Annotated in this window: 68 protein-coding genes and 2 pseudogenes (1 of these 70 cut by a window edge); 8 read left to right on the top strand and 62 right to left on the bottom strand. The window is 53.2% G+C overall.

All coding sequences use genetic code 11. From position 1 onward, the window contains the following. Positions 1–2104 carry the 5' portion of a phosphoribosylformylglycinamidine synthase gene (gene purL, locus ACSZPU_RS01130; RefSeq protein WP_498994622.1) on the bottom strand. 1784 nt of this gene lie to the left of the window's left edge, so only the first 2104 of its 3888 coding nucleotides appear in the window; its start codon is at positions 2102–2104; its stop codon lies off the left edge, out of view. 256 nt (positions 2105–2360) lie between these two features. On the opposite strand from purL, the gene mltF reads away from it, so the two are divergent. Further along, positions 2361–3920 (top strand): membrane-bound lytic murein transglycosylase MltF, encoded by a 1560-nt coding sequence (mltF, locus tag ACSZPU_RS01125; protein WP_498994620.1) that lies wholly within the window; start codon positions 2361–2363, stop codon positions 3918–3920. Here the strand turns inward: mltF and tadA are convergent. From tadA to murQ, 4 genes are all read right to left on the bottom strand, one after another. After that, the gene (gene tadA, locus ACSZPU_RS01120) at positions 3913–4383 is read right to left on the bottom strand and encodes a tRNA adenosine(34) deaminase TadA (RefSeq protein WP_498994635.1); all 471 of its coding nucleotides are present in this window, start codon (positions 4381–4383) and stop codon (positions 3913–3915) included. The two genes, mltF and tadA, sit on opposite strands and share 8 nt — an antisense overlap. A gap of 95 nt (positions 4384–4478) precedes the next feature. Then, positions 4479–5114, bottom strand: a complete 636-nt coding sequence (yfhb, locus tag ACSZPU_RS01115; protein ID WP_498994618.1) for a phosphatidylglycerophosphatase C — start codon at positions 5112–5114, stop codon at positions 4479–4481. 3 nt (positions 5115–5117) lie between these two features. Further along, positions 5118–6476 (bottom strand): PTS transporter subunit EIIC, encoded by a 1359-nt coding sequence (locus tag ACSZPU_RS01110; protein ID WP_498994616.1) that lies wholly within the window; start codon positions 6474–6476, stop codon positions 5118–5120. A 10-nt stretch (positions 6477–6486) separates the two neighbouring features. Continuing rightward, positions 6487–7380, bottom strand: a complete 894-nt coding sequence (gene murQ, locus ACSZPU_RS01105) for an N-acetylmuramic acid 6-phosphate etherase (RefSeq protein WP_498994615.1) — start codon at positions 7378–7380, stop codon at positions 6487–6489. Between the two features lie 117 nt (positions 7381–7497). Here murQ and ACSZPU_RS01100 point away from each other — a divergent pair, with 117 nt between their 5' ends. After that, on the top strand, positions 7498–8346 hold the full coding sequence (locus ACSZPU_RS01100) for a MurR/RpiR family transcriptional regulator (protein WP_498994614.1): 849 nt from the start codon (positions 7498–7500) through the stop codon (positions 8344–8346). A gap of 58 nt (positions 8347–8404) precedes the next feature. Next, a complete protein-coding gene (locus tag ACSZPU_RS01095) occupies positions 8405–8665 on the top strand; it encodes a YfhL family 4Fe-4S dicluster ferredoxin (protein ID WP_498994613.1) in 261 nt (86 codons plus the stop codon). Here the strand turns inward: ACSZPU_RS01095 and acpS are convergent. From acpS to ACSZPU_RS01030, 13 genes are all read right to left on the bottom strand, one after another. Then, positions 8662–9042, bottom strand: a complete 381-nt coding sequence (gene acpS / locus ACSZPU_RS01090; protein WP_498994611.1) for a holo-ACP synthase — start codon at positions 9040–9042, stop codon at positions 8662–8664. The genes ACSZPU_RS01095 and acpS overlap by 4 nt on opposite strands. After that, complete coding sequence (pdxJ, locus tag ACSZPU_RS01085; RefSeq protein ID WP_498994609.1) at positions 9042–9773, bottom strand: pyridoxine 5'-phosphate synthase; 732 nt, start codon at positions 9771–9773, stop codon at positions 9042–9044. Before pdxJ ends, acpS begins: the two co-directional genes overlap by 1 nt. Positions 9774–9781: 8 nt before the next feature. Further along, entirely contained in the window at positions 9782–10513 is a 732-nt protein-coding gene (gene recO / locus ACSZPU_RS01080; RefSeq protein ID WP_498994633.1) for a DNA repair protein RecO, read from the bottom strand. A 189-nt stretch (positions 10514–10702) separates the two neighbouring features. Further along, positions 10703–11614 (bottom strand): GTPase Era, encoded by a 912-nt coding sequence (gene era / locus ACSZPU_RS01075; protein WP_498994607.1) that lies wholly within the window; start codon positions 11612–11614, stop codon positions 10703–10705. Further along, positions 11611–12291 (bottom strand): ribonuclease III, encoded by a 681-nt coding sequence (gene rnc / locus ACSZPU_RS01070; RefSeq protein ID WP_498994605.1) that lies wholly within the window; start codon positions 12289–12291, stop codon positions 11611–11613. Before rnc ends, era begins: the two co-directional genes overlap by 4 nt. A 267-nt stretch (positions 12292–12558) precedes the next feature. Beyond that, entirely contained in the window at positions 12559–13533 is a 975-nt protein-coding gene (lepB, locus tag ACSZPU_RS01065) for a signal peptidase I (RefSeq protein ID WP_498994603.1), read from the bottom strand. 16 nt (positions 13534–13549) lie between these two features. Continuing rightward, complete coding sequence (gene lepA / locus ACSZPU_RS01060) at positions 13550–15349, bottom strand: translation elongation factor 4 (RefSeq protein ID WP_498994601.1); 1800 nt, start codon at positions 15347–15349, stop codon at positions 13550–13552. Positions 15350–15550: 201 nt separating this feature from the next. Continuing rightward, on the bottom strand, positions 15551–15973 hold the full coding sequence (locus ACSZPU_RS01055; RefSeq protein ID WP_498994599.1) for a tail fiber assembly protein: 423 nt from the start codon (positions 15971–15973) through the stop codon (positions 15551–15553). 10 nt (positions 15974–15983) lie between these two features. Then, positions 15984–18302 carry a pyocin knob domain-containing protein gene (locus ACSZPU_RS01050; protein ID WP_498994597.1) on the bottom strand — a complete coding sequence of 773 codons (2319 nt, stop codon included), beginning with the start codon at positions 18300–18302 and terminating at the stop codon, positions 15984–15986. Between the two features lie 39 nt (positions 18303–18341). After that, positions 18342–22073, bottom strand: a complete 3732-nt coding sequence (locus tag ACSZPU_RS01045; protein WP_498994595.1) for a TipJ family phage tail tip protein — start codon at positions 22071–22073, stop codon at positions 18342–18344. Positions 22074–22085: 12 nt separating this feature from the next. Beyond that, positions 22086–22613, bottom strand: a complete 528-nt coding sequence (locus ACSZPU_RS01040; protein ID WP_498994593.1) for a tail assembly protein — start codon at positions 22611–22613, stop codon at positions 22086–22088. Next, positions 22562–23275, bottom strand: a complete 714-nt coding sequence (locus ACSZPU_RS01035; RefSeq protein WP_498994591.1) for a C40 family peptidase — start codon at positions 23273–23275, stop codon at positions 22562–22564. Before ACSZPU_RS01035 ends, ACSZPU_RS01040 begins: the two co-directional genes overlap by 52 nt. After that, positions 23275–23979: a phage minor tail protein L gene (locus tag ACSZPU_RS01030; RefSeq protein WP_498994589.1), complete on the bottom strand. Its 705-nt coding sequence runs from the start codon at positions 23977–23979 to the stop codon at positions 23275–23277. The genes ACSZPU_RS01035 and ACSZPU_RS01030 overlap by 1 nt, the downstream gene beginning before the upstream one ends. Before the next feature lie 143 nt (positions 23980–24122). On the opposite strand from ACSZPU_RS01030, the gene ACSZPU_RS01025 reads away from it, so the two are divergent. After that, positions 24123–24365, top strand: a complete 243-nt coding sequence (locus ACSZPU_RS01025) for a hypothetical protein (protein WP_498994587.1) — start codon at positions 24123–24125, stop codon at positions 24363–24365. Here ACSZPU_RS01025 and ACSZPU_RS01020 read toward each other — a convergent pair. The 20 genes from ACSZPU_RS01020 to ACSZPU_RS00925 are packed head-to-tail and all read right to left on the bottom strand — an operon-like array spanning position 24343 to position 40606. Beyond that, the gene (locus tag ACSZPU_RS01020; protein WP_498994586.1) at positions 24343–24507 is read right to left on the bottom strand and encodes a hypothetical protein; all 165 of its coding nucleotides are present in this window, start codon (positions 24505–24507) and stop codon (positions 24343–24345) included. The two genes, ACSZPU_RS01025 and ACSZPU_RS01020, sit on opposite strands and share 23 nt — an antisense overlap. Positions 24508–24528: 21 nt before the next feature. Continuing rightward, positions 24529–24882 carry a phage tail protein gene (locus ACSZPU_RS01015; protein WP_498994584.1) on the bottom strand — a complete coding sequence of 118 codons (354 nt, stop codon included), beginning with the start codon at positions 24880–24882 and terminating at the stop codon, positions 24529–24531. After that, complete coding sequence (locus ACSZPU_RS01010; RefSeq protein WP_498994582.1) at positions 24882–28316, bottom strand: tape measure protein; 3435 nt, start codon at positions 28314–28316, stop codon at positions 24882–24884. Before ACSZPU_RS01010 ends, ACSZPU_RS01015 begins: the two co-directional genes overlap by 1 nt. 58 nt (positions 28317–28374) lie before the next feature. Then, positions 28375–28932: a hypothetical protein gene (locus ACSZPU_RS01005; protein ID WP_498994580.1), complete on the bottom strand. Its 558-nt coding sequence runs from the start codon at positions 28930–28932 to the stop codon at positions 28375–28377. A 60-nt stretch (positions 28933–28992) separates the two neighbouring features. Continuing rightward, complete coding sequence (locus ACSZPU_RS01000; RefSeq protein WP_498994578.1) at positions 28993–29667, bottom strand: DUF6246 family protein; 675 nt, start codon at positions 29665–29667, stop codon at positions 28993–28995. A 59-nt stretch (positions 29668–29726) separates the two neighbouring features. Beyond that, complete coding sequence (locus ACSZPU_RS00995; protein WP_498994576.1) at positions 29727–30485, bottom strand: Ig-like domain-containing protein; 759 nt, start codon at positions 30483–30485, stop codon at positions 29727–29729. A 55-nt stretch (positions 30486–30540) separates the two neighbouring features. After that, positions 30541–30924 carry a phage tail termination protein gene (locus ACSZPU_RS00990; RefSeq protein ID WP_498994574.1) on the bottom strand — a complete coding sequence of 128 codons (384 nt, stop codon included), beginning with the start codon at positions 30922–30924 and terminating at the stop codon, positions 30541–30543. Continuing rightward, a complete protein-coding gene (locus tag ACSZPU_RS00985; protein ID WP_498994572.1) occupies positions 30921–31289 on the bottom strand; it encodes an HK97 gp10 family phage protein in 369 nt (122 codons plus the stop codon). Before ACSZPU_RS00985 ends, ACSZPU_RS00990 begins: the two co-directional genes overlap by 4 nt. Further along, entirely contained in the window at positions 31289–31657 is a 369-nt protein-coding gene (locus ACSZPU_RS00980) for a hypothetical protein (RefSeq protein WP_498994631.1), read from the bottom strand. The genes ACSZPU_RS00985 and ACSZPU_RS00980 overlap by 1 nt, the downstream gene beginning before the upstream one ends. A gap of 2 nt (positions 31658–31659) precedes the next feature. Beyond that, a complete protein-coding gene (locus ACSZPU_RS00975; RefSeq protein WP_498994570.1) occupies positions 31660–31830 on the bottom strand; it encodes a hypothetical protein in 171 nt (56 codons plus the stop codon). Then, positions 31830–32210: a DUF7370 family protein gene (locus ACSZPU_RS00970; protein WP_498994568.1), complete on the bottom strand. Its 381-nt coding sequence runs from the start codon at positions 32208–32210 to the stop codon at positions 31830–31832. The genes ACSZPU_RS00975 and ACSZPU_RS00970 overlap by 1 nt, the downstream gene beginning before the upstream one ends. Then, the gene (locus ACSZPU_RS00965; RefSeq protein WP_498994567.1) at positions 32211–32564 is read right to left on the bottom strand and encodes a hypothetical protein; all 354 of its coding nucleotides are present in this window, start codon (positions 32562–32564) and stop codon (positions 32211–32213) included. Between the two features lie 38 nt (positions 32565–32602). Then, a complete protein-coding gene (locus tag ACSZPU_RS00960) occupies positions 32603–33634 on the bottom strand; it encodes a major capsid protein (protein WP_498994564.1) in 1032 nt (343 codons plus the stop codon). Positions 33635–33646: 12 nt separating this feature from the next. Then, entirely contained in the window at positions 33647–34081 is a 435-nt protein-coding gene (locus tag ACSZPU_RS00955) for a hypothetical protein (protein ID WP_498994562.1), read from the bottom strand. After that, the gene (locus ACSZPU_RS00950) at positions 34081–35481 is read right to left on the bottom strand and encodes a DUF2213 domain-containing protein (protein ID WP_498994559.1); all 1401 of its coding nucleotides are present in this window, start codon (positions 35479–35481) and stop codon (positions 34081–34083) included. The genes ACSZPU_RS00955 and ACSZPU_RS00950 overlap by 1 nt, the downstream gene beginning before the upstream one ends. A 16-nt stretch (positions 35482–35497) precedes the next feature. Further along, positions 35498–36394: a phage minor head protein gene (locus tag ACSZPU_RS00945; RefSeq protein ID WP_498994557.1), complete on the bottom strand. Its 897-nt coding sequence runs from the start codon at positions 36392–36394 to the stop codon at positions 35498–35500. 37 nt (positions 36395–36431) lie between these two features. Then, positions 36432–37880 (bottom strand): DUF1073 domain-containing protein, encoded by a 1449-nt coding sequence (locus tag ACSZPU_RS00940; protein WP_498994555.1) that lies wholly within the window; start codon positions 37878–37880, stop codon positions 36432–36434. Positions 37881–37891: 11 nt separating this feature from the next. Further along, positions 37892–39460: a terminase large subunit domain-containing protein gene (locus ACSZPU_RS00935; RefSeq protein ID WP_498994554.1), complete on the bottom strand. Its 1569-nt coding sequence runs from the start codon at positions 39458–39460 to the stop codon at positions 37892–37894. Then, positions 39457–39945 (bottom strand): DUF2280 domain-containing protein, encoded by a 489-nt coding sequence (locus tag ACSZPU_RS00930; RefSeq protein ID WP_498994552.1) that lies wholly within the window; start codon positions 39943–39945, stop codon positions 39457–39459. The genes ACSZPU_RS00935 and ACSZPU_RS00930 overlap by 4 nt, the downstream gene beginning before the upstream one ends. Positions 39946–39976: 31 nt before the next feature. Further along, positions 39977–40606, bottom strand: coding sequence for a putative metallopeptidase (locus ACSZPU_RS00925; protein ID WP_498994550.1), 630 nt, complete (start codon positions 40604–40606; stop codon positions 39977–39979). Between the two features lie 63 nt (positions 40607–40669). Here ACSZPU_RS00925 and ACSZPU_RS00920 point away from each other — a divergent pair, with 63 nt between their 5' ends. Next, the gene (locus ACSZPU_RS00920) at positions 40670–40831 is read left to right on the top strand and encodes a hypothetical protein (RefSeq protein ID WP_498994548.1); all 162 of its coding nucleotides are present in this window, start codon (positions 40670–40672) and stop codon (positions 40829–40831) included. A 60-nt stretch (positions 40832–40891) separates the two neighbouring features. On the opposite strand, the gene ACSZPU_RS00915 is transcribed toward ACSZPU_RS00920, so the two are convergent. The 24 genes and pseudogenes from ACSZPU_RS00915 to ACSZPU_RS00800 all read right to left on the bottom strand — a co-directional run bounded on the left by ACSZPU_RS00915 (position 40892) and on the right by ACSZPU_RS00800 (position 52974). Continuing rightward, positions 40892–41086 carry a hypothetical protein gene (locus ACSZPU_RS00915; RefSeq protein WP_498994547.1) on the bottom strand — a complete coding sequence of 65 codons (195 nt, stop codon included), beginning with the start codon at positions 41084–41086 and terminating at the stop codon, positions 40892–40894. Positions 41087–41088: 2 nt separating this feature from the next. After that, positions 41089–41196: pseudogene (locus tag ACSZPU_RS00910) on the bottom strand (lysis system i-spanin subunit Rz); the annotation flags it as partial. 60 nt (positions 41197–41256) lie between these two features. Next, complete coding sequence (locus ACSZPU_RS00905; RefSeq protein WP_498994546.1) at positions 41257–41484, bottom strand: hypothetical protein; 228 nt, start codon at positions 41482–41484, stop codon at positions 41257–41259. Positions 41485–41907: 423 nt separating this feature from the next. Beyond that, positions 41908–42447: a hypothetical protein gene (locus ACSZPU_RS00900; RefSeq protein WP_498994544.1), complete on the bottom strand. Its 540-nt coding sequence runs from the start codon at positions 42445–42447 to the stop codon at positions 41908–41910. Beyond that, entirely contained in the window at positions 42444–42980 is a 537-nt protein-coding gene (locus ACSZPU_RS00895; protein WP_498994543.1) for a lysozyme, read from the bottom strand. Before ACSZPU_RS00895 ends, ACSZPU_RS00900 begins: the two co-directional genes overlap by 4 nt. Then, complete coding sequence (locus tag ACSZPU_RS00890; protein WP_103245751.1) at positions 42980–43195, bottom strand: class II holin family protein; 216 nt, start codon at positions 43193–43195, stop codon at positions 42980–42982. The genes ACSZPU_RS00895 and ACSZPU_RS00890 overlap by 1 nt, the downstream gene beginning before the upstream one ends. 756 nt (positions 43196–43951) lie before the next feature. Beyond that, positions 43952–44641, bottom strand: coding sequence for a bacteriophage antitermination protein Q (locus ACSZPU_RS00885; RefSeq protein ID WP_498994541.1), 690 nt, complete (start codon positions 44639–44641; stop codon positions 43952–43954). Beyond that, positions 44638–44766: a PPVAKH motif-containing phage-derived small protein gene (locus ACSZPU_RS00880; protein WP_498994539.1), complete on the bottom strand. Its 129-nt coding sequence runs from the start codon at positions 44764–44766 to the stop codon at positions 44638–44640. The genes ACSZPU_RS00885 and ACSZPU_RS00880 overlap by 4 nt, the downstream gene beginning before the upstream one ends. Next, a complete protein-coding gene (locus ACSZPU_RS00875) occupies positions 44763–45146 on the bottom strand; it encodes a hypothetical protein (RefSeq protein ID WP_498994538.1) in 384 nt (127 codons plus the stop codon). The genes ACSZPU_RS00880 and ACSZPU_RS00875 overlap by 4 nt, the downstream gene beginning before the upstream one ends. Continuing rightward, positions 45143–45433, bottom strand: a complete 291-nt coding sequence (locus ACSZPU_RS00870) for a DUF1364 domain-containing protein (RefSeq protein ID WP_498994536.1) — start codon at positions 45431–45433, stop codon at positions 45143–45145. Before ACSZPU_RS00870 ends, ACSZPU_RS00875 begins: the two co-directional genes overlap by 4 nt. Then, complete coding sequence (locus ACSZPU_RS00865; RefSeq protein WP_498994535.1) at positions 45433–46014, bottom strand: NUMOD4 domain-containing protein; 582 nt, start codon at positions 46012–46014, stop codon at positions 45433–45435. Before ACSZPU_RS00865 ends, ACSZPU_RS00870 begins: the two co-directional genes overlap by 1 nt. Continuing rightward, a complete protein-coding gene (locus ACSZPU_RS00860) occupies positions 46007–46432 on the bottom strand; it encodes a NinB/YbcN family protein (RefSeq protein ID WP_498994533.1) in 426 nt (141 codons plus the stop codon). The genes ACSZPU_RS00865 and ACSZPU_RS00860 overlap by 8 nt, the downstream gene beginning before the upstream one ends. A gap of 194 nt (positions 46433–46626) precedes the next feature. After that, complete coding sequence (locus tag ACSZPU_RS00855) at positions 46627–47127, bottom strand: hypothetical protein (RefSeq protein ID WP_498994531.1); 501 nt, start codon at positions 47125–47127, stop codon at positions 46627–46629. A gap of 148 nt (positions 47128–47275) precedes the next feature. Then, entirely contained in the window at positions 47276–47809 is a 534-nt protein-coding gene (locus ACSZPU_RS00850; protein ID WP_498994529.1) for a nucleoside triphosphate pyrophosphohydrolase family protein, read from the bottom strand. Continuing rightward, complete coding sequence (locus tag ACSZPU_RS00845) at positions 47806–48537, bottom strand: DNA-methyltransferase (protein WP_498994527.1); 732 nt, start codon at positions 48535–48537, stop codon at positions 47806–47808. Before ACSZPU_RS00845 ends, ACSZPU_RS00850 begins: the two co-directional genes overlap by 4 nt. Positions 48538–48539: 2 nt before the next feature. Further along, positions 48540–49037, bottom strand: coding sequence for a hypothetical protein (locus tag ACSZPU_RS00840; RefSeq protein ID WP_498994526.1), 498 nt, complete (start codon positions 49035–49037; stop codon positions 48540–48542). Then, positions 49021–49623: a hypothetical protein gene (locus ACSZPU_RS00835; protein ID WP_498994524.1), complete on the bottom strand. Its 603-nt coding sequence runs from the start codon at positions 49621–49623 to the stop codon at positions 49021–49023. Before ACSZPU_RS00835 ends, ACSZPU_RS00840 begins: the two co-directional genes overlap by 17 nt. Beyond that, the gene (locus ACSZPU_RS00830) at positions 49616–50095 is read right to left on the bottom strand and encodes a hypothetical protein (RefSeq protein ID WP_498994522.1); all 480 of its coding nucleotides are present in this window, start codon (positions 50093–50095) and stop codon (positions 49616–49618) included. Before ACSZPU_RS00830 ends, ACSZPU_RS00835 begins: the two co-directional genes overlap by 8 nt. Continuing rightward, positions 50092–50400, bottom strand: a complete 309-nt coding sequence (locus ACSZPU_RS00825) for a hypothetical protein (RefSeq protein WP_498994521.1) — start codon at positions 50398–50400, stop codon at positions 50092–50094. The genes ACSZPU_RS00830 and ACSZPU_RS00825 overlap by 4 nt, the downstream gene beginning before the upstream one ends. Positions 50401–50402: 2 nt before the next feature. Then, on the bottom strand, positions 50403–51149 hold the full coding sequence (locus ACSZPU_RS00820; protein WP_498994519.1) for a replication protein P: 747 nt from the start codon (positions 51147–51149) through the stop codon (positions 50403–50405). Then, on the bottom strand, positions 51133–52059 hold the full coding sequence (locus ACSZPU_RS00815) for a phage replication protein O (RefSeq protein WP_498994518.1): 927 nt from the start codon (positions 52057–52059) through the stop codon (positions 51133–51135). The genes ACSZPU_RS00820 and ACSZPU_RS00815 overlap by 17 nt, the downstream gene beginning before the upstream one ends. Positions 52060–52135: 76 nt before the next feature. Continuing rightward, positions 52136–52282 (bottom strand): hypothetical protein, encoded by a 147-nt coding sequence (locus ACSZPU_RS00810; protein WP_498994516.1) that lies wholly within the window; start codon positions 52280–52282, stop codon positions 52136–52138. Positions 52283–52396: 114 nt separating this feature from the next. Further along, positions 52397–52717, bottom strand: a complete 321-nt coding sequence (locus ACSZPU_RS00805) for a CII family transcriptional regulator (RefSeq protein ID WP_498994515.1) — start codon at positions 52715–52717, stop codon at positions 52397–52399. Positions 52718–52761: 44 nt separating this feature from the next. After that, positions 52762–52974: a helix-turn-helix domain-containing protein gene (locus tag ACSZPU_RS00800; RefSeq protein WP_498994512.1), complete on the bottom strand. Its 213-nt coding sequence runs from the start codon at positions 52972–52974 to the stop codon at positions 52762–52764. A gap of 98 nt (positions 52975–53072) precedes the next feature. On the opposite strand from ACSZPU_RS00800, the gene ACSZPU_RS00795 reads away from it, so the two are divergent. The 3 genes and pseudogenes from ACSZPU_RS00795 to ACSZPU_RS00785 all read left to right on the top strand — a co-directional run bounded on the left by ACSZPU_RS00795 (position 53073) and on the right by ACSZPU_RS00785 (position 54379). After that, positions 53073–53705: a LexA family protein gene (locus ACSZPU_RS00795; protein ID WP_498994511.1), complete on the top strand. Its 633-nt coding sequence runs from the start codon at positions 53073–53075 to the stop codon at positions 53703–53705. A 299-nt stretch (positions 53706–54004) separates the two neighbouring features. Beyond that, positions 54005–54166: pseudogene (locus ACSZPU_RS00790) on the top strand (cell division protein FtsZ); the annotation flags it as partial. 33 nt (positions 54167–54199) lie between these two features. Beyond that, a complete protein-coding gene (locus ACSZPU_RS00785) occupies positions 54200–54379 on the top strand; it encodes a YdaE family protein (RefSeq protein ID WP_498994629.1) in 180 nt (59 codons plus the stop codon). Positions 54380–54475 lie beyond the last annotated feature (96 nt).

Genomic DNA, 54475 nt, shown 5'->3' with positions numbered 1-54475 from the left:
GGGCACGTTCGCCGATGGACATCGCTTCGCCGTAGTAGCTGTCGAGACTCGCGGTGGTCACCGCACAGTTGGCAACAGGTACCTGCCACGGGCCAACCATCTGATCACGCGACACCATACCGGTCACGGTACGGTCACCGATGGTCACCAGGAAGGTTTTTTCCGCAACAGCAGGCAGATGCAGTACGCGTTTTACCGCGTCAGCAATGGAAATATCACGTGAATCGATGGCTTCCCCGGCCGCTTTTCGCGTCTGCACATCGCGGGTCATTTTCGGGGTTTTACCCAGCAGCACATCCAGCGGCAGATCGATCGGCTGGTTGTCGAAGTGGCTATCGCTCATCGTCAGGTGTTGTTCGGCGACGGCTTCACCAATCACCGCGTACGGTGCGCGTTCGCGGCGGCAAAGTTCATCAAACAGCGGCAACTGGTCAGCTGCAACGGACAGGACATAACGTTCCTGGGATTCGTTACACCAGATTTCCAGCGGGCTCATACCCGGTTCATCGCTGAGGATGTCACGCAGGTGGAATTTACCGCCGCGTCCACCATCGCTCACCAGCTCCGGCATGGCGTTCGACAGACCGCCCGCACCCACGTCATGGATAAACTGGATCGGGTTGGCATCACCCAACTGCCAGCAACGGTCAATCACTTCCTGGCAGCGACGTTCCATTTCCGGGTTGTCACGCTGAACGGAGGCAAAATCCAAATCCGCGTCAGACTGACCAGAGGCCATAGAGGAAGCGGCGCCACCGCCCAGACCGATGTTCATCGCCGGTCCACCCAGCACAATCAGTTTCGCGCCGACGGTGATTTCACCTTTCTGCACGTGGTCAGCGCGGATGTTACCAATGCCGCCTGCCAGCATGATCGGTTTGTGATAACCACGCAGCTCTTCGCCGTTGTGGCTGTTCACTTTCTCTTCGTATGTACGGAAGTAGCCGGTCAGCGCCGGACGGCCGAATTCGTTGTTAAACGCCGCGCCACCTAGTGGGCCATCGGTCATGATATCCAGCGCGGTGACGATACGCTCTGGCTTACCGAAATCCTCTTCCCACGGCTGTTCAAAGCCCGGGATACGCAGGTTAGAAACAGAGAAGCCCACCAGGCCCGCTTTCGGCTTCGCACCGCGACCAGTCGCGCCTTCATCACGGATTTCACCACCAGAGCCGGTTGCCGCACCCGGCCACGGGGAAATCGCCGTCGGGTGGTTGTGGGTTTCGACTTTCATCAGAATGTGCGCCGCTTCCTGGTGGAAGTCATAGCGGCCATTCTCATGGTCAGCGAAGAAACGCCCAACCTCAGAACCTTCCATCACCGCCGCGTTGTCTTTATACGCAGACAGCACGTAGTCCGGGGTTTTCTCAAAGGTGTTTTTGATCATCTTGAACAGCGATTTTGGCTGCTGTTCGCCGTCGATGACCCAGTCGGCGTTAAAAATTTTGTGGCGGCAATGTTCGGAGTTAGCCTGCGCGAACATGTACAGCTCGATATCGTTAGGGTTACGACCAAGACGGGTAAACGCATCCTGGAGGTAATCAATTTCGTCTTCCGCCAGCGCCAGACCCAGACGCACGTTCGCGTCGATCAGCGCCTGACGGCCTTCACCCAGAAGGTCCACACTCTGCACCGGCGCAGGCTGATGATGTTCAAACAGACGCGCGGCATCCGCTTCGGCGCTAAACACGGTTTCCATCATACGGTCATGCAATTCAGCCGCTACGCTTGCCCATTGCTCTTCGGTCAGCGTCGAGGCTTCAACGTAGTAAGCCACGCCGCGCTCAAGGCGATTGATTTTGCCAAGGTCGCAGTTGTGCGCGATATCCGTTGCTTTAGAAGACCAGGGGGAGATAGTGCCAGGGCGGGGCGTAACGAGAAGTAATTTTCCGGACGGGGTATGGCTGCTTAAGCTCGGACCATATTTCAGCAGGCGTTGCAGCCGCGTGAGCTCTTCCTCGTTCAGCCGAGCGTTCACGTCGGCAAAATGGACATACTCAGCGTAAATATTGCTCACCGGGAGCCGGGCTGCCTGAAAACGCGCCAGCAGTTTGTTGATACGAAATGCGGACAGTGCAGGCGAACCACGCAGAATTTCCATCATAAGTCTCTCGTCTTCGAAGCTTTAAGTGTGCATCAGGGGGAAAACGGGCGTCATTATAGAGAATCCTGAGCGGTGACGAAACCGTTTGCGTCGAAATAAAATCATGTATGCCATTTGGCAGCAAACCGTAGCGGTTTCGCTAATTAGTTGCCAACTGGCGTTTTGTTGCGCAAAATGCCGCTCAATCACCGATAAACATCCTTGTATTCATGGCGGCTATTTATTGAGGCATCGCACGGCGCAGAGAATTAACTAATTGAAAAAATTTAAGATTAATTATCTGCTTATCGGCATCGTCACCCTGCTGCTGGCAGCGGCCCTGTGGCCTTCTATCCCCTGGTTCAGCAAAGCCGATAACCGCGTTGCGGCCATTAAGGCGCGCGGCGAGCTACGCATAAGCACCATCGCCTCCCCGGTGACTTATGCCAGTGTAGACGATAAACCTTATGGGCTTGATTATGAGCTCGCCCAACAGTTCGCCAACTACCTTGGCGTCAAACTGAAAGTCACCGTACGCCAGAACATCAGCCAGATTTTTGACGATCTCGACCACGGCAATGCCGATATGCTGGCCGCCGGCCTGGTCTATAACAATGAGCGTCTCAAAAACTACCAACCCGGCCCGGTTTACTACTGGGTATCTCAGCAGCTGGTTTACCGCGTCGGCAGCTACCGGCCGCGCAGCCTGGCCACCGTCAATGACACCCAGCTCACCATCGCCCCGGGGCATGTGTCGATCAATGATTTGCGCGAGCTTAAAGAGAAGAAGTTCCCGGATTTGAGCTGGAAGGTTGACGATAAATCCGGCACCAACAACCTGCTTGCCGATGTGGTGGACGGCAAACTCAGCTATACGGTGGCGGATTCGGTCGCAGTGAGTCTGTTCCAGCGCGTCCATCCGGAACTTGCCGTTGCCCTGGATATCAGCGATGAGCAGCCGGTAACCTGGTTTAGCCGACGCGATGAAGACAATACTCTGTCGGCGGCGATGCTCGATTTCTTCAATAATATTAATGAAGACGGGACGCTGGCACGCCTGGAAGAGAAATACCTCGGCCATGGCGATGATTTTGACTACGTCGACACGCGTACCTTCTTACGCGCGGTGGACAGCGTTCTGCCCGATCTCCAGCCGCTGTTTACGAAATACGCGCAGGACATTGACTGGCGTCTGCTGGCGGCAATTTCGTACCAGGAATCCCACTGGGATACCCAGGCCACCTCGCCCACCGGCGTGCGCGGTCTGATGATGCTCACCCGCAATACCGCACAGAGTCTGGGACTGAGCGACCGTACCGATGCCGAACAAAGCATCAGCGGCGGCGCGCGTTATCTGCAAGACATGATGGATAAAGTGCCGGACAGCGTCCCGCACGAGGAGCGGATCTGGTTTGCGCTGGCAGCGTACAATATGGGCTATGCGCACATGCTGGATGCCCGGGCGCTCACGGTCAAAACAAAAGGCAACCCGGATAGCTGGGCGGACGTGAAGCAGCGCTTACCGCTACTGAGCCAGAAGCCTTATTACAGCAAACTCACTTACGGCTATGCGCGTGGGCATGAAGCTTATGCCTACGTAGAGAATATTCGTAAATACGAAATCAGCCTGGTGGGGTATTTGCTGGAAAAAGAGAAAGAGGCGGAGAAGAAAATACAGCTGGCGCAGGGGTATCCGGCGGTGGCGGCGGACGAATTTAATCGCGCACCGTACGGCATCATGCCCTTTAGTTCCTTTAATCCTGGTACTGTGTTCCCCCGCAATCCGCTGCTCGTGCCGGTTAAACTGGTGGTACAGGTGCCAGGCGCGACTAAATAAGCGGCTCCGGCCCTTTTTTCTGCGCTTTTTTCTCCAGCCGACGCTGACGGAAAAAGTCACTTAGCATCCCGGCGCACTCATCGCGCAACACCCCTTCGATAATCTCCACCCGATGGTTCATACCCGGATGGTGCAGCACGTCCATCAGCGAACCCGCCGCGCCGGTTTTCGCATCACGCGCACCGAATACAAGCTGCCCGATACGGCTATGCACCATGGCCCCGGCACACATCACGCATGGCTCCAGTGTAACGTACAAGGTGGTATCAATCAGACGGTAGTTTTGCAGCACCAAACCGCCCTGGCGCAGAGCCATGATCTCTGCGTGCGCGGTGGGATCGTGGCGGCCAATCGGACGGTTCCAGCCTTCACCAATAACCTCATTGTTATGGACCAGCACCGCGCCAACCGGCACTTCGCCTTCTTCCCACGCACGTTTTGCCAGGGCTAACGCATGGCGCATCCAGTAGTCGTGGTTGAGTTCAGGATTGGACAAAGGGGGATACTCCAGTTAACAAGCGGGGCGCATTATACACAGCCGTTATGTGTTGCACACGCTCATTCCAGTTGCTGGAGCTGTCCATGGGGCGTCACCCGCCAGCGATGCTTGCAAAAATAGAGCAGCGGGTTGTCCTGTTTGCTGTCGCTATAGCCGCTGTACAGGCGCAGCGGCGTACCAATCTTGCGCTCCAGCTGTGCGACTTTTTCATGGCCCAGGCAACGCAGTGTGAGTACCCACCCACCGTAGCGGCGTTCAATCTGGCTGGCGATAATGTTCACTCGCGGCAGCCAGGGGGTATCAAAATAGACCTGTTCCACCAGCGGCTGCGGCGAACCGGTGATCAGCCAGATATCCGCATCGGAGGCCAGAAGATAGTTAGTGAGGCGTTCCTGCACCACCGGAAATGCCGTGACCTGGCCGCGAAACCAGGTGGCAAATTTCTGTTCAAGCCGCTTAAGGTGGGCTTCACTGTGGCCAAAGGTGCATGCCCATAACAGCAGGCTCATCGGCCAGCGCGCGGCGCGCCCTTTCACTAATAGGGCAACGCCAATGACAGGTAATAAAGGCAGAACCAGCAAGGCATTCAGAGGATGATGGCGTAACACGTAGCGCAGGAATGTGCCGAACATATCCTGCTGATGTAAGGTGCCATCAAGATCAAAAAAGACAACGCGACGCTCGCTGGTAGCCAAATGTTACTCCTCGGGATCGGTAAAACCCAACAGCCAGGTAAACAGGAACCCGGCTATCACTGCTACCAAATAGCCTAACAGATAGAGCATCACTTTTCCGGTAACAATCGTTAACGCAAGCGGTAATCCGGAGATGCCGAAGGTGATAACCGTCGCCACTTTCCAGTAGCTGATCAGCGCTCCACCCACCGCACCGCCCAGACAGGCACCGAGAAACGGTTTGCCCAGCGGCAGGGTGACACCGAAAATCAGCGGCTCGCCAATCCCCAGCAATCCGACCGGTAACGCCCCCTTGATAACCTTCTTGAGGCGGGCATTGCGGGTTTTCATCAGCACCGCAATCGCCGCCCCCACCTGCCCGACGCCCGCCATAGCGAGGATCGGGAATAAGGCGTTATAGCCATGCGCCTGCACCAGTTCGACATGGATTGGCACCAGCCCTTGATGTAGCCCGGTAAGTACCAGTGGCAGGAACGCCCCCGCAAGGATTGCCCCCACCAGCAGGCCGCCACGATCGATAGCCCAGGACGCACCGTGCGCAATCCCCTCGGAAATCACGCCGCCCACCGGCTGCAGCACAATAATCGCCACTGTGCCCGCAATAAGCGTGGTGAGCAGCGGGTTAAGAATCAGCTCGATTGAGCCGGGCAGGATGTTGCGGAATTTTTTCTCAATCCAGCACATCAGCGCCACGACCAGTAAAACCGCGATAACCCCACCACGGCCGGGCTGCAACGCTTCGCCAAACAGGGTGATTTGCGCGAGCTGTGGGCTGGAGAGAATACCGGCCATCACCCCGCCCAGCGCCTGCGAACCGCCGAACACCTTCGCGGTATTCACCCCCACGAGGATATTCATAATGGCAAACACGGCGCTGCCAAAGATGCCCAGCAAACCGAGCATATTGGGGTATTGCGTCGCAAAATCGCCGACAATGTCCGGGCGTTTGAGGATATTGATGATGCCAGTTATCAGACCAGAGGCGATAAACGCCGGGATCAGCGTAATAAAGACGTTGGCCAGTTTGCGCAACGCATCGCTCATCGGGGCTTTGTATTTGGCCTTCGCCTCGGCCTTGTTACGCTCGACGTTATCCGCTGTAGCGTCCGCTCCGGTCATTTGCGCGCGCATCGCATCCACTACCTGTGCGGCCTTACCCGGCCCGACAATGAACTGGTGCTGCTGGCCCTGTTTGACGTAACCGCTAACCCCTGGCAGCTGTTTTGTTTCTGCCAGGTCGAGCTTTGCATCATCGAACAGTTCGACGCGCACACGGGTCATGCAGTTTTCAAGACGCTGAATATTGCCCTGCCCGCCAACCCCATTGAGGATGGCGCTGGCGAGCGCTGCTGTTTTGTCCATAAACGCCTCTTTAGTTTTCTAACGCCGCCCGTAAAAAACCCTGATGGACCGCCAGCTTTGCGCGTGCCGCAGGCGCATCAAGCCCGGTCAACACCATCAGAATGGCGGGTTTGACGTCGAAATCAGTCTGTTTCAACACGCTTTCTGCGATGTCACGCGTCACGCCAGTGGCTTCGATCAGCATGCGACAGGCACGGTCCACCAGTTTTATATTGGTCGCTTTCATATCGACCATCAGGTTTTGATACACCTTGCCAAATTTCACCATCGCTCCGGTGGAAATCATATTGAGCACCAGCTTCTGCGCCGTGCCAGATTTCAGACGCGTGGAGCCGGTGAGCGCTTCCGGGCCCACCACCGGTGAAATAGCGATATCCGCTTCCTGCGCAATCGGAGAATCCGGGTTACAGGAGACCGCCACGGTGGCGCAGCCCACGGACCTGGCGTATTTCAGGCCGCCGATAACATAGGGTGTGCGACCGGAAGCCGCCAGCCCGACGACCAGGTCTTCGGCTTTTAGCGACAGCGCTTTCAGATCGTCCTCACCAAGCTGGGCATTGTCTTCCGCCCCTTCAACGGCTTTAAGCAACGCCCCCGGTCCACCGGCAATCAGTCCAACCACCAGGCCATGCGGCACACCAAAGGTCGGCGGGCATTCAGAGGCATCCAGTACGCCAAGTCGCCCGCTGGTTCCCGCTCCCATGTAGATGATTCTGCCGCCCCCTTTCAGCGCCGTAGCCGCCGCATCCACCGCCTTTGCAACTTCCGGTAAGGTGGCTTTTACTGCCTCTGCGACCAGCGTATCCTGTTGGTTAAAACGGTTAACTAATTCGATGGTCGTTAATGCATCTAAATCCATGGTTTGTGGATTGCGTGTCTCGGAAACCAGTGCGCCAAGATTCATTTTTGCTCCTTAAGAATTTTTTATTCATAATAATAGCAAGATATGGAATATAAAATTCATTTACCTGCGTGAAATGCGTATTTGTAATTGTTGTCACATTTTGCCTCAGGAGACGTTATGAACTGTTTAATTAGCATTCGCCAGCGTTATGCCGGGTTTGCACAGAGCGATAAGAAGCTGGCGGATTTCTTGCTGGCCGAGCCCGATCGTGCGCGCCATTTAAGCTCACAGCAGCTGGCGCTGGAGGCAGGGGTTAGCCAGTCGAGCGTGGTTAAATTTGCCCAGAAGCTCGGATTCAAAGGCTTTCCGGCGCTGAAACTGGCGATCAGCGACGCACTGGCCAGTAGCCCGGATCCCCTGTCCATCACCGTGCATAACCACATTCTCGGAGATGACACGCTGCGCGTGGTCGGCGAAAAACTTATCAATGAAAATCTGAGCGCCATGCGCGCCACTCTGGACGTGAACAGCGAAGAGAAGCTGCGCCAGAGCGTGGAGATGCTGCGGGCGGCGCGACGTATTATTTTGACCGGCATTGGCGCATCTGGCCTGGTGGCGCGTAATTTTGGCTGGAAGCTGATGAAAATTGGCCTGAACGCCGTCGTCGAACAGGATATGCATGCCCTGCTGGCTACGGTGCAAGCCATGGATCAACAGGATCTGTTGCTACCGATCTCTTATTCTGGCGAGCGCCGGGAGATCAATATGGCAGCGGATGAAACGTTGCGCGCGGGAGGACGGATTCTGGCGATTACCGGTTTCACCCCCAACGCCCTGCAACAGCGTGCCAGCCACTGTCTGTATACCATCGCCGAAGAGCAGGCGACCCGCAGCGCGGCGATCTCGTCGACCAGCGCCCAAACGATGCTCACAGATCTGTTATTTATGGCACTGATTCAGCGCGATCTGGAACATGCACCGGATCGCATTCGCCATAGTGAAGAACTGGTGAAAAAACTGGTTTGAACAGGGAATGATCGTATAATGCCCGCCCTGTTTGTGTGAGGTTTCTGAGATTTTCCTGATGGCGCTGTTAATCACCAAAAAATGCATCAATTGCGATATGTGCGAGCCAGAATGCCCGAATGAGGCCATTTCGATGGGCGATAGCATCTATGAGATTAACAGCAATCGCTGCACGGAATGTATCGGACACTACGAAACACCGACCTGCCAGAAAGTGTGCCCGATCCCCAACACCATTTTGAAAGATCCGACACATGTCGAAAGCGAAGAGCAACTGTGGGATAAGTTTGTCCTGATGCATCACGCGGATAAGATCTAACTCTCGATAATCACCGTCGCGCAGGCATAGCGGCGCTCATCCGCCAGTGTGACGTGCATATGTGCCACCCCCAGTTTTTCTGCAAGGGCTAATGCTTCCCCCCACAGTCGCAGACAGGGTTTACCTAACTCGTCGTTAAATACTTCAAACTGGTTAAACGCGAGCCCATTGCAGATGCCCGTTCCGAACGCTTTTGCCGCCGCTTCTTTGACGGCAAAGCGTTTGGCGAGAAAACGCACCGGTTGTTGGTGCGTCTCCCAGATGGCCCATTCATTGTCGCTCAGAACGCGCTTTGCCAGACGATCGCCACTGCGGGCAATCACCGATTCGATACGTTCAATTTCGACGATATCAGTGCCAATGCCAAGGATAGCCATTACTTACGTGCTTCCACCATCAGGCGTTTCATTTCTGCAACCGCCTCTTTTAGTCCGCTCATCACCGCGCGACCAATAATGGCATGGCCAATGTTCAGCTCATGCATTTCCGGCAGACGTGCGATAGCCTGCACGTTGTGGTAGGTAAGGCCGTGGCCGGCGTTCACTTTCAGGCCGAGGCTTGCTGCATAGGTGGCCGCTTTGGCAATACGATCCAACTCTTTTGCCTGTTCCGCTTCGTTTTTCGCATCAGCGTAACAGCCGGTGTGAATTTCGATGTACGGCGCACCAACCTCGGCAGCCGCTTTGATTTGCTCAGCATCGGCATCAATAAAAAGCGATACCAGAATGCCGGCATCCGCCAGACGCTTGCAGGCATCACGCATTTTGTCACGCTGCCCGGCTATATCCAGACCGCCTTCGGTGGTCACTTCCTGGCGTTTTTCCGGTACCAGGCAGCAGAAATGCGGCTTCGTTTCTACCGCAATTCCCAGCATCTCTTCGGTCACGGCCATCTCGAGGTTCATGCGCGTGTCCAGGGTCTGGCGCAGTACGCGAACATCGCGGTCGGTGATATGACGACGGTCTTCGCGCAAATGCACGGTAATGCCGTCAGCACCGGCCTGTTCAGAGATAAATGCCGCCTGAACCGGGTCCGGATACGCCGTACCACGTGCGTTACGCAGGGTGGCGATATGGTCAATGTTGACGCCTAACAGTAATTCAGACATGACAATCCTCATTCATCATTATTCGTTTTTGTTGCTCGATTGGGCATAAACTGGCGAAACAGTTCCCGGCTCTTGAGCGGTTTGCCCCCAAGATACGGCTTTAACGCTATGCGGGTAAAGCGTTTCGCCGCTCTGAGCGTATCCATATCGGGAAATTCACGCTCGGCCAGCGCACGCAGATGGCGCCCGGTAAACGTGGTGTTATCCACTACCACGCTGGCAATAAACCCTTTCTCTTCGCGGTAACGGTAGGTCATGGTGTCATCAACAGGCTCACCGCTCCCCGAGCAGTGCAGAAAATCCACGCCATATCCGAGATGCCCCAGCAGCGCCAGCTCAAAGCGGCGCAACGCAGGCTCCGGCGTACCTGTCGCTCCGGCCAGTGCCTGAATACAATGGAGATAGTCGAAAAAGAGTTCAGAGAAGCGCGTTTCGTGTTCAAGCACGCGGGAAATGAGTTCGTTGATATACAAGCCGCTGTAAAGCGTAATACCACTGAGTGGAAGTGCCAGAGAGACGGCTTCGGCGCTGCGCAGCGTTTTGACTTCGCCGCGGCCACCAAAGCGCACCAGCAGGGGGGTAAAGGGCTGCAGCGCACCTTTCAGGTTGGAACGTTTTGAACGTGCGCCTTTAGCGACAAGGCGCACGCGACCCGATTCTTCCGTGAAGACATCCAGCATTAAGCTGGTTTCGCTCCAGGGGCGACTATGCAGAACGAATGCGCGCTGCCAGCCCTCCATCATACTCGTCGTCTTTCAAGCTGCAGGCGCGTTAGCTGTGCCCAGTCACTTACCGATGTAAGCTCCAGGGGATTCACGGTCTTGCCGCATGACTCGACCTCCGGTCTCGTTCCTTCGTAGCCAGCGCGAGCACTGTTCAAAACACGTTGTGTTTTGTCCTGCAACTCGAAATCCATAGAGTATCAACTCTTAAAGATCGTCAACGTAGCCGAGACTACGCAATGCACGCTCATCGTCGGCCCAGCCCGATTTCACTTTCACCCACAGCTCCAGGTGAACCGGGGCTTCGAACATGTCTTGCATGTCTTTACGCGCTTCGATACCGATGGTTTTAATTTTGGCCCCTTTGTTGCCAATCACCATCTTCTTCTGTCCTTCACGTTCAACGAGGATCAGCCCGTTGATGTCGTAACCGCCGCGTTCATTGGTAATGAAACGCTCGATTTCGACGGTGACGGAATACGGCAGCTCAGCCCCCAGAAAACGCATCAGTTTTTCACGAATGATCTCGGACGCCATAAAGCGCTGAGAGCGGTCGGTGATGTAATCTTCCGGGAAATGATGCTCCGCTTCTGGCAGATGCTTACGCACGATACCGGCAACGGTGTCGACGTTAAAACCGGTCTCCGCAGAGATCGGCACGATGTCGAGGAAATTCATCTGACTGCCGAGGAACTGCAGGTGCGGCAACAGATCCGCTTTTTCCTGTACGTTATCAACTTTGTTGATCGCCAGGATAACCGGCGCCTTACCGTCGCGCAGTTTATTCAGCACCATCTCGTCGTCCGGCGTCCAGCGGGTGCCTTCCACGACGAAAATAACCAGTTCTACGTCACCAATCGAGCTGCTCGCCGCTTTGTTCATCAGGCGGTTAATCGCACGCTTTTCTTCCATGTGCAGACCGGGGGTATCCACGTAGATGGCCTGATACGCCCCTTCGGTGTGAATGCCCACGATGCGGTGACGTGTGGTCTGCGCTTTGCGCGAGGTGATGGAAATCTTCTGCCCGAGCAGATTATTCAGCAGGGTCGATTTACCGACGTTGGGACGACCAACGATGGCGATAAATCCGCAATATGTCTTTTCAGTTTCAGTGCTCATTCCAGCTCCAGATTTTTCAGTGCCTGTTCGGCGGCAGCCTGCTCAGCCTTACGGCGGCTCGACCCTGTGCCAACCACCGGCTCTTTCAGGCCACTGACCTGGCAGTGGATAGTAAATTCTTGATCGTGCGCTTCACCGCGTACCTGCACCACCAAATAGGATGGTAGCGGTAAGTGACGACCTTGCAGAAACTCCTGCAAACGCGTTTTTGGATCTTTTTGTTTGTCACCCGGACTGATTTCATCCAGACGCGTTTGATACCAGTTGAGGATCAGTTGCTCAACAGTCTTAATGTCGCTGTCGAGGAACACCCCACCGATCAATGCTTCCACGGTATCAGCCAGAATAGACTCGCGACGGAATCCGCCGCTTTTCAGCTCACCCGGCCCTAAGCGCAGGCATTCGCCCAGATCAAACTCGCGCGCCAGTTCAGCCAGCGTATTCCCTCTTACCAGGGTGGCGCGCATCCGGCTCATATCGCCTTCATCCACACGGGGGAAACGGTGATATAGCGCATTGGCAATCACAAAACTTAAAATAGAGTCGCCTAAAAATTCGAGACGCTCGTTATGTTTGCTGCTGGCACTGCGATGAGTTAATGCCTGCTGCAACAGCTCCTGATGATGAAAAGTGTAGCCCAGCTTCCGCTGAAGCCGATTTATTACGATGGGGTTCATGCGATACCAATAGATGAATGCGTCAACAAAGCAGCACACGAAACCGACCTGAAAGTACATATCATCATTTAAGCGAGCGCTTTATGGGTGGCACGCATGATGAAAATGTAAGAACCAACGCGGTTTCGTGTGCTGTGGCGCCCAGAGGAGCCAGCCTCAAACTTCGGGGGAATATTCTATACGCAACGACAGGGGATGTCGTTAGTCTGAACGGATTTATCGCGGAAATAATTCGGGGTGCAGATATTCTGTCCGCACCCCGCTGAATTAATGAATGCCGCCAATGCGACTTAAGCGCACACCAGTTGGCCATTCACCTTCTTGTTTTTCGAAACTCATCCAGATAGCGGTAGCCCGACCGACCAGATTCGCTTCCGGCACAAAGCCCCAGTAGCGGCTGTCAGCACTGTTATCGCGGTTATCACCCATCATGAAGTAATGACCCGGTGGAACAATCCACGTTGCCAGCGCCTGACCCTGCTGCTTGTAGTAAATACCCAGTTGATCCTGAGCAATCGGCACCGTCAGAATACGGTGTGTCACGTCGCCCAGCGTCTCTTTACGCTCGCTCAGACGCACGCCGTCATCACGCGTTTCGTTTTTCGGCACCAGGAAGAAGCCACTGCTGGCTTCCCCGCCCGTACGGCGACCGAAAGTCTGTACGAAATCACTCGGTTCAACATTGCTATAAGTGATAGGCAGTGCGTTATCACAAGCCTGACCGGAACTGCATTTCGGCTGAACAGTAACCTGTTTCGCGACCGGATCGTAGCTCACTTTATCGCCCGGCAAACCCACGACGCGTTTAATGTAATCAAGACGCGGATCGTCCGGATATTTAAATACCGCAATGTCGCCCCGTTTTGGATGGCCGGTTTCGATCAGGGTTTTCTGGTAAATCGGATCTTTAATGCCGTAGGCGAACTTCTCAACCAGAATAAAATCACCAATCAACAGCGTTGGCATCATCGAACCTGACGGGATCTGGAAGGGTTCATAAATAAACGAACGAACCACCAGAACAATCGCCAGCACCGGGAAAACCGATGCGCCAGTTTCCAGCCAGCCCGGTTTCGGGCCGACTTTTTTCAGCGTGTTTTTATCGAGGGCATCACCTGTTGCGAGCTGAGCAACAGCCTGACGCTCACGGCGTTTGGGTGCAAAAATGAACTTATCCAGGCACCATAAAAATCCCGTCGCCAGGGTCGCAATGACCAGGATCAGGGCAAACATGTTCGCCATGCCAACTCCTTAAGGGTTATTTGCCGTCTTTACCGACATGCAGAATGGCGAGGAACGCTTCCTGTGGCAGTTCGACGTTGCCGACCTGCTTCATGCGTTTCTTACCGTCTTTCTGTTTCTGCAGCAGCTTTTTCTTACGGCTAACGTCACCGCCATAGCATTTTGCCAGAACGTTTTTACGCAGCTGTTTTACCGTTGAGCGGGCAATGATGTGGTTACCAATGGCCGCCTGAATGGCAATATCAAACTGCTGACGCGGGATCAGCTCTTTCATCTTCTCAACCAGTTCACGACCACGGTACGGCGCGTTGTCGTTGTGGGTGATCAGTGCCAGTGCATCGACACGATCGCCGTTGATCAGGACATCCACACGTACCATGTTGGAGGCCTGGAAGCGTTTGAAGTTGTAATCCAGTGACGCATAGCCACGGGAGGTAGACTTCAGACGGTCGAAGAAGTCGAGAACCACTTCCGCCATCGGGATTTCATAGGTCAGCGCCACCTGTTTACCGTGGTAAACCATGTTGGTCTGCACGCCACGTTTCTCGATACAGAGCGTAATCACGTTGCCCAGGAACTCCTGTGGCAGCAGCATGTGACACTCAGCAATCGGCTCACGCAGCTCATAAATATTGTTCAGCGGCGGCAGCTTAGACGGGCTGTCGACGTAGATCGTCTCTTTCGAGGTGGTTTCCACTTCGTAAACAACCGTCGGCGCGGTGGTGATCAGGTCGAGATCGTATTCACGCTCCAGACGCTCCTGAATGATCTCCATGTGCAGCAGACCCAGGAAGCCACAGCGGAAACCAAAGCCCAGCGCGGTGGAGCTTTCCGGTTCGTAGAACAGAGAAGCGTCGTTCAGGCTCAGCTTGCCGAGCGCATCGCGGAAGTTCTCATAGTCGTCAGAACTCACCGGGAACAGACCGGCATAAACCTGCGGCTTCACTTTTTTGAAGCCTGGCAGTGCTTTGTCGGCAGCGTTTCGTGCCAGCGTCAGGGTATCGCCCACCGGCGCACCCAGAATGTCTTTAATCGCACAAACCAGCCAGCCTACTTCGCCGCAGTTCAGTTCAGTGCGGTCAACCTGTTTCGGCGTGAAGATCCCCAGACGGTCAGCGTTGTAGACCTGCCCGGTGCTCATCACTTTAACTTTATCGCCTTTACGCAGCGTACCGTTTTTCACACGGATCAACGAGACAACGCCAAGGTAGTTATCGAACCAGGAGTCAATGATCAGTGCCTGCAGCGGCGCATCCGGGTGACCTTCTGGCGCCGGAATTTCGCGTACCAGACGTTCGAGCACATCAACAACGCCCACGCCGGTTTTCGCTGAGCAGCGTACGGCGTCCGTGGCGTCGATACCGACGATATCTTCAATTTCTTCCGCAACGCGTTCCGGATCGGCGGCGGGCAGGTCAATTTTGTTCAGAACCGGCACCACTTCCAGATCCATTTCCATAGCGGTATAGCAGTTTGCCAGGGTCTGCGCTTCTACGCCCTGACCCGCATCCACCACCAGCAATGCGCCTTCGCAGGCCGCCAGCGAACGGGAAACTTCGTAGGAGAAGTCAACGTGACCAGGAGTATCGATAAAGTTCAGTTGATAGGTTTCGCCATCGGATGATTTAAAGTCTAGCGTAACGCTTTGTGCCTTAATGGTAATACCGCGTTCACGTTCGAGATCCATAGAATCCAGAACCTGAGCTTCCATTTCACGATCGGACAAGCCGCCGCAAATTTGGATAATACGGTCAGACAGCGTCGACTTACCGTGGTCGATGTGAGCAATGATGGAGAAATTTCTTATATTCTTCATAAATATGAATTTATTAACTCGCTATGCGGATTGAATCTTCTTGATGGACACAGCGGTGGACATTCCACAGTAACTACCCCATCAACAACTGGCATGCATATTACACTGTGGCATTGAAATCGTCAGCAAACGATCTGCAGGTTAACATCTTCCGTTACATCACCGGGCGGCCGTCCCTCTCCGCCCCATTAATGAATAACGTTATGTACCTGGCTGTTCCGGCCAGACTATATCTGGCGCTTTTGATGGATCGATGCGGCTCACCAGAACACGGAATTTCTTCCACGCCACCAGCAACGCGGCATCCTCTTCTGTTGCCATATCAACATCAACAGCATCCTGCAACGGTGCGATTGCAGCCGCTGCCGCCTGGGTTAATTGCATCTTTTGAATAGCTGCGTCCGCGCGTTGCGTGTAGACATCCGGCAACGAGTCGCGGACCAGCACCTCACCGGGCATCAAATCATCTTCGGTCAGAATCACACGATACCCTGTGTCTGTCACAGCCCACAGCGCCGGGGTCGGTTCCGGATCCGGCACCTCAACATCAGGAGGGATTATCTTGTCACCCTCCTGCTCTGGTGCGAGTTCGGCATTCGCGGCGATGTTTGTTTCTTCTTCCATAGTTTTCTCCTTACCGTGCGTAGGAATACCCGGTGATATTGGCGTAGTATCCGCTCCCCGCTGTCGAAACGTTCGTGTAGTAATAAACATAGGGGTACGACGCCGACGACAGCTCTACATAAATATCCATATTAGCGCGGGCGATCGTAGCGCCCAGTCCTCCCGGTTTGGAGTACAGGAACACCGCTGAATCAGTTGAGGCGTTATAGGACTCAATAAGCGCCGTCTTACTGGTAACTGGTGGTAGGAATGTGTTGATCACAATAGATGATTCAGCGGTCGCCTTGCCACCCGCTAATACCTGGTTTCCGTTATACGCAGTCATATAACGGCATACACCATTGACGACCTCGGCAGCAAGACCACCGGAGGCGCCCACGCGAATACTCCCAAGATAGCGTCTGGTTGCGGCCCCTGTTTTTTGATGTGCGGGGTAGGAATACGCTACGGGTGCGGTCGCTACTACCTCTACGGCTGGCGTCGTCCCGTTCATGTACAGATACACATGCAGCCATGAGTTCGCTGTTCCGCTGAAACTCTGTGTAATTGCCGCCGTGACGCGAGCAATGCCGCCTGAGGGGATATACGCTGCACCAGGGCTGACAGTTACAGATGATGCGCTGACTGACAGGTCCAGTCCTGCAATGAACTCCGGGCCAATCTCTCCGGTAGCGAATACGTCCAGGTTTGTACGCGCTGCCGCTGCCGTTGTTGCTCCGGTCCCGCCGTTTGCCATTGGCACGACATCATGTTGCGTCCATACCTGCCGAACGATGATGGTGCGGGCGCCCGCCGTTCCGCTCAGCCGCAACTCATATTTCCGGTATCCCGATGCGGTTGCGGTGCTATACACAACATCAACGATGCGTGTGCCCGTGCCATCACCGCAACGCACATGAATATCCACGTTTAGCGTCGTGCTGTCCATTCCAGCCGGGACGTTGGTCATGTTAGCGCCGTTAACGTAAAACGACTCACCAATACTGAATGAATCGTTCTGCCAGTCCAGTGTTGAACGAGCCATAGCTGACTGGCCGTATCCGAGCACCCAGTACATGGATTTATCGTCCAGCACCTCACGCCAGGGTTGCCAGGCAGATGACCAGTACGTGCGAGTAAACCGCTGGTTGGCAATGTCTGAGTTTGACCCAAAAACGGTCCACTCCTGCATATAAACCCCAGAGGAACGCAAGCGCACGTTGATCAGTCCCCCTGGCACCGCAGACGTTCCCGGCACAGTCGGTAGTCCGGTTGTTGCAGATGTGGTGGGGTGCTCCCCCAGGTCAAATAACGTATCTACGTTGCCCACAAACGCTAGCGGCCGTGGCTGGCGTCCTATTTCGACCCATGCACTCCAGTTACTGAGCGCGGTCCCGCCGCCGTTCCAGAATCTGCTAAACTGGTTACCAGTCGCAGACAGCGCGATTTGCTGCGATCCTTGCCCATAGCCCTGCACAACCTCCACAGTGCCAGCGAATCCATCATAGGGCCAGCCGTTTGCGGCTGTACCACTAGAAACACGCAGCGTGCCGTACAGATCCGCTGTGGTATACGTGCTTATATCAGTTGAGCTACCGACAACCAGCGTACTACGCAGCGATTTAGTTGCCGTATTAGCCCAGTCCGTCCAGGGGCCGTCCGTGCCGTTCCACGCCGCAGATAACGATCTGACCCACTGGTTGCCCGTGTAATCGGTGTACACGTGTTGCCCCTGGAATCGTCCACCGTTATTGACTTTCAATGTGCCTTGCAGCGCACCTGCGGGGAACCCGTTAGCCGTGGTCAATCCGGTGCCTGTGGATTTAGACCATTCGCCCTCTGTTGTTGCCGGGTTCATTGTGTTCAGGTTCGCGTCAGCAGCAAGCTGGCCGCGATCAATCCATGCGGTATTAGCGATACCGGACAATTTCGCCCACGACGGGCCGGGAATTTGAACCCCCGTCGGTGTGCCGTTCGGCAGCGTGACTGTGATATCCCCGGAGCCAGAATAAAACGCCTGCCAGTTCGCGTTCTCCTGCAGTACACGGCGAACCGCCTCGGCGGTCTGTGCTGCCAGCGCTGCTGTAATGCGGTTCAGCGTCATCTGTGGCACAGCAACGTAAGCCGCGCCGGTGGTAGTCGGACCGGTGAATGCGTCGCTTAATGTCAGCGCTGTAGCACTGGTAACTGTGTCGACAAACAGCGTATAAAACACGCCGCCGATGGTGGTCGTGATAACGTCGCCAGGTTTTAAATCTGTGGTGAACGTCGTGCTGGTACCGCCGACGGCGGTTGACCCGCTTGTTAATTTAATTGTGCCTGCGGACATATTTTCATTTTCTCCAGACATAAAAAAACCCGCCGCAGCGGGTTGATGAAATTGAGTGAATTACGTGGTTTGCACAAACGCACCGGACCCACGAGCTACGATCACGCTTGGGGATGTAATCTGGCACGTACCGCCGGACGAGGCCCCGCCCGTAGTCGCCTGTATAGAACATGAAACCACGCGGCCAGTTAGCCGCGCGGACATCATTAGCGTGGCGTACACCCTCCCTTGCCCGGTCACTGTGGCCACACGATACGTTTTTGTCACGCCTCCTATCTTCATAACAACGTTGGCGGCGCCACCCTGGGAACCGGACCCGGTAGCCTCGCCAATACTGACCGTTGCCATCAGCACGACGTGTTTATCGCGTGATTTTGTCCCGGAATCTGTATATGTAAATGCCACCGTTTCGGAGGATGAAATTGCAGTGTCCGGGAAAACCTGACCATTTGCCACATCACCAATAAACGAATCGGCCTCAACAGTACCCCGCACCACAACGTTGTTAAATTCCGCTGACCCATCCTGCCTGACAATCCATCCAGACGAACCAGCAACGAAATTAGCAGACCACAGATTGCCACCAATTTTCGCGTTTGTGATTGCGGCATCCAGAATTTTGGCGGTCGTGATTGCCGCATCCTTGATTTTTGCTGTTGTGATTGAGGCGTTCTGAATAAATGCGTCATTCAGGAATACCTGGCCGCTAACAATCGCGAACGGTGAATACATGTTGCTGGTATTGCTACCAGACAGCATTACCAGTTCATCAGCGTTAAACGCGATTCGGGTTGTAACTGCGTCGCTTGAATCAGCGATAACCGCCATAGAAATCCCGGCGTTGTAATAGTTGCCGTTGTAGTTAACCCCCGCTTTGAGCGTGTAGATTGCGTTCGCTGTGGTCGCATCAGCATATGCCGTGAATTTCTGATTTATTGCCGCCTGCTGCTCACCAAACGTCGCCGTTGTCTGAGTCTGATACTCTGCCAGCGCATTATCTGTGTTTGCCTGTGCCTCGCTGATTTGGACAATGCTTGCGTTGACGTCAGTGATCGCGGCCTGCACCGTTGTTTTCAGCGTGGCCACCGCAGAATCAGTCGTCGCCTGCGCCGTTCTAACCGACAGAATCTCCGCTGCGTTATCGCCGAACTGGACCGCCACCAGCTCTTTGAACTCAGCAAATGACTGCTCAGCGTCAGCAATGAGGATTTGCGCGTTAGATATTTCGGCGCGGGCAACACCGAACTGCTGAAACGAAACGTTCGCGTTCTGGATATCTGTCAGCGTGCCCTGCAGTACCCCGGCAATGCTGAAATCAATTTTTTCAGTCAGTGCCTTGCCATCGTCAGCAGACAGGAATTCATCACGAATAGCATTGGTAATATCATCAAAATTGTCAGTCGGCTTACCTGACACCTCAATAAAGTCTGATACCCCAAAAGAGTTGCGCGTCCGGACGTACACATAGTAGGTATGGTCAAATTTAAGTTGCTGAATTGTCCACTGATACCCACGCCCCAGAAACTGAGCCTGGTTTTCAACATTTTGAAGTAAGGGGATCGGTGTTTCTCCCGCGTACCAGTATTCAAAGGTTGTGTCACTGGTCAGGGAAAACGAGGTTACCGGGATCAATGTCGCCTGGAATACACCCGGAACCCACTGAACCGAGCTCGGTGCAAATGGCGCACCAATAATCAGGTTGACTTGGGTTTCCGCTCCCTTCATTCCATTTTCGTTTCGCCCCCGGACGCCGAGAATGTAATCCCCGGCGTTCAACCCGTAGAACTCATAACGGAACTGGTCTGTTTCATACTGCGCAACGACAGCGCCACTTGCGCTATAAACGTACAGTTCGAACACCAGTTTTTTAGTTGTGGTGGCCGTTTCCCAGGTTGCAGTGACCTGGACGGTTTCACTGTTGGTATTGATGATGCGCAGGTTTTCAATATTCGGCACGCGATATCCATTCAGCGTGTCATTCGGAATTTCAAATACTGCCCCCTCGTCCACAATGGCCTGTTTGTTGGGGTCGTGCTGGGCTGCGCTGATGGTGTAAGCAGAGTTGTTATCTGCCTCCTCGATACTGAGAATGCGGAACAGACGTGTCGCAACACTGGTCGTGGAAATCGCAAATACAGTACCGTTTCGCACCCAGGCTGGAACTGTTTTCAGCGTGACAATTGAACCTGACACGTTCGCAATTTCATATTTCAAAAACTTGCCGTTACTGCTCATTAACGACATGTTGTCACCTGATTCTGCCAGGGTCGACACATCTGCATCTACAGTTATTTGAGCACCGTTGTGCGACACAATGCGCCCACCCAACCGTGTACCTGCGTGGTCATTGTCCATCACCTCAACCACATCACCGGGAGTAAATGCGATAGCATCACGCGCCATTTGGAAAGATACACGCTTTGTTTCGCGCTTAGCAGTCTCAAGCATCCATTTTCCAGCGCGGTACGCCTGCCCACGGGAAGTGCAGCCAAACGCTTCCAGCGTGGTTTCGTTGTAGCGAAAGCGGGCGATGAGGTCATCGTCACTAACGTACTCTTTGACTTGCTCCCAGCCGTTATTCGGATCCGTCCAGGACACCACGACCGCGTTATAGCGTTCGCTCTGTTTGGCTGAGCTGTATGAGAACTTCCCGTCAACAACGCTGGCATTCGTGATAACTGCAATGGGGTCCTGGGGGGCGTCGATAAGTATGGTCAGGCGCAGGCCATCCCATAAAGCGATCCCACGGAACATCCCGGCAATCTTGTCCAGAATGTCACGCGCACTCACCTGTTCAGTGATATACGCGTTCAGCGTCATGCGTGGCTCTTTACCGCCATAACCGTCATCTACCAGTTGATCGCAATACTGCGACAGGATATAGAGTGCGCCATCGTCAACATCAACATAACCTGCACTGCGTGCCAGACCGAAACGCGTGTTCTTTGCCAGTTCGCGAAATATCCAGGCAGGGTTGTTGGTCCAGGCCTGGGTAAAACCACCAGTCCAGAGTCCAGTGTATACGCGGGTTATAGGATTGTAATTGTCCGGAACTGAGACAATCAGCCCGCGAAGATGGTAAGTGCGTGAAGGTGTGTCCGTATACTGGTCGCGGTCAATCACTGCACCGCAAACTGCCGAGAACGGATAGTTGAGGTTATCGTCGGTGATTTCACTGTAACTGTTCCAGATCGTCCCGTTGGTAAGCAGGTCACTGGTGCTGTCCGGAGTAATACGGCGAACGCGAATATCGAAAGGCTTGATATCTGGTGCATCAATGACGTGAGCCTCCAGGTATTCCCCCGAAATTTTTCCTGCTATAGATACTGTTTTCTGGATAGTCCATGCCCCACCAGAGGTGCGCGTCTCAAGTACCATTACTACAGTTGTATTTTTTTGATTGCCTTTGGTGTCCTGCTGGACCAGCCCAGAAACCCCCACATTAAAACGGACCCGGGTAACGTCAACATCAGTGATCGCACGAACCAGTGGTGTATCAAACGTCACGTCATTGTTGACGATTTCCGTCGCTTCAATTGCGGAGAAACCGTTAATAGGACTCTGGAACTCTGAACCGGGACGCCAGGCTACGCTGACGCCATTGATATTTACCGTGCCGTTTGCATCAGTAACCGGGGTTTTGTTGAGCAGAAATGATGACAAATGGGACTGATCAACTGGTCCGTAAATTGGCCCCTCGCTGATGAGGTCGAGGACACGGTAGAACTGTTTGGATTTGAGGTTATCGTCGAGAAGTTTGGGAGTGCTGCCGCCACCGCCGCCTGAGGACATATTGTTGCCACCTTAGCTAATTGATTCAGTCCAGTCCTGGTTGTTTGATGTGTCGATACCCAGAGAAATAACGTTGCTGCCAACCAGCATTTCGCCGAGCAAAATTGGAACAGGCTGCCCCTGCCCGACCCGGTTCTCTGCGCTGGTGAAAGAGTTGTTTGTTAGCGTGTTACTTTCCGCAGCCTCAGCAGAAGTTTTGCTTTTCATGTTTCGGGACATGTAGACCGAGTAAGCGACAGAGGCCACCGTCACTGCTACAGCAATCCAGGCTGCAGCAACTGCGGTAATAGCGCCCTCCACCACCGGCACAAACAGAACCACCGCGCCATCGTCCAGATGACGATCCAGATGCCATTGCATAGCCGATGTCTCTACGTCTTCACCAGCAACCCTGATACGCAGCCTTGTACTGAGGAAGGCCTTTTTAAATTTCTGGTCCTGAGCCAGCAACAGACGCAATCCCTGCGCCGGGGTTTCAACGTTCAGCTCTATTTGGCGGTAATGTCGGCGTAAATGCCCCGCAAATTTAAAGACGAGCATTGCTCATGCCTCCAGATTGAGTGTGTCTGCCGGACGTAGGCCAAACGATATGGCTCCCGCCGGCTAAGATGTCCGGCGTGGTCGTGGTGAAGCACCATATTGCTTTCCAGCAAAATCATTGCGTGGCAAGGATCTGCGCCGGGGAATGGCTGGCGAAGGATGACGTCGCCGGGTTGCGCATCTCTGATACTCACCTCATAGAATCCATTGGTGACCATGTTTTTCAGATAGAGGTTTTCGCCATGCAGCCACCAGCCGTTGGTACGTTCGAAGTCCGGCAGTTCAATTCCGCAGAGGTGATAAGCATCGCGAAACAGCGTGTAGCAATCCATCTCGCCATGAACGAATCTGCGGCCGAGTAAATGCGGTACCGGACGAAACTTCCGTATCACGCCGTTGCAAACCAGCCACCACGGCAAACCGGTTAAAACCTGGGAGTGCCGATCAGCACCAGAGAGAACCGGAACATTCAGAGGATGAGAGTGGAAAACCGCCGTCACCTCGCCTTCATTCTCAGCTGCCAGCCAGTCGTCATCACTGATGCGAAAATGGAGGCCCGGTTCAGGATGCACGTTTCGGCAGCGGAACAGCCGATCACCATCGAGGATCAACCCGCACACCTCATCCTTCGACGAGGCCGCATACTGGAGTAACTCGATCATCAGGAAACCTTTTGAGAACCGGGGAAGCTGCTGATTGGCAGGACTGCCGGGCGAGGATAGCGCAGTCGGCAACCTGTTTTACGGTGCGAACACTTATCCAGTGCCAGGTTACTGGTTGGATTGTCTCGCTCATCGGCTACCGCCGGGCCGTTGTAATTGCAGCCGGTACCGCGGTATGCCCACTGGCACACGTCAGCCAGAATGGTGCGAGCCGGAACAATCGCGTTATCGCAGTCAATTGGCGTAGCCAGGCTGTAAGTGACCTGCTCGAAAGTTTCTTCGGTCATTTCCTCCACGACGTAGCGCGAAACAGCCTCCATAGTCGGATCAGCATCCGGGTTACCGTTTGGGAAATTCACAGCATCCAGGTGCTTGACCGGAACCTGCCGCCGGGTAATTACCACACCCAGCATGTCGTCAAAATCAGAGTTGATGCCGGTGATAAGCCCGGTTACGTTCGCCACTGCCATTGTGGGACGCGCATACGTGCCTTCGTTCTTGCTTTCGAAACCTTCAACGGCAATCGGGTAAGCCTGGTAAATATTGCCCTTCCAGATAACGTTGCCGTAGAAACCGTTTGTGCCTGAGTGGAACCGGAGAAGGTCACCGCCGTAAGGCTGCAGGTCGGCTTCAAAAAGGTCGATAAACGCGCCGACACCAGCATCAACGCTTTCGATAATTAGCTCAGGTGGAATGTCGCGCACGAATTTCTCCAATAAAAAAGGCCGCACGCGGCGGCCTGGAAAATAGGTGATCAAATATCAGGATGGGATATATCCAATAGCCTGGATATGGTGAAGATTCAGCCCGTCAGCGGTGGGACGCTGGCGCACTCTGGGAAGGAGGGATGGCTGATTACCTCCGTGAAGGAACTGCCATGTCGAAATATCACCTTAACAGCATCACTGACTTAAGAAATTTAATAAATACACCAGAAGGTTTAAGAACAAATATTAGCTTTGGGTTATCTACGCCTGCCGGGGAAGTTGTATTTGGATTTGACCCACATGGTTATGACATTAAAAATATGACCATTACACAACTTGAAGAATTGGCAATTAAAGTCTTTAAGGAGAGGGTAAACTCATAGCATCAAGTCTGGCCCTGATATCATCAATGGAAGATTGTTTACTAATATTGATATAGGAAATTTGTTCTGACAACGAGGTGAGCACATCCTTCAAGGTTGCCACCTCTTTCTCTAGACTTTCAACACGCTGTTCTAATGTCATAATTATCTCCTGCCTTTCGGCTTATCTCGGTACCTGCTCAAAGGTGGCCGTCAGTTCATACAACGGCCCGGTTTTTGTCATGCTCCAGGAGCGACAGACAAACAGCGCCTGCGTCCCCGTACTCGACGGCGTCCAGTAAAACGACTCGACGGCCATACGTGCTTTCAGAAATGCCTCGGCAGACCGCGCAGCGTTCGGCTTATTGCATTTACTGTCATCGACTCCCTTGAACGTCAGTGAGTATTTCGGCATCAGGGGGTTAATCCCCTTAACCTGTCGCTGTTCGTAGCCATCACCGAGTTTAACGACCGCTACGTTAGGCGTGCTCTCGATGGTGTAGGCCTTCTGAGGGGACCAGGTGAATGTTTCCGGCATTACTTACGTCTCCCCTGCAATAAACCGCCCGGACGAGTACTCTGGTCTATCATCATTTTCAACATGTCGCTGTTCCACGCCTTACGAAGCCGAGCTATTTCTTCGTCTCCGACACCGCCAGTAGTATTGATGACCAGGTTCATAACCGGATTGAATGAAGCTTCGCCACCACCGCCCTGCATATCCCGGTTGCTGATAACGCTCCCGTTATCGCCAGGAATCATGTATTGACTTCCATTACTGGCTTTAAAGATTTCAGGTTTGCCACCCTCGCCAACACGGTACATACTGTCAGCGTTAACGGGGCCGCCGTTATAACGAGCCCCGGCAATCGCCATCCCCTTTGCGGACAAAAGAGAACCGGCATATGCTGTTTGACCTACTGCCGCGGCACTGCCCATGGTTGCAATTGATGCGCTGACAGCAGCCGGTGCCCACGCCGCAGCCGCTGCCGTTGCCTGAGCCGTCGTAAAGGCGAGAGAGGCAGTTGCAGCGGCCTGACCCATCAACTGAGCCTTAACCCACTCAATCCCCATCTGCACCAGGCTGGTGATCACGCTGTTGAGTATCGTTGAGCCAATATTGGCGAATGCCTCCTGTAGGCTTTGCGTGCCATTGATAAGCCCGGTTAACGCACTCGACGCACCACTTTGCAATCCTTCCAGAGAAGACGCCAGCAGCTCGTTAGCCTCGCTTTGGTTGCGGTAGATTTCCCACTGTGCGGCTATGCGGGCTTGTTCATACTGCGTATCTGCCGCATTACGGAGTGCCAGCGCATTCTCATGCGCCAGTATACCCTGCTGCTCGAACTGCTGGATCATCGCCAGTTCTTGCGCGTGCTGGTTAGCCAGGCGCTGTACAGGGTCAACCTCTCCCGCCGCCGACTGCGCGGGCGTTACAGCCTGCTGCGCGCGGATTTTTGCAAGGTTGGTCTGATGTGTTGCCTCCAGGCGCTCAGCGGTCTCGTTGAATTGCTCAATGCTTATTTTCTTAGCACTGAGCGCAGTCATTAAGTCGTTCAGATCCTGCTTATAGCTGGCATTTTCGCGCGCTTCCGGCAAAAGCTTCTCGGCGGCGGCCTGGGCCTTAATCGCGTTGGCGGTGTCCCATTCAGCTGCCGCGTACTTCCTGATTTCAGCGACCTGTTCCGTTGTGGCACTTTTATTCAGTGATTGCTCAGCTTTTAGAATCGCCATTTCTCGAGAGAGGTCTTTCGTTGCCATTGAGGCGGTTTCAGCACGCTGCTTGTAGTCAGAAATTTTCTGAGCATTCGACTCCATTTGAGAAGCCGCGCTTTTGCCTTGCGATTCAGCCTCGGATGCCGCCTTTTTTCGCGCCTTTTCTGCCTTTTCCAGGTCAAAGTTTTCTCCAGCCAGACGCTTCGCAGCAGCGATCTGGTTTGGGTTACTTGTTACCTTCGCGGCCTCAATCCCTGCCTTGGTTACTGCCCGGAGCCGCTCATCTTGTATTTTTAACAGGCTGTTTTGCTCTTCCAGATTAAGGATGACTTTGTCGCCTGCCTGCGTCGGTGGCGAGATCTCCAGTGCGCGAGGGTTGAAGTTCTGCCCCGCCTGGTTAGCACGGTTAATCTCATTAGCGGTAGTGCCAAATGCTTTCGCAACAGCGCCCTGTACCTGCTCAAGAACAGTACCCTTTTCAATCAGCCGGTCATGAACCCCCATCGAAGTGAGCATGTTGTTGTTGAGGGTTGCTTGGGCGCTGTCACGTGTGCGAATCGTGGCATTCAGCTTATCTTCAAGGTTCGTTCGATCCCGTTGCTTCTGATTAATTTCATCAGTGAGTCGTGCGGCATTCTGGAGAAGACCATTGCCTTGCTCAGCAGTTGTTCCAAACTGCTTGCCTTTCGCAACGTAGTCATCTCGGCTTGCAATAAGAGACTTTATTTCGCTGTCCAGTGCAGATAATGCGTCTTGCTGCCCTTTAATTGCCACGTTAGCGTCAGCAATAGACCCGCGCAGCGAGGTGTTACTCATTGAAGTCATTGATGCATTAAGCTTATCCAACCCGTCAGCAAAAGCGATCGCCTCCTGCCTGGCTTGCTGAGACTTCTGCCAGAAATAGAAAATGGCCGAAGCCGCAAGCATCGCAGCACCAGCAGGTCCGCCAATTAAAGACAGCGCCCCACGAGCAAGACCAATACTGACGGATGCTGCCCTTGCGGCTGCCGCTGCGCGAGCCGACGCTGCTGCCTGAGCGTCTTCGGCCAACTTGTTCTGAATTGCGGCGGCAGTCGCCCGGGTCTTGGCTGCAACCAACGCATCCATGGCCAGCATCTCAGCAGCACTCCCTCTCGCGACATTATATTCAGCCTGAGCCAGCGCCAGCGCCGACAAGGAAGCCTCTTTGTCTGCAACAGATTTACGCATGGTTGCGTTAGCTGAGAATAACGCTGTTTGCGCCGACTGGGAATCGGCTAAGATTTGTTGCCGTGAAGCGGCAATCGTCTGCACCTTTGCCTTTGTGCTATCGTAAATGGCCCCAACATAACGAGCGCCAATGATGCCAGCGAACACCAGCGCAGCAGTCGTGCCGGCATCAATAACGCCTGCCATTTTGTCTGCGTTTTGGCTGAATTTCAGCATTCCATCGGCAGACGCGATCAAGCCGTTAGTGAACTGCTGGATAATGCCAGTTTCATTCTCGAACGCCACAAGTAACTGCGTGATGGCAGTTTTGATACGCACACTGGCGTCAACAAGGTTGTTTGACATCCCGGCAGCAGCAGCGGAGTTCGCCTCCAGTGACTGGCGCAGACCCTCCGTAAGTTGTTTCGCAGTTAACTGGCCAGCAGCGCCGAGTGCGCGAACTTCTGCGCCAGTCATCTTGCTGGCAGCAGCGATATCGTTAATTACGGACGGGATGGCGGTCGTCAGTGTTTCCCACTGATCAGCCGCCACTTTGCCGGTGTTAATTGATTTTGAGAAGGCGTCAATTGCCGCACCGGCGCGATCTGCGGAGGTGGCGTTCTTAACGAAGGCATAAGACATCGAGTCTTGCACATCAATAGCCTGGTTGGTCGTGTACTGCATGCTGCGCAGACTATCAGCGGTTCGGATGTAAAGTTCCTGGGCTTCCTGCAACGAGCGATAAGTTCCGTTAGCCGTCGTCAACAGACGCTGCTGCACCATCTGAAATTCGGCCTGGCTGGACGTTGCCATCTGTACCCGCTCGGCCATCTCCTGATACTTCTGAACCATCTCAGCCATTTCACGAAGCGCTGATGCGGCGATCACCCCTTTGATTGCCGATGTCAGTTTAGACAGGCCGGTATCGAGGGTGTCGGCGGCCTTAGTCGTCTTGTTAAAGCTGCGCTCCATGCTGTCTAATGCTTTATCGGCTTCTTGCTGACCTTGCAGTAGCGGCGCTACGTCAGCGCTTATTTCGTAGTAAATATCGCCAACATTGGTGGTCATCTAATTATCTCCAGGCAATAAAAAACCCCGCCGTAGCGAGGTTAGGATGTGCATATTGTTATTTAATATTGATGGCGTCTTTAATTTTGTCTGAATCAAACTGCAACGTAGACTTCCCTCTACCATAGGAGACCATGGCGTTTATGTCACCACTTCGAAAGATGGCATATTTTACCCCAGGACAAGAATTGTTGGTTATGCATTGATACGGAGTTATCCCAGCTAATTCATGATTTTTGATGCCGTCGTCTGTCGCAAGCGGTTCGCCCAGAAGTCTTTGGGCGTAACTAACCATGGATGGAAAGTAATCGCCACCAGTGTCATCAATCGCAGCACTAATTCCTATAATGACTCCATCCAATGCAGACACTGAATATTTAGCCGTGTCACCCATTTCATTTTTAGGTGCTTTGCTTAAATTGAGCATTAAATAATGATGCGATGAAGGTATAACATCCTCTTTAGCCACAAGATTTTTATCTCTTATCACTTGGAGTTGACCGCCCAATTCAACCCCAAAAATCTCTGTTTTTTTATCGCAGCCAACCAGTAATGAAATAAACAAGAACACCAATATTTTCTTCACATCCCTATCCCCATCGGTAAAAGTGATCACATCCTACCCAGGAATAGCACAAGCGCAATGACGGCGATGATTTGATGATATCAAACAAGCCTATTGCTCTTTGGCGAGACGCCGGGCTTTGCGCGCCATATAGTCGTCAGCAACGGCATCATATTCTTCCCGAGTGAATCCTTTTTGTTCAGGGTATTTAGCAGCGATGAGTAGCTGAAACTCGGTCATCGTTAACTGCTCCGCCTCTACCCGGCTCATGCCGAAATGGTTGCGTGCAGCGCTGATGTACTCGAACGCTTTAAATTCACTTGTGGTTTCATTGCTTTCGTGACGTTGCAACTTGCGCACGTTGGCTTTCCCAATAATGCCGTGAGCCATCAAGGACTGGGCCACGACAAGCAATTCGATCTCACCCATGGCGCCGCGCCGAAACTTAAATGCCCTCCCGGCTGTTCTGGCCGGTAGTAATTCTCCGATCAGTTGCGTCAAATCCTCATCAGAACACGACTGCATAACCGTCATCGCTGCCATGATGGCTTTCCTGCCTGAGGTTATCGTTTTAATGTGCTCAACGAGCCATGTCGGCACCAGGCCGTAGGCATTGATAGCGCGCCTTAATAATGGCGTTATCTCATCATGGTGGAGGTCGTGGAATACCTGAACAATCTCTCGCGGTTCCCCGATTCTGGTCATATTGATAAATGACGGTCTGAAAAAGTAATCCTGTCCATAGCAGGCAATAAGGCATTCGCCGATTTCTTTAATTGGGTTCATGAACACCTCGCAACTTGAATTATCTGGGGCACCCGTTGAGATGCCCCATGTAATGCAGGTTAAACAGTAACGGTAACCGCGAAGACAGCAGTGAATTCGCCGTCCGTAGTTTTCACCGTAATATTCGCGGTCCCGGCTGTTGCTCCAGATGGCGCATTAACTGTTACCGTATTGCCGCTGATAGTGGCTGTAGCACGAGCCGGAACGGATGAAGTTACCGTAAATGTTTTATCGGTCGCATCGGTTGGCGCAACATTAACTGCGAACGTGGTTGACGCACCAGCAGCTACTGATGCACTGGTGGGTGTTACGGTAACACCAGTGACTGGGATGTCATCGGCGACCAGTTGCACGTCGATCGTGTCGGAATCTGCCACCTTAAATTCTGTTGTCAGCGTTACGATATCATTGCTGCCACCATCAGAACTCAGTGCGGAAATGACCATATAACCAATAAAGCTAACCGGCCCGTAATCCATGAACACCCAGATGGTTGGCTGGCGACCGGCTTTCACCTCGTCGTTGTAATACTTAACGAAGTTACCGACACCAAACTGATCGAGTTTGTCGCGCTTACGCACCTCACCTTCAAACGAGATGGTGAAATCGCTGTTGGTTACGATATTTTCAACATAACCTTTGGTATCGTCAGCGTCGCTGGTAACCGTGTTCGGGCTGAAATCGAAACCTTTCGATGTACCCGCCATGAGCGGAAGACGTGCACTTTCAAGTGGGATAACGTCAGGGCAGCCCAACGCAACCTCCAGCACCACGGCGCGACCAAAGAGCTTACTGTTGTCAGTAGAGCAACCTTGCATATTCTTACCTCTTCATAGATAAAAAGGCCGCCAAATGGCAGCCTGTTGATGTTGCTTACTCCCCGTAGAGGCAAGCGAATTGGAGGCGGAAGACGATCCTTCCCTCATCGGTTAATACAGGAGGCGGAATACCGCCCATGTTTTCGATTTGTCCGACACAACTGTCTTTTATGGGATTTTCCTGAACGTAATCGACAATGGACTGAACCGCCTGAGCTGTAATAGTGCGCTTGTCTTGTGGACCAATGACATCAACAAGAACGTAATGCTCCGCGCCAAGGTCTTTACGTATTGGCGTGCCGCCATTGGGCCGAAATACAATAAATGAGTCAGTTGCCTTCTTCGTGTCTTCAAAGAAAAGCGTTTGAACAATACGCCCATTCGTAAGTCCGGCATCCACAAACAGGTTTTTCACCCGCTCATACATTGACGGTGTCATACCGATAGCTCCTTATGAACCACCGCATCAATCTGCTGACGCATGTCGTCGAAGCCCTTACGGAGAAACTCTTTCTCAGCTGTCGAACGACGAAATTTCTGTTTAACATTAGGATCATGAACAGACAAAGCGTAATTCGCTGAATAGCCGACACGGCCAGTAACCAAGACGCCTTTAATCATGATTTCCCGGAACTGGCTATTTATCAGCGTCGACGTGTCGATAGGAGTGTAGAGGGATGCCTGAGAACTACCGATAATCAGTGCTGACTGAATGGCCCGGGCAACTTTCCGCCCGGTTATGTCCTCAATCAGGCGATTCAGTTTTACCTTCGCCTGAGATATGCCGCGAACTTTACCGCCCATTACGCCCCCGTGATCAGCGCATAGTCATCCGCGATTCGCTCGAACGTGTCGGCGTATCTGATAACCTGCAAAATCTGGTCAGCACCAGCAATAAGAGGATCCGCTTCTGTCGATTCACCGATGAAAATAAAATCACCGGCTTCTGTCGCAGCATACTCAGTCCAGAAGGTGTTCTTCACCACCACTTCATTTCCGAGGTTGCCCAGTGATGCCGACACCCCGGCAATTTTTCGCGACAATCCACCCTGATAATCGCAATCGATGACCACTGGTGCGGAATAGCCCAGCGGATCACCAGATTCGCTTTTACCGAGGCTGCGCCAGATGGTGGCCTTCCCAGTGTAAGACCAGTTAGCCAATGATGACAATTTCACTCCCTCCATTTAACGATGACGGGCTTTTCCGCTGCAATCTTCCGGCAGAACAGGAACCATTCTCCGTCTTTGCGGATATACGCCGTTGTCTGCTTGCCGCTATTGGTCATCACCCACACGCGGGTGAATGGCTTCGGCAGGCTTTCGGTAACGGATGTCCAGACCATCAGCAGCCCCCGGCAACCATGAAAAATCCAACGCTGTTACCGGCGCTGATTGGCAACTCCCCGGTGCAGCCGCTGGTGTCGAGCCGGGCCAGCGAGTCACGCAACCAGGTTATGCCGTCCTCGCCATAATCAAACGAGCGTGACGCGCCAGACGGTGCGCCCTGTGATTTCAGGCGGCGCGCGCCGGAAGACGTTGCCATCAACGCGGCGGCGTACATCAGGATGAGTTTTGCGGTGCAGTCGTCATAACCTGCACCATCGAGGCACGGGGTGATTTTGTTCACCACACAGAGGATCGGCGTCAGCAAAGCGTCGGGAATGGTGTACCCCAACTCGGAGAGGAAGCCTTTCACATCGTCAGCCGTGATTGGGGTCGCCATTTATTTCGCCTTCTTCTGCAGTTCAGCCAGTTGCTTATTAGCCGCGTCCAGATCGGCCTGGAGGCTGGCATTACTGGTTGTTAACTCTGAAACCTTGGCTTTCTCTTCGTCCAGCGCCGCCTGTACAGATGCATTGCTTTCAGTGAGCGTAACCAACTGAGCATTAGCCGCGTCCAGATCGGCCTGGAGCTTTACCAGTTGACCCGGCGTCGCGACCTCAAATTCAGCATCACCAACCAGCACGGCTTTGCCGGACAGCCACAATGGCAACTCTGTACCTTCGTACGCCTCACCCTTTTTCAGTTCATGGCTGTCATGGGTGAGGATCCATTTTTGCGTTTTCTCGTTAGGCATAAGCCCTCCAGAAAGAGATGGGGCCGAAGCCCCATGCATTATGCTTTGGTCAACTGGACGTAACCGGCCTGGCCGTTGGCGTCGTGTTTGAACTGCGGCGCGGCGGCGGCCAGTACCGAGAAGACATAATCATCTTCCGGATTCTGGCGCGCTTTGGGACGCATAGTCATCGGCATGCCGTTCAGGATCTGAACCACGTCCGGACGTTTCACCACACCCAGCATTTCGTTCACCGGAACTTTGGACGCCGGGACCAGCGCCTGTACGCCCGGAATTTCCATGATGCGGGTGAAGATAGTTTTCGGATAATTAGCGACGTAATCCGTGGTGGTGGTGTAGAACCAGTCGGAATAGTTCAGGTAGATGGTCACTGGTGCGTAATAGTTCTTGGCCTGCAACAGCTTAATCAGACTGGTAATTGCGCCAACCCATTGCGCGCCAGTGGCTGCGGCGAGATCAAGCCCGTGCGTGCCAGTCGCACGGTATGGAGCATTACGCAGACCATAGATGGTCGCCCCGCCGACGTTGATATTCGCGTCACCATTCAGCACCATATCTTCCAGCTTCTCAGCCACTTTGCGCTGATGGTTGGAGATTGCGTCGCTGTCCAGCGAGTAGCCTTCGGTTTGCGCTGCCAGCATCTGGCGCCAGCCGAACGACAGTTCACTGTCGATGATCGGCAGCGGCGTGCCTTCGTAATCCATGATGGGCTGGTCAGTCTTGGCTTTACCGCGACCATCAAGACTGATGTTCACGTCGCCGGAGTCAGACAGGGTCATGAAGTAATGGACAATCTTGCCCAGCGCCATCGGGCGAGATACGGACGCCGCCAGGTCGTTAAATACCGACAGCACATCTCGCTGTACGGTAATGGCCGAGCGGTCCCACTCACCCCAGACGTCTTTCGGCAGCACGGATGCGTTACCGACCAGGGCATCATGAGCAATGAACTGTCCGTTGGCATCGTTGACTGCGAAACCATGCTGAGCAGCCATGCTGCGTTGCATCATGTCCCAGCGGCGACGCGCATTGAGGATCAGCTTTTGCTGATCGAGGGTAAACTTAAGCATTCTGCTTTTTCCTTATGCTTTGGCGTACGGAGTGGAGAGGATCACCACGTCGGCGAAACCTTCCGCCGCCAGAGTGCGCCCTGCTTTTTCGTCGAACGTGGCGACGACCTGATTGCCGGTTGCGGCGGCTTTGAACACACCACCCGCGCCAACAGTAAGCTCCTGGCCCACCGTGTAGGCAGCCGCTGCCAGGCGCACGTTGTACTCCTGCTCACCTTCCACGCGATAAGCAACGCCGGTTTCGTTGATCGCATAGGCGGTGGTGATTGCCTGACCGATGAATCGACGATTGCCCAGGATGAGCCAGCGCCCGGTGGTATCGGTCGCCACGGCCAGTTTGCCGGAGGCAACTTTGACGGCCACACCCGGGTTGAGTGCGGCCGCTACAGGCAGGTTGATGGTTTCCGGTTCACGCTCGACCGGGCCGCGATAGATGACATTCGCCATTATTTATTCTCCTGATCCATGCCAGCGTTGAGGTCGTAGTCTTTCCACTGGTCGACATCAGCGGCGTTCTGCTGCTGGAATTGACCGTGAAGACCGTGGCTGGTCTGGCATTGCGCATACATGTCGTTCAGCGCGTCGCCTGCCAGTGAGTTGATAGCCGCTTCGGTCATGAACGGGAACTTGACCTTAACTGCCTGGCGCTTGTCGGTCAGGTCCTTCTCAGCATTGGCCTGCAACTGAATTTCCAGTGCGCCGATCTTGTCCGTCAGCGGCTTAATGGCTGCGTTCACGGCGGAGGTAATGGCTTCCGCATTGACCTGCGAACCGCCAGCAGGGTCACCACCGTCCTCTTTCTTCTTCATCTGCTGGTTATAGGCATCCCAGACCTGAACGTCGGTCAGCCCCTCGGCTTTAACGCCAGCGGCATTGAGCGCGGCGATCATCTTGTCTTTCATCGGGTTTGTTTCTCCGTTGGTTTTGACTTCGTACTCAGTGGGTTTGCGCACGACTTCGACAGGGTCACCAACAAGCGTCACGACCTTGTCAGTGATGAGGTACTTCTGGTCGAAGAGTTTCGGCTTGCTGTTATCGCCGTCTTCTTCGTAAACGAAATGGTCAGGCCAGACGCTAATGACATAGCGCCACTTCTTGTCGTTCTGCTTAATGGACATGCGCAGCGCCTGATAGATGTCGTCGAACGACATTTCAGATGCGTTGCTGATGAAGAATTTCACCTTGTTCCACCAGCCATCCTTCATGCTGTTGGCTGCGTCAATGAGGCTCGTCGACTCAACGTCCGCCTCCTGCCCATCAGCGTTAACGAACATGCCTACGCCCTCTTCTGGCGTACCGGCTCCAGGCTCGTCCAGCAGGATGGCGATGTGGTCGAACTGGATGTTGTGAGCGACCCAGGAATGTTTCTTCCCCTTCGACTCGCCAGCCTTTTGCTCTTTGTTGAGCAGCAACCCGGTCGATACATGGATTGGGTCAGCGTTGTTACCGCTGATCATGTCGTCCAGGCGTTGAATCAGGCGTTTTCCGTCAGGCTTGGCGTCCGCAACCGTCTTATTGACGTAAACGTCCATCACCACCTTGTCGCTGGCTTTACTGACGTTCTGAGCCCATGCCCCGGCGTAGTAATCGTTGACCGCCTGCGGGTCGTTAGCACTGACGTATTTTCCGTTCACCATCGGATGGCCGAGCGGCATCAGCTTGCGCTCCATCGTCTGGTAGCTGTTGTTAATCTCCTCCGCCGGGTACAGGCCACCATTCATCACGATGTCATCGACGATCGGAACCGCACCACGAATGACGTAGTGTTCCTGACCGTTGATGGTAGTCGTGGAGATATTGGAGGCGTTGATGGCGAGGGATTTAACGTGGATGCTGGATAGCTTCACGTTGCGTCCTCAGTTGTTAGGCTGCTTTAGGCCATTGTTTTCGTTCGGCTGCCAGCTTATCCGCCAGCCCTTCGTTGAAAATACTGCCGTCCTCGTTGAGCAGGGCCGGTATCTGGCTGCAATAGCAGTTGTACCGATTGCCGCCTTCCGCATAGAACGCTTTGACTTGCTCAGTGGTGTACACCTCGCCGTGCCTGCTGGCATGCCAGGGGCGCGTCGTGGGCTTGAGTGCAGACAGCCACAGCAGCCCGGTATTCAGCCCCAGGCGGTCAGCGGCCCAGTCCGTCTCGTTCCATTGCGCCTGGCGCAGCGCACCAACCTGCTCGGTCTGCGCTATCGTCTTAGCGCGCGTCATTGAGACATCGAGGCGCTTGCTGATTACCTTTGCTGTCTCGCGAGGGTTGACGCCACGACCAATGGCATCGGCTATGACGTTAGCGAGGTCGCCGCGCGCCCGGTCAGCCTCCAGCTTCCAGTCGCTGTACGTGCTGATATAGGCACTGGCGATCTGGTTCTGGTAGGCCGGGCTGGATAGCAGTTGCTGCAACGTCGTCTGGCTGGCGTAAACCTGCGACTGCTGGGACAGGTTGTTGAACGCTTCGAATGTGCCGCGCTGGAACTCAGCCGATACATAATCAAGCGCCCAGAGATTTTGCTCTCCCCCTGCCAGCAGGTGGTCATCCAGTATCGTCTGAACCACCTGCAGCAAGTCACGCAACTGCTGCGCCGACATGTCGTAGATGTACGTGCCGGCATTGACCCGATAGAGCGTCTGGCTCTCGCCGTTAACGTGGCAAAGGAAATGCCAGTCGTGGCTATTCACCGATGACTCACGCCCAAGCAGCCGCTCATCCAGCGCCTTTTTCAGCGCAACCTTAATGGCGTAATACCTGTCCTCAATATCCCTGGCCATCTTGTTGACTGACCTGCCGGACATCGTCGGATCAGTTTTAGACCTTGGTATCACCGGGCTTTTCGGCTTCCGACTTATCATCGTCGGCGAGAGGATCGTTGCGACTTGCTGTAGGTTCGTTGTCATCAATGTCATCCAGTGATGGGTCTGGCTGCAACTCGCCCTGAGCGCGCACCTCGTTTCCGCTAATGGCAGAGCGGCCAAACGCATTCGTCGTTTTAACGGCGACGTCAGCCATCTTGTCCATGTTGGCAATCTTCTCTGCCTGACTCGGTGCCAGCAAATCAGACCATCCGACGGTAATCTCTTCCCCCTTCGCTGGAGGGATGATTCCGAATGTCCAGAAGCGGGTAACGATTTCGGTGATCACATCGGTAAGGAAGCCGTTACGACGAGACATGCGCGTCTTGGCCCAGTCCTTTGCGTCTTCGGTGCTGGCTCGCTCCCCGGTCTGCATGCCCACGAGCACTTTCACCGGGATAGGAACAGTGGCGCACCATTCGTTAAGCGCCGTCCGCCACGTTGGTTCGGGGTCAGCAGCCTGTACGGAAAGCACCTCGGCGGTACCAGCCTGCATGAAGCTGGCGCTGTCCGTGCTGTCATTGAGTCGGCGAACCTGCGTATCCAGCGCATCGGCCAGATTGCCCTCGGTGGTGCCAAGCGCTTTAGCCAGGGCAGCAAAGTTCGTTTTCTCGCTAAAGTTGTAGTTAAGTTGGCGACTGGCGTTTTTGAGGAAGCCCTCAGAAGCCCCGCCACTCACTTTCTCGATGTCCTGCAACTTATTGAAGCCAGCCTCCAGCATCGACCGCCCGGAAGTCATGGAGCCATCATCAGATCCTTCCGCCAGAATGATTACGCGGTCGGGATGAACGTTAACGATTCGGCCTGGCCGCGCATCCTGACTATTCCCCACTGACAACTCGACGAAGGAATACATCTTCACATCGCCAAACGTTTCGCTTTCCGGGTCGCTGTCCCACTCAATCGGCTCTAACTGCGCCTCCCACACCGGGATGAGTTTAACCAACGCTTTCTCAGCCAGGCGGCCCACAACGGCGGTATCGACCGGCTCGCGCCATGGCTTGCTGTCTTTTACCTGAATCAGGAGCGCTGAATATCGACCAACCAGATTGCGCCTGTCAGCGCCTTTAATCTGCTTCCAGCAGCGCTTGAGCAGTTTGTTGGCCTGCTTATCCCACGCAGTCAGCGTTGTGGCGTCTTTGGTCTTGTCGCCCTCGTACACCTCCGGGAAGTCTTCCCAGCACCCATCGACCATGCGACTGACTGACGCATCGGCGATCGCGTTGCGCGTGTAGGCACGGTAAAAGTCATCGAATGACAGGTGTAGCGGGTAGCCGAACTCCTGATAGAGGCGCTGGCGCTTCGTGTTGCTAGTCCCATTGAACAACGACGACAGGTAGTTCCGGCGTTCTTTCTCGGCGCTGGCGTTACTGGCGCGCTGCTGTTTCATTTCGCTTTCGGTCACGATGTCCTCCGTCAGCGCGAGCGCACCAACATGCCTGTAATTTTTTGTGGTGAATGCAGTACGCGGTAACGCGTTGCATCCCAGTCGTGGTCTTCCTGCTGGGTGTCGACGTCGTCAAGGTTTTTGTCGTCGCGAACAAGCACCGGAATGCGGCTTATCCATCCGCGACAGTATTCGAAGACATAGAAAGCAGGCTTCTCAGGCATTCCTGATTCCAGATTTTTGCCCTCTACGACAGCCTCAAGCATGTCAGCGAACAACGATGCGCCATTTATGCGTGAGCCAGGCTTTTTATTTGATGGGATCCATTCGACGCCCTGCTTCTCCATCTTTTGGGCAATGGAAAGCTCGTCATCGCCGGTGTTGTAAATCGCCCCATCAGCCGGGCCTTTTGATACCTCACCGCAGATGCCTGGCATGATATGCAGTTGGCCCTGCGTTTTGCCGTCGAGTTGAATTTCCTCTGGCTCGTCTGCATCGTCGCCCACCAGCCGCTTATCAACCCACGCAACGCCCTTAGCGACGTTAGTCGAGGACATGTTCAGGCCTTTGTTAAGCTCTTCCGGTGGGCAGCCGTACCACTCGCCAATCAAGATTAGCGACCCGGCAGGCGGACAGAACTCACGACCGTCCGACAACTCAGCAGCTGTGCCATCAGATTGCGCCCACCAGAGGTTGGAGAACGGCTTCGATTCGCCCCAGTCGTGAGAGCGGTCAACCGTCCAGCTATCCGGGATGCGGAACGGCTTGATGACGTGAACACGGGCATCCCAAAGGTGGTCAAATCGCCCACCGCTGGTAACGTCCCAGGAGCCCTCTACCCATGCCGCCCTGCGATTTGGGTCTTTAATAGCCATCAGCGTCGCGATGTACTGCGGATCCAGATATGGGTTTTCTTTGAACGAACCGTGGATGGCCACGCGTGTAAGCGTCACGTCCTCTTCACGCTCAGTCTGCGGGTTAAACACCTTTTGCGTTTCGCGAATGATGGTGCCGCGCGGCGCAGGTTCAATGAAGCGTTTCTTCACCCAGGTATGGCCGATGCCGAACGGGTTTGTCGTGCTGAATGTCTCCAGGGGAATTGGCTTCAACAGACTGCCGCCCGCCAGCGGGTAGTTTTCTGGTCGGAACGAAGAGCGCCGGCAGGAGAACATCATTTCGTAGAACTCTGGTGACTGCTGCTTCGTCAGCTCGTTGAATCCAATAAACGGGAACTCCTGGCCGTGATAATCCCAGTAGTCGCTTTCCTCTTTACCGAAACGGAAGAGTAACTCTTCGCCAGTAGGCCAGACCCATCGCAGTTCACTGGCCGAAGCCAGATAGCGTGCCCCGTCGTTGAACAGACGATACATACGCTTTGACTGGGTGATGATGTCGGTGAGGTTTTTATACTCGGTATCGAAAATCACGCCACGCCAGAACGAGCCATAACCCAGGCCAACCAGGCGACGAAAGCGCGCCAGTTGAGCGGCAGTTTTACCCGGTCCGCGCGTTCCCTCGTAAAGTATTTCGTTACACGGGCAACTCAGGGAGAGCGATTGCGATCCCGGCAAAGGTTTCCAGACGGCTTTGTAATTCATCCACCCAATACCTCACCCTGCTGTTTCTGCGCCGCTTTTTCCCAGTCGTCTACGTTATCGCAGGACGGGACCGGCATAACGTTATGGGTGGCAACAACGCTTTGTTCAACCTTATGTTTGTTGGTGTAGACATCCCCAACCTCTTTAGCCGCCTGCTCCAGCAACTGCGCCGTCATGCCCATGTTTTTCATGTTTTCGGCGGTCGTGGACATTCGTTGCAGGACGCGCAGGCGATAGGCCTTATTGGCGATCGGGATATCGGAAATTTCATTGAGGAAGCGGTCGCGGGTCGCGTTGAACATGTCGACCCACTTTTTCGCCAGTGTCTTGCCGCTGACCTTCGTTGGGTCATGAGATTCAGCCTGCTGGCGGGTTATTTTGATACCAAATTCTTTTTGGACAGCCTCCACCACCTGCGAAGGGGTATCAAAGCATGCAAGCATTTGAATGATGAAGGCTTTCACATCTGATTTTAGTGCAGCCATGCCTCACCATCCGTCTAATACAGTCCAATATTTAAGCCAGTCGCAGCATGCACGTCCCGCATGCCCTGGCGATATCGATGTGAGCTACCTCTGCGGGTTGATTTGCTGCGTCCACCAGTTCCTGCACATCGCGGCTCGCGCCATAGCGGCGAACCACGCCAACGAATTCTTCGACGTCATGGCCGCGCAGTGTTAGAACCGGCTGCCCGGTTTCGCGATTGAATTTCGGCGCGCCAAAATCATCTGTAGCCTGGGCAATATGGTAAAGCTCGTGCTCCAGCAGCGCGCAAAATTCGAGGTCATTGCATTGAGCGCAGTAATCGGCAGCCAGCGTGATGATGAACTTCGGGATTCGCCCAAACCATTCATACATCTGCTGCTCCATGCGGGCCTTCTGCCATCCTCCAGCACGCAGCATTACCTGTTCGGCCTGACCAAGCACAACTCGCCCTTTCTTCGCGAACGAGTCTGACGCCCACATAAAGCACAGGTCAGCATCAATCAGATGGGAATGGTCGGGGTTATGCAGATCACCAAAATCCAGCAAGATGTGTTCCGTCACCCATTCGAAAACTCCATCGGCTGGAATGAGCGCGGTATACGGTTTAGGTGCCTGGGGATTCAGGAAAAATAGTGGTGGATGGGGTCTGTTCTGAGTCATGTTTCCCGCTTGGCTTTCATTTCATCTGCTAGTCTATATATGTCTTTAATACAGGAGGTTAGCATGTCTGATTCTGAGAGAATTAAAGCGCTTGAAGATATGGTGTTCCGCTTAAAAATTGAAACATGGGTCTTAAGAAGTCTTATGGCCCAGCAGATTAAACTTAACAATATCACTTACAAAGACAAATATGACGAGGTCATCATTCAGATGGCAAAAGATTAGGAACTGAAAGGGCTGGATAATATTGAAAATAGGGAAGTCCATGACACTCTTAGAAGTTATTTAAAGCAATCTGAGCAAACGGACTGATTTCTGATGCCGCTTAACGGCGGCATTATCACAGCGCAGCCCCTTACTGCGTGCCGGATGCTCAGTGATGAGCGCCAGCGGTGAGATGAGAGAACCAGCTTCACGCCAGTTCGGCTTCTCCGGTGGTCGCCAGAGCCATAGCGACAGGAGAATGAAGATTATCAGCATATTCACCTCAAGCATTGCTCGCGCACATACGCTTGCAAGCCCGTCAGTCGTTTGGTGACTGTTTCGATTCGCTCTCTGAGGGTGAAATAATCCCGTTCAGCGGTGTCAGTATGGAGCGCGAATCTTGCTGGGCTAGATATCTACGTAGATTGCCTGGCGGATGGTTATTTTTAAAGGAGTTTGTTGGCGGCAGCCACAATCTCTTCCGGAGAGATATCTCTGTCTGAGGCTACATAAATCTCTGTATGGTCACCAGTAATAGAATGGATTCCGGCAAGCATAATCTTGAGATGAATTTCTTCACCGTTCGGGTAGTTTCTCTTAATAGAGGTTACACCTTTGATAGTCTCTACCACTTCCACCGACTGCGCATTGAAGAATACTAAGACCTTTTTCATTACCTTACCTGCAACAGCACTGCATGGATGAATGTGATTACTCTCTGGCGCATCCGTACAAATTATTCAGCGTAGGAGAGCAATAACACAATCTTTAGAAAAGGCCACGCCAACTCGAACGTGGCCTTTAGTAGTTGTTATCCGGGCCAGATGCCCTCACCCCTGGAGCCACCCAGAAGGAAATGAGAAGTCTCGCCAGGATAACAGACCCTGCAATCTGGTGTTGGCATTGCTTACAGAGTCATTGCTGAGACTAGGGCATTAATAGGAATAATCAAATAATATATTTCTCATTAATTGGGAAAACTTATTAAAAGATTGATTTTATTACCTTTATCAAAAAAATAATTTATAAATCAATTATTTATTGACTTTACCTATATCTTGTTGAATCACTGAATAATCACATACATTCAAAATCAATCAGTTAGTTGTCGAATGTCGCCTCTTTTGTTCGATATCGCGAATTCCCGCGAAATTGTTGTTGCCCTGTTCTATGGTTGCCAGCAGTGGTTCAATCCATAAAACAGCCTGGCAATACGTCAACCCGCTGGCGGCAGTGGCGTCACCATCGGCTGAGTGAGTGACGGCGGTATCGGTGTGCATTGCCCCGGCACGTAAACGGTTCGCGTATTCGAGCAGCCCACCAGCGACAACAGCAGGAACAGGCAGATCACAAGTCTTTTCACTTCGTAATATCTCCCGATATTTGATTACCGTTTTTTCACTATCACCGGCTGCAATCGCATTTGCCCGTGCAGCTGTCTGGGCGGTTTGATTGAATCGGTTAATATTGAATGCCTGGGTTGCGATGACCTGTCCCTGCAATGCGTTGTCGGATTCCAGCACGCGCTTATCGCTTTCGGCGGTGCGCAGGTCAGATTTGGCGAACGCCAGCAATACGGCCAGAACGGCAATAATCACCACCGCCACCAGGGCGCTGATCAAAGTCGTGCGGCTCACTGGTCTATCCCCCAGCACGCCAGCGCACTTTCCTGATCCCGGCGCTCGACCTGCCCGTAACAGCCATCCTTCTGGCCTTTCGTCAGGCGGCAATCACGTCCACCGTCTTTAATCCACCAGCGGATTGCCTCGCATGCGCCTTTACGGTCGCCAGCATTCAGGCGGGAATAAAACGTAGACGGGAGACATTTCCCTGGGCCGATGTTGTACGGGCAAAACGAGGCAATCCCGGCTTTCTGCGGTTCAGTGAGGGGCACTTTGATGTTTCTGTCCACCCACGCCAGCGCCGCATCGCGCTCTTTCGCGTTGACCTGATCGCATTTGGCCTGCGTTAGCTTCATACCCTGGCGAACCGGCTTGCCATCCACCAGCGTGGCACCACGGCAAATAGTCCAGATGCCGCTGCCGTCACGATAAGCCGTCAGGCTGTTGCCTTCTTTCTCGTTGAGGAACTGATCGAGGATGACCGTCGCTGGCGCACCAGCAAGGACCAGACCCAGCACTGCGGCGCTTAACTTTGCCTTCGCTCCCATTACTGGCCCCTGGCGGCTTTACGCCGATCCTCTTTGATTTTGAAATACAGGTTGGTCAGATACGTCAGCAGACCAAAAAGAATACTGGCGAGAACACCAATTGCCGCCCACTGCGAGGGCGAGACTTTATCCAGTAGCTGGAGCACCCAGAACCCTCCGTTTGCTCCGGCAAAACCGTAGCTCACACCGGTTGTGATTTTGTCCATTCGATACATACTCCACCTCCGCTTTTGGGAAGTGCTGTGTGGTTAGGTTGGGGGATAAAAAAAGACCTGCTCGGACGAACAGGTCTAAATCAGGAAATGCTTGCTGTTATTGTGTATGTGGTGCCGGGTGCCTCCCGGTGAACGCTGCTCAGCAACAGCGTCCCGGTATAACTGATGCCGACTTAACATGCTCAGGTATGCTGATACGCCCTCCACACAGGGGGATTCACCACACAGACAATGTAAATTGGAGCATTCCACACTGTCAAATTATTCTATCTGGCCATTATTCGGCACGGATATAAGAGATCCACGCACCGGGGCTGGCAATATGAGAGGGTTGCAGCGTCGCCAGCCAGGCGGTCCCCCAGGTCTGGTTAGTCGGGAACAAAAACCACATCACAGCGGGCTTGAATGACACAACTTTACAAATTTGAGTTAAGTCTTATAATGATGTTGCTGATATGTAATCAGCTTTCCCTGATTTGTAACTTTTTCAGCCCGAACTCTTTGACTCGGGCATTTTTTTGTCTATATTTTTGTCGCACGTATAATAAAAAAGTAGATACTCCTACCCTATTTCCCCGGATATCACCAGGCCGGGGTTTCTTTTATCCACCGAAACAGAACTCAGAGTATCTGGCAGTGATGCCTGAATACGAAAAGGCCCCACGAAATTTCGCAGGGCCTCTGTGTGTACTGTATTTTCTTCGCTGTCACCTACAACTTAGGCAGCATATCAAAGTAGACTCAAATATGGCTTATTTAGTTCGGTTTTGCAAGACTTGCATGTGAATTTGTTGTCTTTTGTTGTGAACGTGATCGACAAATTGAAATCAGCGACTGCTTATCCAATGCGAAGAATATGCGAGCCATAGCCAGCCAGTGCGGCTTATACGTCTCTGTCCACGTCGAATCAGCGACACCTACAAGTGCGGCAAGGTCAGCAAACTGATAGCTCTCACGCCGGGCCAGTTGCTCTTTAACGTCCTGCGCCGCCAGCCAGATAAGCGCTTTGAGCTTTTCTTTGGTCTTCCCTGCCATGCGCCGTCCTTTAATCGAATCGCTGAACCGCTGCCATCCATGCTGCACAATCACCCTCTGCAGGCTAAAATTGGTGTCATGCAGGTAGTTCCATTTCACCCAGGCGCTTTCGGTATCTTCCAGTTTAGCAATAGCGCGCCGCCAGCTTGCCGTTGAAAACTCCACCGGGATGACCTGCGGGATAGAGGTTCCTTTCGCGTGCGATTGTTTGCCCGGTACTGGAGGATTTCGCAGCATGATTTTCTTCCCCGTCACTTCATCCGTGATGAACTGGCGTTTACGCGGGTACCGTTCGTGGGTGAACTGGAGCAGTTCCACCAGCGCCACTAATTGCCCCTTTGTGCGACCGCTAAAATCAGTAGTGGCCAGCGCGATTTCTTCCCGGACGTATTGCAGATATTGTTCGTTCATGCGGCGGCCTCTGATGGTTGTTTTTGCTGTGTGGTTTTAACTGGCTTGCTGTGGCGATTTATGGCGGGCAGTTTCGCCCGCGCTACGCTTTCGGCCTGGTACTGGATGAAGCGGGCGAAGGTCATTCATCGACTCTCTCGTTCTGCCACAATGGCAGGGATGATTTATTGCCAGCGCGGCGGATCCGTGATTTGGCATTTTTCTCAATCTGAATCAGCTTTTCTATGTTCTGCCTGCGCTGCTTTTCTTCCCTGCGAAGGTATTTCACGTTTTCTGCATACCGGGATTCCTGATTGCAGAGAGTCATGATGAATTCGAAAGGCTCAAGCAAGGCATCACAGCGTCGGCAGCGAACGGTTCTTTCTTTCTCATTCACCCAGACGGCTTCATGTCGGCAACGGAGCTGCTCCCCATCACGTGTAATAGCGAGATCATCCCCAATGCTTTCCTTGCGAGAGGGAAATACAACGACATTGCCAAGCTCATTCTCGGTTTCGGTAGTCATGCTTTCACGATCCCCTCTTTGAGCCAGATAACCTGAGTTCGGGCCATTCCTTCCAGCGCACACTCTTTCGCGTATTCCGCGTCAACAAGGTGCGTACGGCGGTCGATTTCGTCGTGACAGGCTGAGCATGCGATTGTTGCGATGAGGTCAGGCGGCTTAATGCCGGTTCCGCATAGCCCAGCCAGGCGTATATGCGCCAGAATGGAAGTTTCAGGGTTGCCGTTACAGACTCCAGGAATGCGGACCTGGCATTCTCGGCCACGAGCTGCTTTGCGTAAATCGGTCATTATGCCTCCTGCTTATCGCGCAACTGCTGAAACTCGCAGTTATCAGGCATGAGGCAATAGCTCCACTGCATGCCTCTATGCTCGCCCTGCCGTCCATTGATAGATGCATGCACCAGCGCAGGGTTACACCCGTAATTCTTGGTGGACTGCATTGACGGGAACCAATATCCGTATCCGTTCCGTTCTGCGATAACAGGCGTTTTGTTCTTATTGGAAAGCCCGGTTTCATTGGCGTGCTTCATGTTCATCGCATGAGTGCACCACTCAAGATTCTCTGGCAGGTTGTTATGTTTATTGCCGTCAATGTGGTTTACGTGCGGGTAATTATTGGGGTTTGGCACAAAGGCGAGAGCCACGAACCTATGTAGCATCTCGTGCTTACCAGAAAGAGAAACCCTGATGTATTGCGATGAGGTGCACCCCTTAAGAATCCGACCAACGATCGTTCTAGTGGTCCATGTTTTCTTGTCTCGTCCACACGTGGTTACTTTGCGTGGAAGGCTTTTAACACGCGCCAAGGAGCTAACCTCAAAACGATCCTCGTACCCCGGAACTGGCATCCAAATTTCTTCATCAAACATGTTCGTGTCCTTTCTCGTGATATTCGGAGTTCGCAGGGATCCGCAGCTTGATGCCTCGCTCGGCGCACCAGACTTCAATGCGACGCAGGTAGAAGGTCATCTCTTCGGAGTCGAGAAGCTTTGTAGACTTAACCCATTTCGTTACGCCGAAAATGGTTACTGGCTTGGCTGGGCAATAGAGGTCTTTGAAAAATTCATGGAGTTCTTCATCAGTGTGCGTTTCGGTCGAGTTCTGACTGGCTGCGTTGGCGACATCGCTATTCCACATCCACATAAGTGAGTTCTGAGGGATGGAACGCTTGTCTTTCCACGGCTTGATGATGAGGCGATAACAGTCGCCAGATTCCAGCATGGGCTGTATCTGCTTACCGATAGCGTTGAAGTTGGATTTGTGAAGACGGATGCCGTCTTTGTTCATGCTCACACGGCCTCCTTAACGGAAACCGCTGAATACAGAAAATCGCTGGCGTAGCAAAACGTCAGTGACTGAGGATGTTTCGAGTTGTGGTGCGCCATAATGTCCCCATCGTGGCGCAAATGGACTGTCGGGTGTTCAGGCCGACAGCACTGGTATTATGGACAGGTGATTGTGGAAAATCAAATCATGGATGGTCAATCTGAAAGATCGGCATCTGTAGCGATCATGAATTTAAAAAATTCTATGGCTTCCAACCACTGACTGTACACTTGAGCGCCAGTGCTTGTAGGCTCGGTTTTTCTAAAAAAAGCATCTGGTCCGATTTCATAATTTAATTCTTCGAATAACTCCATATTCAACTGAGCAATGAAAAAGGTTTTTAATTCCTGAGTTTCTGATGCATTTACGATCTGCTGGTGCTGCTGAATGTTTTTCATTGCCAAACTCAGGCATCTAACAATATTTGCTGCATCATGAAAATCCCATTCAGCCCCTTTCTTTCCTTTCGAGTAACTATTGGCTTTTTCCGCACTGGCTTTTAGTGATTCGTACAACCCTATCTTGGCTTGTATTTGCAAAGCTTTTTCTGCGGTAGCCTTGCTTGCGAAAGCGGCCACCGCCGAAGCCACTGCTCCTATTGCCGAAACGATTGCAGTAATAATACCCAAATAAGTGCCTACATTTTCCCACGTCATAGTTATTCCTTTAATGCCCCTCGATGCTTTGAGGGGCATTATATCAGGCTGCGATTTCTTTTGCGGTGCACATATCAGGCAAATTGGCCCTTACCAGCGCCTCAGCAAACGGAGGCGGTAGGCATACTCGAGTAATGCGTCACTCACATCACACCCCCTTCGGCGCTGCGGCGCGGCAAGATTCAGGCGGAGTGAACCCGATTACCTGATCGCCCTCAGTCACGAGACGCAGCAACATAGCCAGGTTATCTATGAGCTCGCCTTCGACGTTCGCCCACTCTTCCCGGCCTTCGGTGTAATGGATTACCGCTTTGATGACTTCGCCGCTTTCCTCAGCAACTTTGTTCAGCACGTAGTTAGGCTGCGGAAACTTACGCATGGCCTTATCTGCTCTAACTCGGGCAGCGTCCACCAGGCCAGCGAAGTAATCCGGCACCGCTGCCGGGATTGATGGTGCGGGGTGGGCGTACACCTCGACAATGCCATCATTGACTGGCCACTCTCCATCCTTACAGTAATCGGTCGTTGCTTCGACCGTTCCACCTGAAATATGAAATGCACCAATAGGCTCTTGCTCATGCGCCGCCAGGAGTGCGCGGGCCATTGCTGCGGCGTCACCGCATTGAACATGGTCGGTGTCGACAATGCGTTGCAACTCTTCTTTGCTCAGTTCGTGTTTCATACGGCCTCCTGATACTGTTCAATCCCCATGCGCTGGCAGGCGGTGAGGAAAATTGGGGTCTCTTTTTCGATGCCGATGAATGGGCGGCCAGTTTCCAGGCATACAACACCTGATCCAGCGCTGCCCATTGTGAAATCCAGCACCACATCACCAGGGTTGCTGTACGTTTCGATGAGGAACCGGTACAGCGCCAGCGGCTTTTGCGTTGGGTGATAGTTGGCCTTTTGCTTATCGCTCGAGAAAAATTTGACGTCGCGCGGGTACCGACTTGTTGAGTCGTACTCGGTCAGAGATAACGCTTTGCCATAACACTCCGAATTAACCGTCTTACGCTTTGAGGTGCGTCGTGGATGGCCGTGCGTAAACTGTGGGTTGTAGGTCGGCTGGCGACGGTAAAACACCTGGATGTTTTCGTGGGCGCGCAACGGCTGCTTTTTGGCATTGAGAAATCCGGTAGCGTTACCTTTTTCCCAAATCCACTCGGTGCGCCAGTGGCGCAGGTTGGTGCTGACCAGCACGCTGGTAAACGGCTGAGCGGAAAACAACACAATGGCCGCCGACGGTTTGGCGATGCGGTACAGCTCACGCCACATCACCTGCAGGTCGAGAACGGAGTCCCATCGGCATTGCGTGGTACCGTAGGGAATGTCCGCACACACTAGGTCAACCGACCCGCTGGCTAATGTCGGGAAAATGTCGAAGCAGTCAGAGTTGTGCAACTGAATCATCTTCACTCCCCTCCCACGACTACGCCGTCGTAAACTTCGCTCAAATGCCCGCGAATCTGCATGCGGCGTAATGCGCTGTACATGTAATCGCATTCAGCCTGTTTGTTTGCCTGGAATGGTTTATAGGCCTTCGTGCACCACATGGCGTTACCTGGCCATCCATGCACTTTGTAGACACGCCCGTTTTTTACGTGCAGCAATCCCCACCCTGGTGGCAGATCAGAAACCTCAATGAATCCCGGCTCAGCCATGAAAAATCGCCAGTCTCCCATTCCGATTTCAGGCTCAATGCGAAAGCGTTTTTTGCGGTCAGCCAGAAAGTCGCTGCGAGAACATTTAACCTCAATAAGGCATGAGGCCAGATTGCGAAATCCGATGGCATCAGGTTGCTCACCAGTGGCAACAGCAGCAACAAAGCGATCGTGAAACGCCACCTTGAAACCGTTGTTTTGAAGGAAGCGACAAGCTATCTGACAAAGCTCATCATGCGTTAGTGGCATCTTCCCCTCCCACTTTCAGAGTGATGCCAGCGGCGCGTAAGGTTCGGCGCATCACGGTTTCAACTTCGCTACGAACTCGTCCCGCCAACGCGTTGTAATCTTCGGTGTCAATTTCAAACCCAGATTGGTACATGAACGAGCTGACTGGCGCGATCACGTCATGCTCGCAGTCATCCGGCAACTTAACGGTGAGCGTGCGGGCCTCCAGTTCGGCGATGCGCGCATTCAATACGCTGTTCGACATATCAATGGTTCTGACCTGGTCCTGCAAGCCGTCAATAGCCTCCAGAATGGATTCGTTATCACCAGCGCATCCTAAAGCTTCGGCGTACTCTTTTTGCACCTGGTCGGCGGTCTCTAGGAGGAATTCGCGATGGATCAATTTGCGTTGCAACTCAGCAATCAGCGCCTTATCCGCTTCACGCTCTGCCAGCAGAGTGGTGTAGAGTGGCGAAATGTTTCTTTCGATGTCAGTGATTACACTCCATATAGGAACAGATTCAACGTCCTGCTTAGCCATGCTGCGATAACTGTCCGCATATGAAAGTACAGGGTTTCGTTCCTGAATTTTCAGTTCGTCACTCATGGTTAGCTCCTTTGCTCTCGCGAAGCTGGCGGGCGAATCTCTCACCTCTGTCTTCAAGATAATCAGCGACCTCATGGTACGGCTCCTGAATTACCCCCAAACCTCCACCTGCAGTACGTAACCCCGCTGCAGTTTTGGCTACAAACATCTCCACCCCTTCTGCTCGCAGTGCGGCCATTGCGGAGGATGAGGCGGGGGTTTCCGGATCCCAGTCGTTGCTTTCGAACCAGGAATCTAGTGGATCCAGGGCGTCATTCAGATGCCAACCTGATACCTGAAATCCTTGCCCGTAAAGCTCCTGGTTAAATCCATCAACCGCGACTTTCAACCCCACATTCTCAGCCGTGATGGCTCCGATCTGCGCCTGCAATTCGCGCACAGCGTTAGACAGCCCGGTGATCAGTTGGTTGGTTGCCACGGGCACATAGCAGGATGCAGGCCCGGCGGCTTTTAACATTTCGTCGATAGTCATTTCTGCGCACTCCCGAAAATTTTGTGCACCTGGTAGCCCTGCCAGTTCTGGCGGCAAAGTCTGGCAACGGTATTCACTTCCACTGGCTTAACTGGTTTGATGTTCACCTGTCCGCAGGGGTGAAGTCGGTAAACCGGGTGGCGAGAAGCGCCGGTACGCAACACGACAGACTTGCGAATCAGGTGCAACAGAAGGTTGTGTGATTTTTTGCTGTCACACCCCAGCAACGCCTGAACCTGTCGAGGCGTTACGGTCTGATTAACTCGCAGAAATTCGATAATTGACCACAATGGTTGGCTCGCCATAGTCACGCCCTCCCGCCTTTGAAACCAAACTTCGCCCGGATTTCCTGGACCTTCGACATGCTCTGCTCACGCGTCAGCGGTTTGGTCCCTAACACTGGCAAACGAGCAATCGGCTCGGGGATAACCTCACCACTGCGGACGCGTTTAACCATTTTCTCCAGTTCCTCACCAGCCTTGCGGTTCAGTTCCGGGTCACTCAGGCCCTGAGAGCGCATAGCCTGATTCAGCACCGTAACCATCCAGTAGCAGGCTTTGGACCTGGTAGTGTGCTTGCCATCATCGGTTTTACCGGGCCACGGATAGGATTCTGCGTCCGGGTAGCGTCCACGTGTACGGCAGTACTGGTACACCAAAGCGATCAGCTCGTTCTTGTCAGGCAAACCGACGGCAGCGCTTTCTTCGGCGCGGCACCAGGCAATGAACTGACCGGGTGACGGCAGAAACGGCTTTGCCTGTTGGCGTGCGACACGCATTCCGGCAGCAACCTGGTCCATGGTCGTGATGCCGTTTTCACGGAATGCCAGAAGCCACTGGCGGCGGAACTCGTCGAATTCATCCTGCGTGCGGAAATTGGCGATAGCTGCCGGGAACGTGGCGCGCAACTCTGCAAACAAACCATTGAATACGGCGGCAACCTGCTGAGCCTGGGTAACCTGCTCGCGCTCGTCCTGCACTTCCGGGAGGCCGTGAGCAGCGCGGCGGAAGTTTTCGCGATCGAGGTTGTGAATCTGTTCAGAGAGACTTTTCATCGAGCACCCCGTTGATCCAGTCGGTATTGTTGAAGTCGATAGGCTGCGCCTGGCTGACGCGGCTATTGCGGCCCTGGCGTTTGGTTGTGAGCTTGTCCCATTGCTTGCGCAGGCTGGTTGGGCTGAGGATGTTTTCTTTCCAGAAATCGTCCTGGCTTGCCCATCGGAGCAGATCGCAAATTTCACGATGATTTCGGTTGTCCTGGATGCGCATCAGGCGGATGGTATTGGCCCATTCAACCCAGCGAGGCTCGGACAGACTTGCGTTTACCACCAGCAGCTGTGCATAAATCCACTGAGCGGCACGGAGGTCTTCGGCGGTTCCCCAGGATTTGCCTGCCGGGGTGTAAACACCGCCTACGGCTTCGGGGTGACGAGAAAGAAACTTTTCTGTGGGGTCGTCCTGGGATTCTTTAGAATTCCTGGACGAAGATCTTTTAATACTGTTCTTGTTATAGTCTTGGGTGTCTACCGTTTCCGGGAAGGTTTTTCCCGATTCCGGTAAGGATTTTCCTGTTTTCGGGAAAAGTTTTCCCGTTTTCGGCTTGTCTAAAATCCAGGCAGAAAGGTCAGTATTTATACCGACAATTTTCATCACTCCCTGCTTGTGACTGAAAATAATTCCTCGCTCGGCAAGTGATTTAATTGCATCAGAAACGTGGGAATCACTCAGGTCAGTAAGCCCGGAAATGACGGTATTCGTAACCCGGTCCTGTTTTTTATTCCATCCATAGGTCAGCCAGATAACCGCCTCAAGACATTGCCACTCCCGGCCTGACATGCGCAGGCGTGGTTTGAGCTGCTGTATCTCATTGGCGACCCTGGTATACCCGTTGGACAGGTCGGCCATACGACCTCCCGTTTGCTCGGTATTGTTTGGGAAATTGATAATTTCAGCAGTATTTGACATACTAAATCCTGTGAATTGATCCAGTTAATTCGCGACCGAAGGCCGGTACTGTTCGAGCAGTCCGGTCTTCACCCTTTCAGAACAAACCAGCCTGATTACCGCCTTTCTTAACCGCGCGTTTTGCTTCGCGACGTTCGGCTGTACTGGTCTGTTTCTCTGCCCACAAACGGGCATGTCGTAAAACGTCATCGAAGATTTTTCCCTTCTGGCTGGACTGGCTCATACGCCGATATAAGTCCACAGCCTGGTATACCCCCCCCCTGAGCCACCGAAACCGAAAATCCCAGCTTGAGCAGCTCGGCGCGAACGTGTTTTTCGATAAACTCGATGTGGTTCATCAGTCCCACCCCAGCGGGCCAGGCCTGCACCGTTCTGCACGTAGCCCGATGTCGGCCAGCGTTTCGACCGATTTAAGGTAATCGCGTGACACCACCACCGCCTCCGGCGGAACCACCTGCAACTCCAGCGCTGAAAGCTCGCGGGCTATTTCAGAGAAATGACTGTCCGCCTTGCGCTTGCTTACTGCTGACTCACTGACACCGATGCGCTCGGCGTAATTTTTTTGCCCCACTGATGCAAGCCGATTGAGCAAAATGCTTTCTATTTCAAGTGGCTTGAGAATCGGCGGTTCTAACTTGCGTGATATTGAGTTCTCCATTGGTGATACTCCGTTGCGTTTGGTTAAAACGCCCAACATCGGCGTCATTGTTGTGATTGGTTTTCACCGTAAAGCAGCCAGCGCGGGTCACAGTGCAGTGCATTGGCTAACTCAAATAAAAAACGCGGACGCTTCGTTGAACCGGCCTCGATAGCTTGAAGTGATTGCTGCTTCATCCCGGCCAATTCAGCTAATTGGGCCTGAGACAGATTCATCTCTTCGCGTTTTTTCTTGAGGCGTTGAGAAATTGTTTCCATAAGACCTCCACAGTTTTATCTGTATTCAACAACAGTTATTTCTGTTTGTCAAATACAGTTTTAACTGTGAACATCAAGGTAAATTAGAAGGGGGAGCTATGAGCCTTGCGGATCGCGTAAAGCAAAAGAGAATTGAGTTGGGGCTAACCCAAACAGAAGCCGCTGAAAGATCGGGTATTCGTCAGCAATCGTGGCAAAGCATCGAAGATGGGAAAACACTAAAACCAAGAAATATCGTTGGGATTGGTAAGGCGCTAAATTGCGATCCATCGTGGCTTATGAACGGCGGCGCGTTTATGTCCACAAGCGAGATAAATTCTCGTCGTGTTCCACTTATCAGTTATGTCCAGGCTGGCGCTTTAGCGGAGAAAAAGCCTATCGAATCCTTTGATGGTGATTTTGAATACATCCTTACCGACCTTGATTTATCTGAACATAGTTTTGCCTTGAGAATTGATGGCGACTCTATGGAACCTGATTTTAAGGCCGGTGATGTAATTATTGTGGACCCAGAAATCGAGCCAGCACCTGGGGAGTTTGTGGTTGCGAAAAACGGTGGCGAACAAGCAACATTCAAAAAATACAGGCCTACCTATACAAACATGAAAGGCATTCAACACTTTGAACTGGTGCCACTAAATAACGATTACCCGGTAATTAACAGCGACGTGCAACCACTCCAAATCATCGGTGTCATGATCGAGCATAGAATTTATCGAAGAAAGCGTTAACCCTCCACTCTCCCTCAGACAACAGCCGACGAAAGTCGGTTTTTTTTCGCCTCAATAAAATAAATTCCGTCATTAAACAGATAGATGTGTATTTTCGTTAAAATTATACAGTTTTATCTGTTGACGATAATACAGTTTTATCTGTAAATTTAACTCATCCAAACAAACGGGCTTCGCGGTGGTGAATTGCAGTCCACCGGGACAACCAGAAGATAAGCGCCTGGCGCCACCAGCAAAGCCCGTTTCAAACAGCAGCGCAAATGGTTCAGTTCTGACGCCGGGAAAGACCGGGGAGAGAGATGGTTAATCAACACTACGGCACGATGCACATCATCCGCCAGTGCGTGGCACCCGGCATGCTGGCAATGCACCAGGGTCGCACCTGGAATGTCTCGGCAGTTCGCGGTCGCAATGTCTATCTGCGGAGCCTGCGCGAAACAACGCGCATCAGCGATTGCCTGGTAGAAATTCTGCTTAACGGGAGGGGGGATCCGATGATCCAGGGAGAAAACAACTCGCACATCAAGTGCGCCTATTGCGGTAAGCCGCTAACGGTTGAGGCCTCTGTCAAATCGACAATCGTCTACATCCACTGCTCCCAGTTGGCGCGCAAAGAAAACGACTATTGCTCAAAGCAATGCGCCGAGAATGACCAGATGGCGCACGAATCGTAAAACCCGCCGAAGCGGGCTATACGTCCGGTGACACCGACCAAAGTTACACCGGAATTTACCAAAACCAATGAATACCCAACGGGCGCTATCAATGGC

The organism is Phytobacter sp. V69 (assembly GCF_965644215.1).
In the GTDB taxonomy this organism is placed as follows: Bacteria; Pseudomonadota; Gammaproteobacteria; order Enterobacterales; family Enterobacteriaceae; genus Phytobacter.
The sequence above is the reverse complement of the archived record's forward strand: the minus strand, read 5'-3'. Positions and strand labels throughout refer to the sequence as shown.

Coding starts and splice junctions, on each gene's coding strand:
- ACSZPU_RS00895 (WP_498994543.1), bottom strand. CDS start 42,980: ATGGGAGCGAAGGCAAAGTTAAGCGCCGCAGTGCTGGGTCTGGTCCTT.
- ACSZPU_RS00995 (WP_498994576.1), bottom strand. CDS start 30,485: ATGCAAGGTTGCTCTACTGACAACAGTAAGCTCTTTGGTCGCGCCGTG.
- ACSZPU_RS00820 (WP_498994519.1), bottom strand. CDS start 51,149: ATGAAAAGTCTCTCTGAACAGATTCACAACCTCGATCGCGAAAACTTC.
- ACSZPU_RS01050 (WP_498994597.1), bottom strand. CDS start 18,302: ATGTCTGGAGAAAATGAAAATATGTCCGCAGGCACAATTAAATTAACA.
- lepB (WP_498994603.1), bottom strand. CDS start 13,533: ATGGCGAACATGTTTGCCCTGATCCTGGTCATTGCGACCCTGGCGACG.
- ACSZPU_RS00855 (WP_498994531.1), bottom strand. CDS start 47,127: ATGACGTGGGAAAATGTAGGCACTTATTTGGGTATTATTACTGCAATC.
- acpS (WP_498994611.1), bottom strand. CDS start 9,042: ATGGCTATCCTTGGCATTGGCACTGATATCGTCGAAATTGAACGTATC.
- ACSZPU_RS00905 (WP_498994546.1), bottom strand. CDS start 41,484: ATGAAAAAGGTCTTAGTATTCTTCAATGCGCAGTCGGTGGAAGTGGTA.
- murQ (WP_498994615.1), bottom strand. CDS start 7,380: ATGAATCTTGGCGCACTGGTTTCCGAGACACGCAATCCACAAACCATG.
- ACSZPU_RS00920 (WP_498994548.1), top strand. CDS start 40,670: ATGTCTGATTCTGAGAGAATTAAAGCGCTTGAAGATATGGTGTTCCGC.
- ACSZPU_RS01110 (WP_498994616.1), bottom strand. CDS start 6,476: ATGGACAAAACAGCAGCGCTCGCCAGCGCCATCCTCAATGGGGTTGGC.
- ACSZPU_RS00985 (WP_498994572.1), bottom strand. CDS start 31,289: ATGGGCGGTAAAGTTCGCGGCATATCTCAGGCGAAGGTAAAACTGAAT.
- ACSZPU_RS00860 (WP_498994533.1), bottom strand. CDS start 46,432: ATGAACAAAGACGGCATCCGTCTTCACAAATCCAACTTCAACGCTATC.
- ACSZPU_RS00835 (WP_498994524.1), bottom strand. CDS start 49,623: ATGAGTGACGAACTGAAAATTCAGGAACGAAACCCTGTACTTTCATAT.
- ACSZPU_RS00795 (WP_498994511.1), top strand. CDS start 53,073: ATGAGCCTTGCGGATCGCGTAAAGCAAAAGAGAATTGAGTTGGGGCTA.
- ACSZPU_RS00965 (WP_498994567.1), bottom strand. CDS start 32,564: ATGCCTAACGAGAAAACGCAAAAATGGATCCTCACCCATGACAGCCAT.
- ACSZPU_RS01025 (WP_498994587.1), top strand. CDS start 24,123: ATGGCTGATTACCTCCGTGAAGGAACTGCCATGTCGAAATATCACCTT.
- ACSZPU_RS01040 (WP_498994593.1), bottom strand. CDS start 22,613: ATGCTCGTCTTTAAATTTGCGGGGCATTTACGCCGACATTACCGCCAA.
- ACSZPU_RS01055 (WP_498994599.1), bottom strand. CDS start 15,973: ATGGAAGAAGAAACAAACATCGCCGCGAATGCCGAACTCGCACCAGAG.
- ACSZPU_RS01000 (WP_498994578.1), bottom strand. CDS start 29,667: ATGAACCCAATTAAAGAAATCGGCGAATGCCTTATTGCCTGCTATGGA.
- ACSZPU_RS00915 (WP_498994547.1), bottom strand. CDS start 41,086: ATGCTGATAATCTTCATTCTCCTGTCGCTATGGCTCTGGCGACCACCG.
- ACSZPU_RS00885 (WP_498994541.1), bottom strand. CDS start 44,641: ATGAACGAACAATATCTGCAATACGTCCGGGAAGAAATCGCGCTGGCC.
- ACSZPU_RS01015 (WP_498994584.1), bottom strand. CDS start 24,882: ATGCCGGAAACATTCACCTGGTCCCCTCAGAAGGCCTACACCATCGAG.
- ACSZPU_RS01095 (WP_498994613.1), top strand. CDS start 8,405: ATGGCGCTGTTAATCACCAAAAAATGCATCAATTGCGATATGTGCGAG.
- era (WP_498994607.1), bottom strand. CDS start 11,614: ATGAGCACTGAAACTGAAAAGACATATTGCGGATTTATCGCCATCGTT.
- lepA (WP_498994601.1), bottom strand. CDS start 15,349: ATGAAGAATATAAGAAATTTCTCCATCATTGCTCACATCGACCACGGT.
- ACSZPU_RS00845 (WP_498994527.1), bottom strand. CDS start 48,537: ATGATTCAGTTGCACAACTCTGACTGCTTCGACATTTTCCCGACATTA.
- ACSZPU_RS01020 (WP_498994586.1), bottom strand. CDS start 24,507: ATGACATTAGAACAGCGTGTTGAAAGTCTAGAGAAAGAGGTGGCAACC.
- ACSZPU_RS00840 (WP_498994526.1), bottom strand. CDS start 49,037: ATGCCACTAACGCATGATGAGCTTTGTCAGATAGCTTGTCGCTTCCTT.
- ACSZPU_RS00930 (WP_498994552.1), bottom strand. CDS start 39,945: ATGGCTGCACTAAAATCAGATGTGAAAGCCTTCATCATTCAAATGCTT.
- ACSZPU_RS00875 (WP_498994538.1), bottom strand. CDS start 45,146: ATGACTACCGAAACCGAGAATGAGCTTGGCAATGTCGTTGTATTTCCC.
- ACSZPU_RS00870 (WP_498994536.1), bottom strand. CDS start 45,433: ATGACCGATTTACGCAAAGCAGCTCGTGGCCGAGAATGCCAGGTCCGC.
- ACSZPU_RS00945 (WP_498994557.1), bottom strand. CDS start 36,394: ATGGCCAGGGATATTGAGGACAGGTATTACGCCATTAAGGTTGCGCTG.
- ACSZPU_RS00810 (WP_498994516.1), bottom strand. CDS start 52,282: ATGAGCCAGTCCAGCCAGAAGGGAAAAATCTTCGATGACGTTTTACGA.
- tadA (WP_498994635.1), bottom strand. CDS start 4,383: ATGCGCCATGCGTTAGCCCTGGCAAAACGTGCGTGGGAAGAAGGCGAA.
- ACSZPU_RS00865 (WP_498994535.1), bottom strand. CDS start 46,014: ATGTTTGATGAAGAAATTTGGATGCCAGTTCCGGGGTACGAGGATCGT.
- ACSZPU_RS00815 (WP_498994518.1), bottom strand. CDS start 52,059: ATGTCAAATACTGCTGAAATTATCAATTTCCCAAACAATACCGAGCAA.
- ACSZPU_RS00925 (WP_498994550.1), bottom strand. CDS start 40,606: ATGACTCAGAACAGACCCCATCCACCACTATTTTTCCTGAATCCCCAG.
- ACSZPU_RS00850 (WP_498994529.1), bottom strand. CDS start 47,809: ATGAAACACGAACTGAGCAAAGAAGAGTTGCAACGCATTGTCGACACC.
- ACSZPU_RS00830 (WP_498994522.1), bottom strand. CDS start 50,095: ATGACTATCGACGAAATGTTAAAAGCCGCCGGGCCTGCATCCTGCTAT.
- ACSZPU_RS00990 (WP_498994574.1), bottom strand. CDS start 30,924: ATGACACCGTCAATGTATGAGCGGGTGAAAAACCTGTTTGTGGATGCC.
- ACSZPU_RS00805 (WP_498994515.1), bottom strand. CDS start 52,717: ATGGAGAACTCAATATCACGCAAGTTAGAACCGCCGATTCTCAAGCCA.
- ACSZPU_RS01045 (WP_498994595.1), bottom strand. CDS start 22,073: ATGTCCTCAGGCGGCGGTGGCGGCAGCACTCCCAAACTTCTCGACGAT.
- ACSZPU_RS00785 (WP_498994629.1), top strand. CDS start 54,200: ATGATCCAGGGAGAAAACAACTCGCACATCAAGTGCGCCTATTGCGGT.
- ACSZPU_RS00975 (WP_498994570.1), bottom strand. CDS start 31,830: ATGGTCTGGACATCCGTTACCGAAAGCCTGCCGAAGCCATTCACCCGC.
- ACSZPU_RS01010 (WP_498994582.1), bottom strand. CDS start 28,316: ATGACCACCAATGTTGGCGATATTTACTACGAAATAAGCGCTGACGTA.
- rnc (WP_498994605.1), bottom strand. CDS start 12,291: ATGAACCCCATCGTAATAAATCGGCTTCAGCGGAAGCTGGGCTACACT.
- ACSZPU_RS00935 (WP_498994554.1), bottom strand. CDS start 39,460: ATGAATTACAAAGCCGTCTGGAAACCTTTGCCGGGATCGCAATCGCTC.
- ACSZPU_RS00825 (WP_498994521.1), bottom strand. CDS start 50,400: ATGGCGAGCCAACCATTGTGGTCAATTATCGAATTTCTGCGAGTTAAT.
- pdxJ (WP_498994609.1), bottom strand. CDS start 9,773: ATGTCTGAATTACTGTTAGGCGTCAACATTGACCATATCGCCACCCTG.
- ACSZPU_RS00955 (WP_498994562.1), bottom strand. CDS start 34,081: ATGGCGAATGTCATCTATCGCGGCCCGGTCGAGCGTGAACCGGAAACC.
- recO (WP_498994633.1), bottom strand. CDS start 10,513: ATGGAGGGCTGGCAGCGCGCATTCGTTCTGCATAGTCGCCCCTGGAGC.
- ACSZPU_RS00960 (WP_498994564.1), bottom strand. CDS start 33,634: ATGCTTAAGTTTACCCTCGATCAGCAAAAGCTGATCCTCAATGCGCGT.
- ACSZPU_RS00880 (WP_498994539.1), bottom strand. CDS start 44,766: ATGACCTTCGCCCGCTTCATCCAGTACCAGGCCGAAAGCGTAGCGCGG.
- ACSZPU_RS01100 (WP_498994614.1), top strand. CDS start 7,498: ATGAACTGTTTAATTAGCATTCGCCAGCGTTATGCCGGGTTTGCACAG.
- ACSZPU_RS00800 (WP_498994512.1), bottom strand. CDS start 52,974: ATGGAAACAATTTCTCAACGCCTCAAGAAAAAACGCGAAGAGATGAAT.
- ACSZPU_RS00970 (WP_498994568.1), bottom strand. CDS start 32,210: ATGGCGACCCCAATCACGGCTGACGATGTGAAAGGCTTCCTCTCCGAG.
- ACSZPU_RS00890 (WP_103245751.1), bottom strand. CDS start 43,195: ATGTATCGAATGGACAAAATCACAACCGGTGTGAGCTACGGTTTTGCC.
- ACSZPU_RS01035 (WP_498994591.1), bottom strand. CDS start 23,275: ATGATCGAGTTACTCCAGTATGCGGCCTCGTCGAAGGATGAGGTGTGC.